This window comes from bacterium, from assembly GCA_037143175.1.
In the GTDB taxonomy this organism is placed as follows: Bacteria; Verrucomicrobiota; Kiritimatiellia; order CAIKKV01; family CAITUY01; genus JAABPW01.
This window is the reverse complement of record JBAWZF010000003.1, coordinates 57,672-115,342: the sequence shown is the minus strand read 5'-3', so window position 1 is coordinate 115,342 and position 57,671 is coordinate 57,672. Positions and strand designations below refer to the sequence as shown.

Annotated in this window: 54 protein-coding genes, 1 tRNA gene and 1 pseudogene (2 of these 56 cut by a window edge); 13 read left to right on the top strand and 43 right to left on the bottom strand. The window is 51.5% G+C overall.

The genetic code is table 11. The features are described 5' to 3' along the window. The 7 genes from clpB to gdhA all read right to left on the bottom strand — a co-directional run. On the bottom strand, positions 1-1,638 hold the 5' portion of the coding sequence (gene clpB, locus WCI03_02295; protein ID MEI8138679.1) for an ATP-dependent chaperone ClpB. 972 nt of this gene lie to the left of the window's left edge; 1,638 of the gene's 2,610 nt are visible here — the first part of the coding sequence; the start codon lies at positions 1,636-1,638; the stop codon falls past the left edge of the window. Between the two features lie 353 nt (positions 1,639-1,991). After that, on the bottom strand, positions 1,992-2,384 hold the full coding sequence (locus tag WCI03_02290; GenBank protein MEI8138678.1) for a hypothetical protein: 393 nt from the start codon (positions 2,382-2,384) through the stop codon (positions 1,992-1,994). 19 nt (positions 2,385-2,403) lie between these two features. After that, positions 2,404-3,345 carry an adenylyltransferase/cytidyltransferase family protein gene (locus tag WCI03_02285; GenBank protein ID MEI8138677.1) on the bottom strand — a complete coding sequence of 314 codons (942 nt, stop codon included), beginning with the start codon at positions 3,343-3,345 and terminating at the stop codon, positions 2,404-2,406. Positions 3,346-3,351: 6 nt separating this feature from the next. Continuing rightward, a complete protein-coding gene (locus tag WCI03_02280; protein MEI8138676.1) occupies positions 3,352-4,143 on the bottom strand; it encodes a uracil-DNA glycosylase in 792 nt (263 codons plus the stop codon). 5 nt (positions 4,144-4,148) lie between these two features. Beyond that, positions 4,149-4,964: a CDP-alcohol phosphatidyltransferase family protein gene (locus WCI03_02275; protein MEI8138675.1), complete on the bottom strand. Its 816-nt coding sequence runs from the start codon at positions 4,962-4,964 to the stop codon at positions 4,149-4,151. Positions 4,965-4,972: 8 nt separating this feature from the next. Beyond that, complete coding sequence (locus WCI03_02270; protein ID MEI8138674.1) at positions 4,973-5,635, bottom strand: phosphatidylserine decarboxylase; 663 nt, start codon at positions 5,633-5,635, stop codon at positions 4,973-4,975. Positions 5,636-5,766: 131 nt separating this feature from the next. Further along, on the bottom strand, positions 5,767-7,107 hold the full coding sequence (gene gdhA / locus WCI03_02265) for an NADP-specific glutamate dehydrogenase (GenBank protein MEI8138673.1): 1,341 nt from the start codon (positions 7,105-7,107) through the stop codon (positions 5,767-5,769). Between the two features lie 152 nt (positions 7,108-7,259). On the opposite strand from gdhA, the gene WCI03_02260 reads away from it, so the two are divergent. Beyond that, complete coding sequence (locus WCI03_02260; protein MEI8138672.1) at positions 7,260-8,255, top strand: NrpR regulatory domain-containing protein; 996 nt, start codon at positions 7,260-7,262, stop codon at positions 8,253-8,255. 13 nt (positions 8,256-8,268) lie between these two features. Here WCI03_02260 and WCI03_02255 read toward each other — a convergent pair whose 3' ends face one another. Genes WCI03_02255 through WCI03_02245 form a run of 3 tightly spaced genes read right to left on the bottom strand, consistent with a single transcriptional unit; the run spans position 8,269 to position 9,565 of the window. Next, positions 8,269-8,622: a YajD family HNH nuclease gene (locus WCI03_02255; protein ID MEI8138671.1), complete on the bottom strand. Its 354-nt coding sequence runs from the start codon at positions 8,620-8,622 to the stop codon at positions 8,269-8,271. Continuing rightward, complete coding sequence (locus WCI03_02250) at positions 8,622-9,374, bottom strand: acyltransferase (protein ID MEI8138670.1); 753 nt, start codon at positions 9,372-9,374, stop codon at positions 8,622-8,624. Before WCI03_02250 ends, WCI03_02255 begins: the two co-directional genes overlap by 1 nt. Before the next feature lie 32 nt (positions 9,375-9,406). Next, complete coding sequence (locus WCI03_02245) at positions 9,407-9,565, bottom strand: hypothetical protein (protein ID MEI8138669.1); 159 nt, start codon at positions 9,563-9,565, stop codon at positions 9,407-9,409. 63 nt (positions 9,566-9,628) lie between these two features. On the opposite strand from WCI03_02245, the gene WCI03_02240 reads away from it, so the two are divergent. Continuing rightward, positions 9,629-10,507 carry a hypothetical protein gene (locus WCI03_02240; protein MEI8138668.1) on the top strand — a complete coding sequence of 293 codons (879 nt, stop codon included), beginning with the start codon at positions 9,629-9,631 and terminating at the stop codon, positions 10,505-10,507. 40 nt (positions 10,508-10,547) lie between these two features. Here the strand turns inward: WCI03_02240 and WCI03_02235 are convergent, their stop codons facing one another. The 6 genes and pseudogenes from WCI03_02235 to WCI03_02210 all read right to left on the bottom strand — a co-directional run bounded on the left by WCI03_02235 (position 10,548) and on the right by WCI03_02210 (position 16,886). Continuing rightward, positions 10,548-12,602, bottom strand: a complete 2,055-nt coding sequence (locus WCI03_02235) for a DNA topoisomerase IV subunit A (protein ID MEI8138667.1) — start codon at positions 12,600-12,602, stop codon at positions 10,548-10,550. Then, the gene (locus tag WCI03_02230) at positions 12,599-14,416 is read right to left on the bottom strand and encodes a toprim domain-containing protein (protein ID MEI8138666.1); all 1,818 of its coding nucleotides are present in this window, start codon (positions 14,414-14,416) and stop codon (positions 12,599-12,601) included. Before WCI03_02230 ends, WCI03_02235 begins: the two co-directional genes overlap by 4 nt. A gap of 54 nt (positions 14,417-14,470) precedes the next feature. Then, on the bottom strand, positions 14,471-15,472 hold the full coding sequence (locus tag WCI03_02225; protein MEI8138665.1) for a tRNA-dihydrouridine synthase family protein: 1,002 nt from the start codon (positions 15,470-15,472) through the stop codon (positions 14,471-14,473). A gap of 98 nt (positions 15,473-15,570) precedes the next feature. After that, positions 15,571-16,062 (bottom strand): annotated as a pseudogene (gene rnhA / locus WCI03_02220) (ribonuclease HI). A 150-nt stretch (positions 16,063-16,212) separates the two neighbouring features. Then, a complete protein-coding gene (locus WCI03_02215; protein MEI8138664.1) occupies positions 16,213-16,629 on the bottom strand; it encodes a response regulator in 417 nt (138 codons plus the stop codon). A 125-nt stretch (positions 16,630-16,754) separates the two neighbouring features. Further along, on the bottom strand, positions 16,755-16,886 hold the full coding sequence (locus WCI03_02210; protein MEI8138663.1) for a DUF433 domain-containing protein: 132 nt from the start codon (positions 16,884-16,886) through the stop codon (positions 16,755-16,757). 127 nt (positions 16,887-17,013) lie between these two features. On the opposite strand from WCI03_02210, the gene WCI03_02205 reads away from it, so the two are divergent. From WCI03_02205 to WCI03_02195, 3 genes are all read left to right on the top strand, one after another. Continuing rightward, positions 17,014-17,145, top strand: coding sequence for a hypothetical protein (locus WCI03_02205; GenBank protein ID MEI8138662.1), 132 nt, complete (start codon positions 17,014-17,016; stop codon positions 17,143-17,145). Positions 17,146-17,714: 569 nt separating this feature from the next. Continuing rightward, complete coding sequence (locus WCI03_02200) at positions 17,715-17,966, top strand: ribbon-helix-helix domain-containing protein (protein MEI8138661.1); 252 nt, start codon at positions 17,715-17,717, stop codon at positions 17,964-17,966. Continuing rightward, positions 17,963-18,424: a putative toxin-antitoxin system toxin component, PIN family gene (locus WCI03_02195; GenBank protein ID MEI8138660.1), complete on the top strand. Its 462-nt coding sequence runs from the start codon at positions 17,963-17,965 to the stop codon at positions 18,422-18,424. The genes WCI03_02200 and WCI03_02195 overlap by 4 nt, the downstream gene beginning before the upstream one ends. Positions 18,425-19,100: 676 nt before the next feature. Here WCI03_02195 and WCI03_02190 read toward each other — a convergent pair. The 3 genes from WCI03_02190 to WCI03_02180 all read right to left on the bottom strand — a co-directional run bounded on the left by WCI03_02190 (position 19,101) and on the right by WCI03_02180 (position 20,713). Next, positions 19,101-19,490: a response regulator gene (locus WCI03_02190; protein MEI8138659.1), complete on the bottom strand. Its 390-nt coding sequence runs from the start codon at positions 19,488-19,490 to the stop codon at positions 19,101-19,103. Between the two features lie 23 nt (positions 19,491-19,513). Then, a complete protein-coding gene (locus WCI03_02185; GenBank protein ID MEI8138658.1) occupies positions 19,514-19,909 on the bottom strand; it encodes a hypothetical protein in 396 nt (131 codons plus the stop codon). A 672-nt stretch (positions 19,910-20,581) separates the two neighbouring features. Further along, entirely contained in the window at positions 20,582-20,713 is a 132-nt protein-coding gene (locus WCI03_02180; GenBank protein MEI8138657.1) for a hypothetical protein, read from the bottom strand. A gap of 352 nt (positions 20,714-21,065) precedes the next feature. On the opposite strand from WCI03_02180, the gene WCI03_02175 reads away from it, so the two are divergent. Further along, positions 21,066-21,386, top strand: a complete 321-nt coding sequence (locus tag WCI03_02175) for a helix-turn-helix transcriptional regulator (protein ID MEI8138656.1) — start codon at positions 21,066-21,068, stop codon at positions 21,384-21,386. 25 nt (positions 21,387-21,411) lie between these two features. Here the strand turns inward: WCI03_02175 and WCI03_02170 are convergent, their stop codons facing one another. After that, a complete protein-coding gene (locus WCI03_02170; GenBank protein ID MEI8138655.1) occupies positions 21,412-21,645 on the bottom strand; it encodes a helix-turn-helix transcriptional regulator in 234 nt (77 codons plus the stop codon). Positions 21,646-21,698: 53 nt separating this feature from the next. Continuing rightward, entirely contained in the window at positions 21,699-21,920 is a 222-nt protein-coding gene (locus tag WCI03_02165; protein ID MEI8138654.1) for a helix-turn-helix transcriptional regulator, read from the bottom strand. Between the two features lie 290 nt (positions 21,921-22,210). Here WCI03_02165 and WCI03_02160 point away from each other — a divergent pair, with 290 nt between their 5' ends. Then, a complete protein-coding gene (locus WCI03_02160) occupies positions 22,211-22,378 on the top strand; it encodes a hypothetical protein (protein MEI8138653.1) in 168 nt (55 codons plus the stop codon). A gap of 332 nt (positions 22,379-22,710) precedes the next feature. On the opposite strand, the gene WCI03_02155 is transcribed toward WCI03_02160, so the two are convergent. Then, positions 22,711-22,784: transfer RNA gene (locus tag WCI03_02155), tRNA-Gln, on the bottom strand. 235 nt (positions 22,785-23,019) lie between these two features. On the opposite strand from WCI03_02155, the gene WCI03_02150 reads away from it, so the two are divergent. Both WCI03_02150 and WCI03_02145 read left to right on the top strand, forming a co-directional pair. After that, positions 23,020-23,832: an AAA family ATPase gene (locus WCI03_02150; GenBank protein MEI8138652.1), complete on the top strand. Its 813-nt coding sequence runs from the start codon at positions 23,020-23,022 to the stop codon at positions 23,830-23,832. A gap of 62 nt (positions 23,833-23,894) precedes the next feature. After that, positions 23,895-26,846 carry an ATP-binding protein gene (locus WCI03_02145; GenBank protein MEI8138651.1) on the top strand — a complete coding sequence of 984 codons (2,952 nt, stop codon included), beginning with the start codon at positions 23,895-23,897 and terminating at the stop codon, positions 26,844-26,846. On the opposite strand, the gene WCI03_02140 is transcribed toward WCI03_02145, so the two are convergent. The 11 genes from WCI03_02140 to ftsH are packed head-to-tail and all read right to left on the bottom strand — an operon-like array spanning position 26,791 to position 39,374. Next, entirely contained in the window at positions 26,791-28,347 is a 1,557-nt protein-coding gene (locus WCI03_02140) for a D-aminoacylase (GenBank protein ID MEI8138650.1), read from the bottom strand. The two genes, WCI03_02145 and WCI03_02140, sit on opposite strands and share 56 nt — an antisense overlap. After that, positions 28,329-28,844 (bottom strand): hypothetical protein, encoded by a 516-nt coding sequence (locus WCI03_02135; protein ID MEI8138649.1) that lies wholly within the window; start codon positions 28,842-28,844, stop codon positions 28,329-28,331. The genes WCI03_02140 and WCI03_02135 overlap by 19 nt, the downstream gene beginning before the upstream one ends. After that, on the bottom strand, positions 28,844-29,458 hold the full coding sequence (gene pgsA / locus WCI03_02130) for a CDP-diacylglycerol--glycerol-3-phosphate 3-phosphatidyltransferase (protein MEI8138648.1): 615 nt from the start codon (positions 29,456-29,458) through the stop codon (positions 28,844-28,846). The genes WCI03_02135 and pgsA overlap by 1 nt, the downstream gene beginning before the upstream one ends. 56 nt (positions 29,459-29,514) lie before the next feature. Beyond that, on the bottom strand, positions 29,515-30,885 hold the full coding sequence (gene rimO / locus WCI03_02125; GenBank protein MEI8138647.1) for a 30S ribosomal protein S12 methylthiotransferase RimO: 1,371 nt from the start codon (positions 30,883-30,885) through the stop codon (positions 29,515-29,517). Positions 30,886-30,888: 3 nt separating this feature from the next. Then, on the bottom strand, positions 30,889-31,608 hold the full coding sequence (locus tag WCI03_02120; GenBank protein MEI8138646.1) for a helix-turn-helix transcriptional regulator: 720 nt from the start codon (positions 31,606-31,608) through the stop codon (positions 30,889-30,891). Beyond that, positions 31,605-34,046 carry a DNA translocase FtsK gene (locus tag WCI03_02115; GenBank protein MEI8138645.1) on the bottom strand — a complete coding sequence of 814 codons (2,442 nt, stop codon included), beginning with the start codon at positions 34,044-34,046 and terminating at the stop codon, positions 31,605-31,607. Before WCI03_02115 ends, WCI03_02120 begins: the two co-directional genes overlap by 4 nt. Positions 34,047-34,063: 17 nt before the next feature. Further along, positions 34,064-34,672, bottom strand: coding sequence for a tetratricopeptide repeat protein (locus WCI03_02110; GenBank protein MEI8138644.1), 609 nt, complete (start codon positions 34,670-34,672; stop codon positions 34,064-34,066). Next, positions 34,669-35,628, bottom strand: coding sequence for a CdaR family protein (locus WCI03_02105; protein ID MEI8138643.1), 960 nt, complete (start codon positions 35,626-35,628; stop codon positions 34,669-34,671). The genes WCI03_02110 and WCI03_02105 overlap by 4 nt, the downstream gene beginning before the upstream one ends. Next, the gene (gene cdaA, locus WCI03_02100; GenBank protein MEI8138642.1) at positions 35,618-36,484 is read right to left on the bottom strand and encodes a diadenylate cyclase CdaA; all 867 of its coding nucleotides are present in this window, start codon (positions 36,482-36,484) and stop codon (positions 35,618-35,620) included. Before cdaA ends, WCI03_02105 begins: the two co-directional genes overlap by 11 nt. Then, positions 36,472-37,350, bottom strand: coding sequence for a dihydropteroate synthase (gene folP / locus WCI03_02095; GenBank protein MEI8138641.1), 879 nt, complete (start codon positions 37,348-37,350; stop codon positions 36,472-36,474). The genes cdaA and folP overlap by 13 nt, the downstream gene beginning before the upstream one ends. Positions 37,351-37,355: 5 nt before the next feature. Beyond that, the gene (gene ftsH / locus WCI03_02090) at positions 37,356-39,374 is read right to left on the bottom strand and encodes an ATP-dependent zinc metalloprotease FtsH (protein MEI8138640.1); all 2,019 of its coding nucleotides are present in this window, start codon (positions 39,372-39,374) and stop codon (positions 37,356-37,358) included. A gap of 152 nt (positions 39,375-39,526) precedes the next feature. Here ftsH and WCI03_02085 point away from each other — a divergent pair, with 152 nt between their 5' ends. Beyond that, positions 39,527-42,337 (top strand): DEAD/DEAH box helicase family protein, encoded by a 2,811-nt coding sequence (locus WCI03_02085; protein MEI8138639.1) that lies wholly within the window; start codon positions 39,527-39,529, stop codon positions 42,335-42,337. A gap of 4 nt (positions 42,338-42,341) precedes the next feature. Here WCI03_02085 and WCI03_02080 read toward each other — a convergent pair whose 3' ends face one another. The 4 genes from WCI03_02080 to WCI03_02065 form a co-directional block, all read right to left on the bottom strand. Next, the gene (locus WCI03_02080; protein ID MEI8138638.1) at positions 42,342-42,722 is read right to left on the bottom strand and encodes a HEPN domain-containing protein; all 381 of its coding nucleotides are present in this window, start codon (positions 42,720-42,722) and stop codon (positions 42,342-42,344) included. Continuing rightward, a complete protein-coding gene (locus WCI03_02075; GenBank protein MEI8138637.1) occupies positions 42,703-43,023 on the bottom strand; it encodes a nucleotidyltransferase domain-containing protein in 321 nt (106 codons plus the stop codon). The genes WCI03_02080 and WCI03_02075 overlap by 20 nt, the downstream gene beginning before the upstream one ends. A 209-nt stretch (positions 43,024-43,232) precedes the next feature. Beyond that, on the bottom strand, positions 43,233-44,225 hold the full coding sequence (locus tag WCI03_02070; GenBank protein MEI8138636.1) for a BsuBI/PstI family type II restriction endonuclease: 993 nt from the start codon (positions 44,223-44,225) through the stop codon (positions 43,233-43,235). Then, positions 44,212-45,696, bottom strand: coding sequence for an Eco57I restriction-modification methylase domain-containing protein (locus tag WCI03_02065; GenBank protein ID MEI8138635.1), 1,485 nt, complete (start codon positions 45,694-45,696; stop codon positions 44,212-44,214). Before WCI03_02065 ends, WCI03_02070 begins: the two co-directional genes overlap by 14 nt. Before the next feature lie 177 nt (positions 45,697-45,873). On the opposite strand from WCI03_02065, the gene mnmE reads away from it, so the two are divergent. Further along, the gene (gene mnmE / locus WCI03_02060) at positions 45,874-47,247 is read left to right on the top strand and encodes a tRNA uridine-5-carboxymethylaminomethyl(34) synthesis GTPase MnmE (protein ID MEI8138634.1); all 1,374 of its coding nucleotides are present in this window, start codon (positions 45,874-45,876) and stop codon (positions 47,245-47,247) included. A 5-nt stretch (positions 47,248-47,252) separates the two neighbouring features. Next, complete coding sequence (locus tag WCI03_02055) at positions 47,253-49,223, top strand: tRNA uridine-5-carboxymethylaminomethyl(34) synthesis enzyme MnmG (protein MEI8138633.1); 1,971 nt, start codon at positions 47,253-47,255, stop codon at positions 49,221-49,223. Positions 49,224-49,279: 56 nt separating this feature from the next. On the opposite strand, the gene WCI03_02050 is transcribed toward WCI03_02055, so the two are convergent. The 5 genes from WCI03_02050 to dnaA all read right to left on the bottom strand — a co-directional run bounded on the left by WCI03_02050 (position 49,280) and on the right by dnaA (position 54,506). Continuing rightward, positions 49,280-49,636, bottom strand: coding sequence for a DUF721 domain-containing protein (locus WCI03_02050; GenBank protein ID MEI8138632.1), 357 nt, complete (start codon positions 49,634-49,636; stop codon positions 49,280-49,282). Between the two features lie 63 nt (positions 49,637-49,699). After that, entirely contained in the window at positions 49,700-50,533 is an 834-nt protein-coding gene (gene tsf, locus WCI03_02045; protein MEI8138631.1) for a translation elongation factor Ts, read from the bottom strand. Between the two features lie 76 nt (positions 50,534-50,609). Then, entirely contained in the window at positions 50,610-51,509 is a 900-nt protein-coding gene (gene rpsB, locus WCI03_02040; GenBank protein MEI8138630.1) for a 30S ribosomal protein S2, read from the bottom strand. A 216-nt stretch (positions 51,510-51,725) separates the two neighbouring features. Further along, on the bottom strand, positions 51,726-52,820 hold the full coding sequence (gene dnaN / locus WCI03_02035; GenBank protein ID MEI8138629.1) for a DNA polymerase III subunit beta: 1,095 nt from the start codon (positions 52,818-52,820) through the stop codon (positions 51,726-51,728). 249 nt (positions 52,821-53,069) lie between these two features. Then, positions 53,070-54,506: a chromosomal replication initiator protein DnaA gene (dnaA, locus tag WCI03_02030; GenBank protein MEI8138628.1), complete on the bottom strand. Its 1,437-nt coding sequence runs from the start codon at positions 54,504-54,506 to the stop codon at positions 53,070-53,072. A 492-nt stretch (positions 54,507-54,998) separates the two neighbouring features. Here dnaA and WCI03_02025 point away from each other — a divergent pair, with 492 nt between their 5' ends. Continuing rightward, a complete protein-coding gene (locus tag WCI03_02025) occupies positions 54,999-55,547 on the top strand; it encodes a Spy/CpxP family protein refolding chaperone (protein MEI8138627.1) in 549 nt (182 codons plus the stop codon). An 82-nt stretch (positions 55,548-55,629) separates the two neighbouring features. Here WCI03_02025 and ppdK read toward each other — a convergent pair whose 3' ends face one another. Further along, on the bottom strand, positions 55,630-57,671 hold the 3' portion of the coding sequence (gene ppdK, locus WCI03_02020) for a pyruvate, phosphate dikinase (protein MEI8138626.1). 679 nt of this gene lie beyond the right edge of the window; only the last 2,042 of its 2,721 coding nucleotides appear in the window; its start codon lies beyond the right edge, outside the window — the gene reads right to left on this strand; it ends in the stop codon at positions 55,630-55,632.

Here is a 57,671-nt window from a genome sequence, read left to right as displayed (position 1 = left end):
GGCAATCTCCTCCTCGGTAACTTCTTCCCGTAACATGGAGCGGCTTTCGGTTGTCCCCGCCGCTGTTTTTTGGAGAGTGCTGAGTTTCTTCTCAAGATCCGGAATCACGCCATGGCGTAATTTCGCCAACCGGTCGAGATCGTATTTACGTTCGGCTTCTTCGCTTTCCCTCCGTGCTTTTTCAAGGTCTTCACGGACAGACTGAACTCCGGCGATAGCGCTTTTCTCATTCGACCACTGAGCCCGCATGGTGTCACAGGCGGTCTTGAGATCCGCCAACTCTTTCCGAAGCACCTTCAAACGCTCCTTACTTCCCTCGTCTTTTTCCTTTTTGAGCGCCGTTTCCTCGATTTCCAGCCGCATCACCTTGCGGGTAATTTCATCCAACTCCGCCGGCATGGAATCGATCTCCGTGCGGATCGAGGCACAAGCCTCATCCATCAGATCAATAGCCTTGTCAGGCAAAAACCGGTCACTGATATAACGATCTGAAAGAACAGCAGATGCCACAAGTGCAGAATCCGTGATCCGCACGCCATGATGCACCTCAAACCGGTCTTTTAGTCCTCGGAGAATCGAAAGCGTATCTTCCACCGATGGCGCCTCTACCAGGATCGGCTGGAAGCGCCTTTCCAAAGCGGCGTCTTTCTCGATATATTTGCGATATTCATCCAGCGTCGTGGCCCCAATACAATGCAACTCACCGCGTGCCAGCATGGGCTTGAGCATATTCCCTGCATCCGACGATCCTTCCGTCTTCCCTGCACCTACAATCGTGTGAAGCTCATCAATAAACAGAATAATCCGGCCTTCAGCCGCCTTGATCTCGGTAAGCACTGCCTTAAGCCGTTCCTCAAACTCGCCCCGATATTTGGCCCCCGCCATCAGGGCTGTCATATCCAGCGCGAAAATGGTGCGATCCTTGAGTCCCTCCGGTACATCGCCTCTCAGAATCCGATGTGCCAAACCCTCCACAATGGCCGTTTTCCCAACCCCGGGTTCACCTATCAAAACGGGGTTATTCTTTGTCTTTCGGGAAAGAATCCGGATCACGCTGCGGATTTCCATATCGCGCCCAATGACCGGATCAAGTTTGTTCTGCTTCGCCATCTCGACCAAATCTATGCCGTATTTCTGCAAGGCTTCATAGGCTCCTTCAGGAGTGGCACTGGTCACCCGCTGGTGACCTCGCACAGCCGTAAGCGCCTCCAGGAACCGGGCACGATCAATCCCCATCTGCGCGAGAATTTTACCCGAGGCCGTCCCCTTGCCCTCGTCCAGAAAGGCCAACAATAAGTGCTCAACCGAGATATATTCATCCTTCAACCGCTTCGCCTCATCCCCAGCTTTCACCAAGAGTTGGTTAAGCCGCTGAGTCACATATACCTTGCCAGCCTCCGTAACGGTGCCTTTCACCTTCGGGAACTTATCCAGCGCCTCCTCCACACGAGCACGTAATTCAGCAGGCCGTACCCCTAGCCGCTCAATTAACTTCGAGGCCAACCCATCCTCCTGCTCCAGCAGACTTAACAGCAAATGCTCACCATCCAACTCCTGGTGGCTGCATCTCACTGCTTTTTCCTGCGCCATCTGCATGGCTTCCTGAGCCTTTTGCGTTAATTTGCTTAAGTCAAACATAGGTCACATCCTGTCCTTTTCCATGATCTCATCGTGCGATATACACAACTAGCTGTTGAAGATAGCAACAGCTGTTCCACTTCATTCAGTCGATGACATTATCTTTATAAGACGTTTATAAAGAATATTTTACAAAATACAATGGGGACAATACCCCACAGCAGATAAGAGACAGAATGGCACGCAGTCTAGACAAGGAATGACATTATGTCATATACGACCTCAATACCCCTCACCTCAATCCTCTCCCTCAAGGGGAGAGGAAGCAGAAAGAAACTCGGTCGATTTTCTAGTCCCTCTCCCCTTGAGGGCTGGGGCTAGGGTGAGGGGTTTATCAATTGAGCGATTCCGCCTCAGGAGTCCAGTGACTTATTCGACTTCGGGGCGGTAATCGTTTTCAGGAGAGCCGTAAAGGCCTTTTCATCACGGATATTCCGGAGGTCACTATCACAACTCATCCATTCATGATCCTGATAGCCCAGTTCCACGGCCCGCCGCAGGGATGCCAGCGCTTCTTCGCGCACATTCAGCAAGGCCAGACTACAGGCAAGATTGTACCAGATGGAGGACTCTTCAGGCATCAGTTTGACAAGGCTCCTGTCAATTCGAAGGCCATCCTCATATCGGCCTGCCCGGGTATAGATATCTCCCAAAGCTAAAAGGACATCCTCATCTTCAGGTAAACGAGCAGCCACCTTCTCGAGGAAATCCATTTCCACAAGATCAGCCTCTTCAATTTCTTTCATCTCGTCCCTCATGTGGATATCATATCAAAATAGTAGCTTTGGCGCCCAGAGCTTTTCTAATGAAGTCGGTCGTGCTAAAACCCTCAACCATCGCCGTGCACACTAAACGCCCACCCCAACTTTCAACCAACTCGCGCTCTGCTCGCACCCGCTCAGGCTCATAGGAACCACCTTTTACATGAATCAGCGGACGGAGTTGCCGGATCTCATCAAGCGGATTGTCCCCGGCAAAAACCAAAACATCATCAACACATCTCAACGCTTTGAGTGCCTCGGCCCTGAACGTCTCAGGGAACACCGGCCGCGTCGCCCCTTTATACCGCGCGACCGAAGCATCACTGTTGATCAATACCGTTAGCCTGTCCCCCAATGCCCGGGCCTCCGCCAGAAAACGCAAATGCCCGATGTGCAAAATGTCGAAACACCCATTCACAGTTACCGACACCGGAGTGACGCTCGATTCCAGGGCTTCCGCACCCCACGCCGGAGGCAGCTTGACGGGGGTTCGATTCTCAGCCATCGCTAAAATGATATCTTCCGTAAAACATCCCCTCTGAGACGCTACCTCAACCACCCGTTCCGCCGAAACGAAAAGAGCTTTTGCATAGGCCTCCGATGCGGTTTGAGTTTTGGCGGTTACCCAGATAAACGGTTTTAAGCCGGCGAAAAAAGCATTCGCCTCCGCCACCGGAAAACTCGTCACAGCCTGTACATGGCGCAGATAAGAGACCATCTCCACACGGGTCTCAAGTTTGTTTTGCGGCCGTCCCGGAGAGCTATGCGCGGCCACCACATCATCAGGCTCCACCACCACAACGATTCGCTTCGCCAGCAAACTCGCCTGCCTCAGAACCTCAAGATTGCCAGGTTGAAAAATATCAAAAGAGCCTGTCACCACAACCACAGATTCATTGGATTGCCGTCGCCAGGCCAACAGCGAGGATGGGGATTTGACTCGCATGGGCTCTTACCGCTTCACCGGGGGCAGAGGACGCCCGAGACGTTTCAATACCGATTGCAAATCCAGCCACGCATCTCTTTTCATCACAGGATTACGAAGCAGATATGACGGATGATACGTTGGTATCAAATCGATCCCTTCAAACTTCAACCATTTGCCGCGGAGTTGACTGATTCCCGTCAGGTTGAGCAAGCCCAGAACCGCCGTTGCCCCCAGTGCCACAATCACCTTCGGCTGAACTTCAGCAATCTGACGCTTCAGATAGGGAATGCAAATAGCCATCTCTTCAGGGGTGGGCGCCCGATTATCCGGTGGCCTGCACTTCAAGATATTGGCAATAAAAACCTCTTCCCTCGTGAATCCCATCGCCGTAATCATCTTGGTGACCAACTGGCCAGCCCGCCCCACAAACGCAAGCCCCTGCTCATCCTCATCAGCACCAGGCGCTTCGCCAATGAACATGATTTCAGGACGCTTAGCATTCCCCTGACCCGGCACAGTCTGGATACGCGTCTTATGCAATGAACATTTTGTACATCCCGCGATTTCTAATGCTATCTTGGCCATGTCATTTTCCATTCTGGCAGTAACCGTTACGCCCCTTCTCTCGACCGTTTTTGAGGCAGGAACTGGGGCTGGAATTGTAAGGGGTGCGGTCTTCTTTTTTGGCGCCTGAGCTTTCGCCACCGAGGCCAAACTGACCTCGATCTTATTAACGCCCTCTGCTTTCAACTCATTCAGGTAAACTGAAGTCTGGTTGATGATTTCTGCTAATTCCTGTCGGGGATCAGGGCACACAGGGGTTATCCATTCCTGTTAGCATCAGACGGCTGCGCTGCTTTTCCTAAAGCCTCACGCCGCGACAACTGCCGCATATAAAACGGCCCAAACGCGATATAGCCGAGTACCATGAGAATCATAAACACAGCAGCCGGAACGGCAATCTTCTGCGGTCCAAACAGTACACACACCATAATCACCATGGGAATGAACAAAGCCGGATGCTTGGTCGGTTTCGGATAACGCACATTTGATACCTGCAAACTGATGAAAATGAGCACTCCGACCAGAAAAAGGCCCGCTACCCAGCCGGAGTTCAAGGAATACTTCTCAAATGGTTCGCTTTGACTGATGAAAACAATCATGGCCACCCACCCCGCGCAGGCCGTAATCGGCAACCCGGTGTAGCCGCCCTGCCCGCGATCGGGATCGTGAGCCTTGAAGCGGGCCAATCGAACCACGCCGGAAAGCACCACTACAGCCGTCATAGCCACCCGCCAGAAAATTCGCTCTGAATCTTGCGGAACCGACCCCGTCAACATCACCACATAAATCAAGACGGCGGGCGCAATGCCAAAAGCGGTCATATCCACATAGGTGTCCAGTTCTGCACCAATTTCAGTACACCCCTTCAGCTTGCGGGCCACATTCCCGTCAATCCCATCCAGAATCATAGCCAGCATGATCAGCAAAGCCGACCACCGATGCATGGCACCCGCCTTCTCCAGCGTTTCGTTCATACTTTCCACAGTGACCAAAATGCTGAAAAAACCACACAACATTGCCAGCAACGTGATGGAGATCGGGATCAATTGACGCCAGGTGATGACTGTCTTCATAACTGTCCTTATTTCTTGAGTTGGGCAACGACTGTCTCACCGGCGCGAACCTTATCGCCCTTTTTAACCAACACATCCACATCATCACGCGGAAAATACATATCGAGTCTCGACCCGAATTTCATCATGCCAATCGCATCCCCCTTCTTAACAATTTGGCCAGGCTCGACCCAGTAAACCACCCGACGCGCGACCGGCCCGACAATCTGTTTGACCAGACAAGTGGTCTTGGCGTTGTGAATCACAATCGAGCTATGCTGATTCAGCTCAGATGACTTTTCCTCAAAAGTGAAAAAGCGGGCACCCGGATAATATTGGGCATGCACAATCGTTCCTTCTATCGGCGCACGGTTCACATGCACATCGATCAAACTCAAGAAAATGCTGATCCGAACCGCCTTAGTTTTGAGAAACTCAGGCTCGTCCACCTCAACGATCGACATGATTTTGCCCTCAGCCCCAGCCATGATATCCTGTGGATCAGGCGAAGGCGTTCTCACGGGATCACGAAAGAACACCAATAAATACCCGATCAGAATTACCGTGACTATCCCGCTGAATACAAACGCTTTACGCCACGACACCCGCGCCAGGCGAAGAACACCGCACAGCAAGGCACCCAACACTATCACCACGATTACGAACGGTATGATTTCTACTCTAAACGCCATAGCTAAACTCCCTTTTGAGGGGTAAATAATGGCCTATAAACAGGGCTAAAGTCAATCTCTCAAAATGTCAGCAAAAAAGAACGGGACGCCTGTTAAGACGTCCCGTTACACTTGCCAGAAAGCCCGGTAGCTTAAACCAGACCTTGGTCAATCATCGCGTCGGCAACTTTAACGAAACCGGCAATATTGGCGCCCAACACGTAGTTGCCAGCATCACCATATTCCTCGGACGCCGCATACGCATTGGCATGAATGGACTTCATAATACCATTCAACTTCTGATCGACTTCCTCACGCGACCAGGATAGCCGCATCGAGTTCTGCGACATTTCAAGACCTGAGGTCGCCACTCCGCCAGCATTGGCCGCTTTGCCCGGGCCAAACATCACTTTGGCTTTCAGGAAGACTTCCACACCATCCGGGTCGGTCGGCATGTTTGCCCCTTCCGCCACCAGCTTGCAGCCATTCTTGACAAGCACCTTCGCGTCATCGCCCGAAACTTCATTTTGCGTCGCCGACGGGAATGCGCAGTCACACTTGATGCTCCACGGGCGCTCTCCATCCTTGTACTGACACCCAAATTTATCAGCATAGTCCTTGATGCGACCTCGCTTGACATTCTTGAGCTCCATAATGAATGCCAGCTTCTCGGCCGTTATGCCTGTGGGATCATAGATGGTGCCGTTGGAGTCAGAAACCGAGACGCACTTGCCACCCAACTGGTTGATTTTCTCGATAGTGTACTGCGCCACGTTACCGGAACCAGACACGGTACAAACCTTCCCCTTCATCGAGTCCCCACGCTTGGCCAGCATTTCCTGGGCGAAATAAACCGCCCCATATCCGGTCGCTTCAGGCCTGATCAACGAGCCGCCCCACTTGAGCCCCTTGCCTGTCAGTACGCCAACGAACTCATTCTTAATACGCTTGTACTGACCGAACATGAACCCAATTTCACGCCCCCCTACGCCTATATCACCAGCTGGGACATCAGTGTCCCCACCCACATGGCGGTACAATTCAGTGATGAACGACTGACAGAAGCGCATGACCTCTGCATCAGACTTACCCTTGGGATCAAAATCCGTACCGCCCTTGCCGCCACCCATGGGGAGCGTGGTCAGTGAGTTTTTGAAGATCTGCTCAAACCCGAGAAACTTAATGATGCCCAGATTGACCGAGGGATGAAAACGCAGGCCGCCTTTATAAGGACCAATCGCGCTGTTGAACTGAACGCGGAAACCACGGTTGACTTGAAAACGACCTTTGTCATCCTGCCACGGCACGCGGAACATAATCACCCGCTCGGGCTCCACTATACGTTCCAGAATCGCATGATCCTGATACTTCTTATGACGTTCCATCACTGGCGAGATGGACTCCATCACTTCTGTAACGGCCTGAATAAATTCTACCTGCTCCGAATTTTTGCGTTTCGTTTGCTCCAAAACTGTCTCTACATACTTATTCATTCATGGTCTCCTATTGTTTATTACGGCATCTACTTGCCGTAATATATTTATTGCGAAAACCGATAGCAAAGCGAATAGTGATTCGTATCTTGCAATTCAAACGGCCCTTTTGCCGTATTATTATCAGAAGCGAGTGAGAAAAGGACGACGCGATGACGAAAAAAGAAAAGACCCGCTTGGCAATCCTGAAGATTTTGAACGATACCTCTCATCCGATTGGGGCGGCAAAAATTCAGGGAGCCCTTTTGTCCTCCGGCCTGGAGGTTCAACCTAGAACTATCCGTTTCCATCTCCTCGCCCTGGATGCATCGGGCCTCACAACCCAGGTGAGCCGTCGGACAGGGCGGCTAATTACTGACAAGGGGCGCGAAGAGTTGTCGCGCGCCAATATTGTCAACAAAGTCGGAGTTGTCGCATCCCGAGTAGACAATCTCTCCTACAGGATGTCATTTCGCCCCTCTTTGAAAGCCGGAACGGTAGTGATCAACATTTCGCTAATTCAACCGGAACATCTTTCCCGCGCCCTGAATGAGATGAAACTGGCCTTCCGTCACAACTTCGCCATCAGTCCCCGCATCATTATTGCCCAGCCAGGCGAGCCCATTGCCGGCACAATCGCTCCCAAAAACTACATTTCTATCGGAACCGTTTGCAGTGTAACGGTGAGCGGGGCCCTTTTGCACGAAGGGATCCCGGTTAAGGCACGGTTCAGCGGCTTAATCGAAGTTAAGAACCGGATTCCAATCCGATTCGTTGAACTTATCGAATACGGCGGTACCACACTTGATCCTCTGGAGATTTTCATCCAGGCCAACATGACTCGCGTCCGGGACGTGATCCTTACCGGTAATGGCATCCTTTGTGCCGGATTTCGTGAAATCCCCACTGCCGCATTGGATGATGTGAAAGAAATCGCACGTAAAATGCGCAACATGGGGCTGGGAGGGATTGTGGAACTGGGGCAGCCCAATCAGGCAGTACTGGGCGTCCCTGTCTCTGAAGGGCATGCGGGGCTCATTGTCTACGGAGGTTTAAACCCCATCGCACTCCTGCGCGAATCAGGCATCCCCGTTGTTATCAAATCCATGGCCGGGCTTGAAAATTTTTGCGCCCTCAAGACGATTGAAGAGTATCAACGCAAAAAGTAGACGTGGTATCCCTCTACTTGATGAGCTTGTCCAGCCCCTCAAAGGGATTGACAATGGGCGACGGCTTCATGGTTGACACTGTCGAAGGTCCATCCCCCATGGAACGTAGGCTATCCGGAGCATGTTCATCGTCATGACAGTAAATACAGAGCAGCTCCCAGTTACTCCCATTGGGCGGATTATTGTCATGATTGAAATCTTTGTGATGAACCGTCAGTTCGCGCATCCGTTTACCTTCAAATTCACGGCCGCAACGACCACAAACATGCGGAAATAGTTTCAGCGCGCGCATCCTATACCCCGCCTGCCGGGCCTCCATCTCACGCTTCAATTCATTGTGTAACTGAACATGTCTCTCCGATTTCATTACACCCCCCCGCTATCACGAGCTCGCAAAACTCTGGCTGGCAGTCCTACCGCCACCACTTTTTCTGGCAGACTTTCCGTCACCACGGCACCCGCGCCCACAATCGTTCCTTCCCCAATATTGCACCCATCCTGAACAATCACCCCAGCGCCGATCCACGCCTCAGAAGCGATAAAGATTCCCTTGGCCGTCCGCTTCTGGTCCATCACAGAGGTGTCGGATCGCGAAAAATCGTGCCCCCCTCCCACAATATAACTATAGGCCGCAACCAAAACCTTGCGCCCAATCTCAACCCTGTCGGACGAGGCAATATCGCAGTTAAAACCAATATTCACATCGTCACCAAGAATAATATCGCCATTCTTGCAGTGCAGGATGGTATTACGCCCGATAAATACGCCCGACCCGATCACAATCCCTGCGTTGGTGTCACCCTTTGCATCAAGCAGGCAGTTATCATCAATCACCACGTTATCTCCAATAATAATCTTTTTAGGGTGCCGTAAAACAATATTCGCCCCAAAAACCACGTTCCGCCCGCATTTCTTAAGTAGCCGCGGATAAAGCGCTTTGCGCAATACCAGCCCCAAAGCACCGGGAATCGTAGAGCATAAGAGAATGATGACTTCATACTTCATCAACGTTAACCAGCTCCCCCGCCCAATAACCAGTGCCAGATACTTCTGCATCGGCGACAAACTGCTTTTCACCAACTGCTGCTGGATATCCAAGATTTCATGTTGTTCTGACATAGGCGGAATAATGGCAACCAGCCCGCGCGCCGTCAAGATTCGATGCCCTTCCCCCGGCACCCCGCAACGATGCGGCTCAGGCAAGCTTCGCCATCCAACATAATGGTCTTTACCTTGCTTTTGGAGGGCGAACCTTGCGTGAGCCGCGTGGGCAGAGTGTCAAATACGAACTCAAGCATCGACACTGCCATGAAATCAGTCTATATACAGATTTATATTAGAGGACATTTCCAATCAAACTACTGTCACAATTCATGCTGGGAATCGCCTGGGCGTCATGCTGGCCTTCCGCAGTCCAGTCTGCCCGGGATAACAACCCCATCCCCATCCTGCTGGGCGCCTTCTTCATAATGCTGCCGGATACGCTGGATCATTGGGTTTCACAGTATCTTCGCAAACCCGGCATCCATATCGTCCCCCCACCTGAAGCACCAGAACCTCACATGATTGCCGCCGCTCTCGCTCATGCAGTTTCGCAATCACACCACACCGGCAGGCATCTCCGGTTTGTATGTTATCCGATCCCCGTTGGCACGGATCAATGGACGCCTTATACGATCCATTTTGACAGTGCCAACCAATCCATATCCGTCCTGATTGCCGGATCCATCCCTGACAACGCAACAGAACCTGTTTCCACGGGCTTTATCCCAGACCACACTACCAAAATCTTCATTCATGCCTATCCTGTCGTATTTCAAACGGAACCTATAACCAATGGCAGGGTTTCCATTAAGATCATGCCCTGGCAGCAACAGTGGACCCACAGTCTCATAACAGCTCTTGCCATTAGTGCCCTCACCACAACCGTCTTGGGGTGGACTGCCGGCATCATCGCTGGTGGCGCCTATACTTGGCATATTTTTACGGATCAATGGGGATTCACTGGCAGCGCACTATTCTGGCCATTCAACCAGAAACGATATTCGGGACTACAATGGATAAAACCCCATCAAAGCCAAACAGTAAATTGCTCAATGTTGTGGCTTGCCATTCTTCTGATCAGTGGGAATATCATGGACGCTACCTCACCAGCGATTGAAGGCCTATCCCTCCTTCAACTTCTCCTCTTCGGCGGCGCCATTCCGCTTGTTATACTGAGGCGCTTCCGCTTGCATCGGGTTAACTTATGAGCCTATTGACCGGCAAATCCCTGGCCATCGTAACTTCATCTCACCCGAAACTCATGTACTGACCCTTGGGCCCCGTCAGCGCATCATCCCACTTCTTCGGCTTTGTGGCACCAATGGTCGCAATCTTTTTGGAGGACATCAACGCGGCCTTGCCATCTCTTCCTGCAACGGGGAGCGAGGCCGTTTCAAATTCCTGCTGACGGATTGCTGTCGTTTCAGGCACATCGTATTGAACGTAGAGGACGGGAACCTCCTGGTCAGAAAAGAAAAGAATATGCGCTCCTCGCGGGATGCAACGGTATTCCCGGTTTGTCACAAGGGTGCTGGCAAACCGCTTGATGCGGGTGAAGCCGTCTTCGTTGTAGACCACCGTGAGTATCCGCTCCCGATCGAGAATGGCGCTGTGTATCAGCCCGGTATCCACAAACAACTTATCGGGTGGCGGCACAGCCTTATACCGGCCATCTTTCCACACCAATAACAACTTATCGAGCGAGGAACACTCAAACAGCACTGCACCAACAATCTTATAGCCCAGATAGCCTTTGGCCTTATCCATATTAATGGTCAATTCTGAGGCCGTCAGTTCACGAACCTCGACCGCTTGGAATCGCTTCATCTGGGTCCGTCGAGGAAAGTGTGAACCATATTTTTTCTGGAGCTGCCGCAAATAACGCACGGCATACCCCACCAGATTTGCCATATTCTCCCGTGACTCAGCCAACTCCGTACGTATCGACTCCATCTCCTGCTGATTCTTGGCTACGTCAAACAGGGATATGCGCCGGATCGGAATGCCTAACAACAGTTCAATATCACCATGCGTGATTTCACGCTGTAACTGAGACAGAAACGGAACCAGCCCGGTTCTCACCACGTGCTCCACTTCCTCATGGCTTTGACATGACTCAATGGGCGTATAAACCCGATTTTGAACAAAAATCTGGATCAGCGTCTTGCGGTGCAACTCCTCCGTCAACCTTTTCTGCTGCACCTTCAGCCGGCGCTTGAGCAACTCCAGCAACCGATCCGTGTTGTACTGGAGTACTTGCTCCACGTCCATTTCGGTGGGCCGACCACCACAGATAACCATAATGCGACTGGCCACCTGGACTTCACACTGGGTAAATGCATAGAGGGTCTCAACGGCCCGAGCAGCCTCCTCTTCAGGCTGCAACTGGATTTCTACCTCAACCGCGCCCGCCGTATAATCACTGATACTGCGCAGCTTGACCTTCCCCTTACGGGCGGCCTCTTCAATGGAGGCTATCAGGGAGTCGGTGTTGGTCCCAAACGGAACCGAGCGCACCACAAGGGTTTGGGCATCGCGAATTTCAATGGTCGCCCTGACACGGACATACCCCTTGCCCTTGTCATAACCGGACACATCCATCAAGCCGCCCTGCAGAAAATCCGGATATACCTCAAAGGACCGCTTCTGTAGAATCGCCACCTGAGCTTCCAGGAGTTCGTTGAAGTTGTGCGTTAGAATACGTGTGGATAACCCCACGGCAATCCCTTCCGCACCCAGAAGCAGCAGCAAGGGAATTCGGGCTGGCAACGTCACCGGCTCTTCTTTGCGCCCATCGTAGGAAGGAATGTAGTCCGTCAAATCGGCGTCAAAAATCTCATCCCGGGCAAGCGCGGTCAGGCGACACTCAATATAGCGGGAGGCGGCTGCCGGATCACCGGTATACATATTCCCGAAATTTCCCTGCCCCTCAATTAAATACAGCTTGTTGGCCAGCGTCACCAATGCGTCTGCGATCGAGGCGTCCCCGTGGGGATGAAATTGCATGGTATACCCGACTATGTTGGCTACCTTGATGAACTTCCCGTCATCGTTTTCGATCAACGAATGCAGAATACGCCGCTGAACTGGCTTTAACCCATCTTCGATATCAGGAATGGCGCGATCCCTGATGACATAGGAGGCATAATTCAAAAAGTTTTCGTTAATCAGCCGCTTGAGGGGCCCATCTTCGACGGCAGTAATATCACGAATGACGGTACGGCCTTTTGTCTCGCCCAGTGTCCCGGATGGGACTGGCGCCACTATCTCCTCATCACCAAATAATTCCTGTTGATCACTCACGGAGTTGCCTCCACTACCAGGTTGTCCATGATATATTGCCGGCGCTCAGGAGTGTTCCGCCCCATATAGAAACTCAGAATCGCGGGAATACTATGCCGGTTTTCCACCAGGACCGGTGTCAGCCGCATGTCGGGACCGATAAACTGCTTGAACTCACCGGGAGAGATCTCACCTAAACCCTTGAACCGGGTCACCTCCGCTCCACGCCCGATGTCTTTCACCATCGTGTCGCGCTCCTGTTCGGAATAGCAGTACACCGTACGCTTGGCATTGCGCACCCGGAACAAAGGCGTCTCCAAGATATAGACATGACAGCCATGCACGATCGGCTCAAAGAATCGCAGGAAAAACGTCAAAAGCAGGTTACGGATATGAAGCCCATCGACATCAGCATCAGTTGCCAGAATCACCTTGTTGTAACGGATTCGTTCGGGCGACTCCTCAACATCCAAACTGCGCATGAGGTTGTAGAGTTCTTCGTTTTTATACATCACATCACGATTCAGCTCACAGGTATTGAGCGGCTTCCCTCGCAGGGTAAACACCGCCTGATTGGATACATCCCGACAACTCGTGATCGATCCCGCCGCCGATTGTCCCTCGGTAATGAACAACATTGTCCCTTCACCGGCCCCGGTACTCTTGTCGAAATGAATCTTACAATCCTTCAGCTGGGGAACACGGATGGAGGTGGCGCGGGAACGCTCGCGCGCCATCTTCTTGATGGACTGCAGTTCTTTGCGCAACTTGACCGTCTCTTCAATCTTCAGGATCGCCTTTTCGGCAGACTTCGGATCGCGATGCAGCAAATCCACCACAACATCACGAACCTGCTGAACCAGATCGCTCCGGATTTCAGTATTGCCCAGTTTGTTTTTGGTCTGCGACTCGAAAACCGGATCCTTCAGACGGATAGCCATTGTGCCAGCCATCCCCTCACGAACATCATCCCCCTCAAACTTGCCTTTGGAATATTCATTAAACGCTTTAACCAGCCCCTCCCGGAAGGCACTCAAATGCGTGCCGCCATCACTGGTGTATTGTCCGTTCACAAACGACAGGAAGACTTCCTCAAACCGGTTGGTGTGCGTAAAGGCCAACTCCAAAGTTTTAGAACGATAATGCAAAATGGGATAAAGGGCCTCATCCCCCACTTCCGCCTCCACAAGATCCTTAAGCCCTTCCTTTGAGACGAAAACTGACCCGTTCAATTCGATCTTCAGTCGGGCATTCAGATAGGTATAGAGTTGGATCCGGCGCTTAAGATGTTCAGGAAGGAATACTACCTTGCCGAAAATTTCCGGATCCGGCTCGAAGACCACCAGCGTACCATCCGGTTCATCCGTCTTCCCTTTGGATTCATTTATCATCTTCCCACGCTTGAATTCAGCGGAAGCGAACTCCCCGCCACGATGACTGCACACCCTGAACGCCACAGAAAGCGCGTTGACCGCCTTGGTGCCAACTCCATTCAAGCCCACACTGAATTGAAAAACATCGTCATTGTACTTGGCCCCGGTATTGATCCGCGACACACAATCCACCACTTTCCCAAGCGGAATGCCGCGCCCGTAATCCCGGACTGTTACCCGGGCCCCCTCCACGGCCACCACCACACGCTCCCCATAACCCATGATGAATTCATCAATCGCATTATCCATCACTTCCTTGACCAGCACGTAAATACCGTCATCATAATGGGATCCATCCCCCACGCGGCCAATATACATGCCGGTCCGCTTGCGGATATGATCCAGCGAAGAGAGCGTTTTGATCTTGCTCTCATCATAGTTATGTTTTTTGACAGCACTCATAAGTGGAAGGCCGCGCATTGTACCGATTTGGGCTAGGAATAAAGTAAAAAAATGTCAGCAAGATAGACTCTGCCTGAAGGACCATTCCACCGCCGCCAGATAACTCGCGGGATTACTGCCCCGAATACGGGAATAGATCCCCTTTGGATCCAAAAATACCTGCGATAAATATTCCCATTGCTCCAGCATTTTATCGAATCTGTGTTGCGGACCACTTACCCACTGACTATAGCCTTCGAACAATAGGCCATGAAACTTGATAAGCTTCTCGCGACGGACATCAGACGACGGCAAGGGGGCTCCCTTCATCTGAATAGGCAGAAATGGATTTCTTAACGCGCCTCTCCCAATCATCCAGGCCTTTGTCCCGGGAAGTTTTCGCCCCAGTTCAAGAAGCCCTTCCACACTGGTAATATCCCCATTGTAAATAAACGGATGCCGACACAGGGCCAGCGCGCGTCCGGCCCGCGCAAGATCCACTTCTCCGTCGTACATCTGATCAGCCGTTCGTGCATGCAGGATCACATCAGCCAGAGGATACCGGTTCAGTACCTCCAGAATGGCCTCAAATTCGTCCGGATCGTGATACCCCAATCGCAGTTTAACAGAAAGCCGTACGGACGCTTCATTCATGACTTCATTCAGAATGGCCTCTATACGCTTCGCGTCAGGGAGCAAACCGGCCCCACGCCCACGCCCTACTACAGTCGGATAGGGACACCCCAGATTCCAATTCACCTCTTCATGACCTGCCGCGCCTAACTCCCGTATCGCTGCGGAGAAGGTTTGGGGATGATTCGTCAGAACCTGAGGAATCGTGCGCAATGCGTTATTATTCTCCACGGCCACTTGCTGAAGTTCAGCTGGACGAAGAGGGTGTCCCTGACGAAGTTGCAGAAAAGGGGCCAAAGCACCATCAAGGCCTCCAAAACATGTGGCAAAAGCATTTCGATAGACAACATCTGTCACACCACGGATCGGAGCGAGGAGCAAAATAGTGGGCAGCGGACAGTTGCCAGTAAGTAGTGGGCAGTTGGCAGCGGGCAGTAAACTCATAACATAACCAATTGCTCTTCAGATTTACTGTTTACGGGCAACTGCCCTCTGCTTACTACTCCCTGCTCTCTGCCCACTGGCAACTGCTCCCTGCCCACCGTCTTCAAGCCCTCATATCCCTCATCTGGCGGTAGGATCGATTGCTGTCGTGCTTCAACAGCCAGCTGATCGCACCGTTCATTCTCCGGATGTTCGTTATGACTCTTTACCCACACGAATTGGACCCGATGACTCGAAGCTAAATCGAGTAGACTCCCCCATAAATCCTCATTTTTCGCCCGGTCTCTTGGCCCCCGCATCCACCCTTTTGAACGCCATCGCCTAGCATGCCCCTCATTAAACATGTCCACAAGATAGCGGGAATCACTAAAAATGGTGATACCTAACCCCGACTCCTGTTCCGTGGTTACCGCCTTTAAGCCTTCTATCGCCGCCAGGATTTCCATCCTATTGTTAGTGGTTTTACGAAAACCCCCGGAGAGTTCCCGCCTCTGCCCCCCTTGCACCACAATCGCGCCATACCCACCCTTCCCTGGATTCGGGGAACAGGCACCATCTGTGTAAATTTCAATAAATTTATTGTCCGACATGGGGCAAGTATGACAGCGATCACTGCGTGTGAGGAGAAAAAATCACAACCTGTTAACTTTGTAGTACGTTCCCGTAGTTCCGGATCGTGTCAATCCGTCAAACGTAACGGCATCAGTACCGACGAATGCAAGGAGGATTGGATGGAATGATTAAACAGAAGGGCGTCCAGCAATCTCTTTCTCAACCATCTCAAGCCAGTTATAAAAATCACTAAGATCAAGAGGCTTTGAAAAAAAACGCGCCCCATATTTCGCCATCCGCCTCGAATCCTTTTCAGTGATCGCAGTTCCAGAAACCAAGGCGAGATGACGACAGCGACATCCTTTTTTCACAACGGACTCCAATAAATCCACCCCATTCACCCGGGGCATTATTAGGTCAGTAATAATCAGATCAGGACATTCAGAATCATGCATCTGACAAGGACGCCCACCACGCTTATGCAGAGGAGACTTTGAGGAATCTTCAAAGGCGAGCACCTCATACCCTCTACGCTCCAAAATGTACCGCAAATAGTGCAATACACCAGGATCATCATCAATAACCATGGCTTTCAGAGTTTTCATCCTTATCATCAACCTTACAACATCTTCCCCTCAGGATAGTATGACCAAAGAACTAATGAAAACCTATTGGAACTGGATGAGCAATTGAGGGGTTCTTTTCGATCTATTTCTTAATAATACGCCGATCAGGATGAAGTTCCAATGGCCATTGCGAGGATCTGATCGTCATCCGCCATGACGGGAATTCGGGTTCCTGCCACTGTGGGCTTCCCGTTGCAACGCCTTGGATCGCTCTCGATGAATTGATTGATTGTCATAATGTGCCCTCAAAAGGATTCACTGAAGTGAATATTACATATCCCGTACTCCGATTCAAGACATCTCAGGGCATTACTCATAGTGTAAGGATATCACCAAGTCTGCTATCTCCTCGCAGATTCAGCCGTGATTGACCGTGAGTTTCGTAGTTTGGAGCGTATCAGCGACAACTACCCCAAGAGCGTCATCAGTCTGGACGATGTTTCGCTTGGCGATCGCAATGGGATCACCCATCAACTACTCTGGAATTTGATGTGACAGCATGAAGGCATCACGGGACACCTGCCGCGTAAGTCGTTGGCCAGGCTGATAAGCCGACCACCTTGATGGATATGGCCTGACAAATCAGCTTCTCAGCCATGTCGCGGCATGTCGTCTGCACGGGATTGAGGACTTCATTGCCCGCTCCTTTAATCAAGGGACTGATCCACGAAAACATCTATTGCAAAATTCACGACTGTCGTATTCGCCGGAACGCCGCCGGAGAGAGCCCCAGGGTTGACCGGAATATCTGATTGTCGTCTCCAATGATCCGGTGCCCGGCGCCTTCCATGTCAAAGTGAGGATTGCGAGAAAATGGGCATCGAATACCTCGTCTTGAAACGAATGACACACGAACCTCATATTGAGTTCAAAAAACGCATCCCGCTTGCGCTCGTCTATTGTCAACTCTGCTCCAAAAGATAGGTGAGGAGACCGTATTGGGCAGCTGCTGCACCTTCTAGGGTCGGATTCGGATGAGTCATGAGTCACACCCATAGTGTATGACTCATTATTGACAATATACAATGATTGTATGTACTCTGCTGTCAGAAAGTGAGGCAAGAATGCAAACAACCACGGTAAATATTTCCTTTCAGGGGAGTCTGTTGTCCGAGATTGACCGGCTCGCGCAGGCCGAATCAAGGTCTAGATCTGAACTGCTAAGGGAAGCGGCCCGGCTGTACATCGACCGTAAGCGGCGTTGGGATAAGCTTTTTGCCTACGGCAAAAGCGTTGTCGCGCGAGGACAACTCACAGAGGCGGATGTCGATGCAGAGATTCACACCCATCGGCAGCAAAAGGCCTCAACACGATGAAACGGGACAGGGTTGTTCTGGACACCAATGTCCTGATATCCGCAGTCCTTTTCAATGGTCCCCCTCGTGCAATTCTTGAACTTGTCATCGGCGGTTCGGTTTATTGCTCTCTGTCCTTGGCCATTTTGGACGAACTCCGTGACGTTCTTGAACGACCCAAGTTCCGATTTTCTCCGGAACAAGCATTTCAGATTATTGAGGAATTGCATGCAGTCTGTGACATTGTCAATCCGGCCGTTCGGGTTAATGTTGTCACCGCAGATCCTAACGACAACATCATCTTGGAGTGTGCCTTGGAATCAAAGGCCGACATTATCGTTTCAGGGGATCGACATCTGTTGGATGTATCAGCGTTCAAGGGAATTCAGATTGTTTCTCCATCCGACTATATAAAGACGATCAAGGAACACATGACTGTGCCAACCAGAAAATCCAAGGTACGATTGCGCCTCCCGTGATTTTCGCTGTTATTCACCCATTGACAGGTTCTGACACGATTCAGCTTTTGGGGCAGACTTAGGGCAGAACGGTTATGTTGTAAGTACTTGGATCTGAATGAAGACTGACGGGAAACCCTTATAAATAAAGGGTATGAGTGAAACTGATTAGGTGGTTGCCGGACTAGGATTCGAAACCATTAATTATATATATTTAAGTGCTAGCGGATAGTGCTGACTTATAGCATAAACGCCCATAAGTTCCTTATAAATCAGGCTTTTTCATTTGGGCTTCAAGGCGTTGTGTCTATTTAGATAATTTCTTATTACGGACAAATCGCAATGCCGTGCACTCGTAATCAATGTCAGCCAAACCGCTTAAAGGTGACCGGACACCTTTAAGAAAATTGCGGGAATTATCATTCATCCTGCCTACAGACCCTCTTGTCAGACCTGCACAACTTGTCTACTAACGCCCCTATGAAGGACGTAACATACAAAATAATTAAGGCTACTTTTGACGGGGATGAAACCATGCAGAAGGATTCCGCTTGATGCTTACGAGAAATTCACAGCTTCGCATTGACCTGCCATAAAACCGCCCATTATTAATCAGTTTAGGAAGGCATGTCTCAGGAAGGGACTGATTGGTCAAATACCCCCCTACCCTACGGACAGTCAGTAAAAATAAGCGGAATCAAGCGAGAAGTCGATCTGCCCCCATCATCCATGCATTAAACTCATTGAAGTTGAGGGGTTTTGTAAAAAAGCTTATTCCATAATTGGCCATTCGATCCAAATCCGCACGATCCAGTCCTTTGCCGGAGATCAGGGCTAATTTTTTGCACCTACACCCCTTTTTGCAAATCGCCTCAATAAACTTCAACCCGTTCACTTTGGGCATATCAACATCTGAAATAATAATGTCGGGGCAATTGTCTTCAAGGGTGCAGGAGCCTAACGCCGATGCATACACAGGACATTCAAGCGGATTACTGTAGGTTAAGACTTCATGCCCTTTGCGTTGAAGAATCTTACTCAACATTGTTAATACTGTTGGATCATCATCTACTAAAACAATTTTCATAATCTTGCTTTTTTAATTAGCCATCAATGTGCGTGACTGGCCTGATTTGGATGCTTACAAAACGACTCAGCGGCGGAAATATCCACGAAAACCCTGATCCCAGCATGCGTTGCCGCCCTGACATGAGCAGCGAAAATCTCAGCGTAAAAAAGGGTGGATCGCATGGCTACGATGGCGATATGGTTTTTAAGCAGGGAGTGGAACGTCTCCAATGCCTTGGCGATATCTATTACCTCCGCCTTATCCCCACGTTCATAGGTGGCATCCCGCAGGTCAATAAGAGCCGTTGAGCCGGAATGACGGTGGGGATCGGACATGACACGTTTGATCACCATCTTGCATTCCTTTTGGGTGATCTTGCCACTGACGACAATCCTCACATGCTCACCCGATTTTAATATTTTGTATGCAAAAGACATCAGACCTCCTTGAATCAAGGAGAGCCATTAAATGGAATATTTGGAACTTACGCCATCAGGGGGACACTGAAAACAGGGTCGGGAAATTCCTGATAGCGGAATTTTAACGATCAACGCCTTTGCCCTACCCTTGTTAGGATGGCTGGTCAACGGTCGCCCAAGGGTAATTGTAAAATCAACGGGAGGTGGCAGGGATGCTTTGTCTATAACTTGCGGAGGAACAGCTAACTTCATCTATCACAGGGGGTCTGTGATATCGGGGGAGACCCGCCACCTCTCTCATTGACTAAGACAGATTAATATATGCCCCAATTTTTCACAAGTTAGGATTGTGTAAGGGAATGACGGCGGCAAATGAAGCGTCAGGAAAAAAGTTGATTCGCTGTGGTGTTCAATACGGAAGCCAGCCTCGTCACCTGATAGCAATTCAATGAACGGATTACGGCTACTGTCAAAACTAACCCTAACACACCCTTTACCGCTTAGGAGACGGAGTTTTAAACATGATGACAGCTCCGGTTGCAATAAAGCAAATACTGAGAACGAATCCGAATTTTGACAATTTTGTAAATATTAGCTGCGTCAATACCATGAACAATATTCCAAAGCCAATCAGTAATCCTGAAACAGCTTTTCTGCCATATTCTTTAGCCCATTGCTCTTGTCCACTCATTAGTAATGCTTCAAATAGGTGGGACAAGAGAGCGGATTTTCATAGGTTAAGACATCATAACCTCTCCGGTAAAACATTCCACTCAACGTAAACAGAACCAGTGGATCATCATCAATTGTTATAACCTTCATAGTCCTCGTCGATCCCTCGTGTTTTCAATCATAAAAATCAACGGGAGGTGGTGGGATGCTCTCACTATAGCTTGCGGAGGAATAGCCAAGACATCACCAAAGGGGGGTTCGGTATCATTGCTGACCTCACCACCTCACTCGTTGACTTGGACAGAATAGTATAAACCGCAATTTGCGGCTATCAGGAAATCCCTGATTTACCGTGAAATTATAATGTCGGTGATAATAACCATTTTGTGATGCGGAAATTGAGAGGAATTTGGACGATTGCGTGGGTTACCGCACAATGGTATAATAATAAACGCATTTAAGAAAAAGTTTGCGATTTGTTCAAAGGGGGGGGGCAGAGCATATGACTGAATCAATCCATAGTCCTGAATATAGACACGTTCTTGCGAAGCTTATTGACATGCGGACAGAGGCCGGAATGACGCAACGTGATCTCGCCAAAGTACTGGAACGGGAGAATTCGTTTGTCTGGCGGATTGAAACAGGCAAGCGACGACTGGATGTGGTTGAGTTTTACTGGGTGTGTAAGGCTCTTGGGAAGAATGCGGCGGTTGTATATCGGGGGATAATCCAAGAGATCACCGCAATGACAAGTCCCGTATCAGTGAGCCAGAAGAAGGTGAAATCTGGCGTATCCCGTAAGAATCTCCGCAGGAAACAGTAATCCGCATCAGCCAAGATTTCTTTGACTACTTCCTGCTGACCTCAATACATGACTCAATCACCTCACAGGGCTTTGCATTCAGGGCTAAGGCGATTTTCGTAAACTGAATGATATCCAGCCTCTGCCCAGCCTCGTATCGTCCGACAAATGATTTGTGATGACCTGACAGTTTCGCCAGTTCAGCCTTTGAAAGTCCCGCCTGCTCTCTTTTCTGCTTGAGCCATTCACCGATCTTCTTGTGGGCTTTTATATTGTTCACGATGTATTTACCTCTCTTAAAATTAAATTTAGATCGAAACGTCTGAAGGTCTGTCAGGAATGAAGCTGATGGACAGTGGTATTCAATATAGAGGCCAGCACCGTTACTTGATAGTAATTCAAGGAACGTTTTCCAGCCTCAATTTCAGCAACTCCCGCAGTGCTGATGTCAATCCCAGCATCCTTGAGCCGTTTGGCAAGTTCCTGCTGGGATAGGTATGGAGTTACCCTTGCTCTGGCTTCCGCTATTTTTCCCCCGACTGTATTTGTAGACATATACCCCTTTTGACCGCAAAAAAGAGGCAGAAAGTTAGAGAAACATGGTATATACGTCAAGCCAAATTGTTTCTATCGGGAGAAACCTGATGCGGAGTTCAGGGTTTTCGCTGTATGCATTTGCAGAATTAACTCTAAAATCAGCCTCAACAGACAGGCCAGCGGGATTGAATCGGGATGGGAATAAGTACGAATGAAGACCATAAAAGCCATTGTAATTGACGATGATCCTACTGTGTTGATCTATTTGCGATGTATTTTGCAACGCAGGAATTATGAGGTTCACATCTATGAAGACCCTGTTGAGTGCCCCCTGTATAAGAGTCACGGGTGTTTCAATTCTTTACATTGCTGATCGGTTCAAGGCCTTGAGCAGTCACTATCTTTATGAGCCTTGTTTTGCACGACCCGGTGAAGGCCACGACCAGGGAGGGGTAGAAGGGCGAGGCAACACCTGACTCCGGTGGTGGCAGGGAAGGATCTGGTGCCAATCCAGTCATTTGATCCACGGCTTGCTCAACCGGTGTGCGTCAGTCGGAGTGCTACGGTCACGGTGATGGGAGCGGTTTATTCAACGCCAACGACCTGGGCTCGATTGGATGCGATGGCGTATATCGGAGTGGAGGACATCCGTTTCGTTTGCCGCGGAGAAGAACACAGTCATCCAATACTCTTACGTCAACACCAGTCAATCCGGGTCATTTTGAGGCATACCGAATGCTTAAAGGTGTCCGGAAGGGTCTTAAAGGTGACCGGTGGCTTGTAAAAACATTGAAAATAAAGGGAATATTGGTTGCCGGACTAGGATTCGAACCTAGACAAGCAGAGTCAGAGTCTGCTGTGCTACCATTACACAATCCGGCAGGAAAAAAGATATGGCTCAAACGCCATTTGCTGTGTGCAGGATGCTAAAACGCCTTGGGGCGCGTCAAGCTTGTTCTTCAACCAGTGTTTCTCTCCTTTTCTCTTCCCTCAGGTCGTTCCTGATATAAAAATCGGGGTTCCCCTGCTTGTTGCTTTTCAAAATCAGTCTCTGCTAAAAGACTCTGGCTATTTCCCTCTTGTATATGGCAGTCTTAGTTAACCCTAAGGTTGCTCCATGTATCTTGAATACTATAAATTGAAGGAACCGCCGTTTAATATCACGCCGGATCCACACTATTTGTTTATGTCCCGGCAACACCGCGAGGCCTACAACCACGTCATGTATGGGATCCGCGGACGTAAGGGCTTTATCCAACTTACAGGTGAGGTTGGTTCCGGAAAAACCACTCTCTGCCGCGCCGTCCTCGCGGAACTCGGCCAGAATGTCCAAACCGCCCTCATTCTCAACCCCTGTCTCACTGAAACCCAACTCATCCGGGCGATCCTTCAGGATTTCGGCTTGAAGACTGCCGGTAAGGACATGTTAAAGTTGATCGAAACCCTCAATACCTTCCTGCTGAAAAAAATGGAAGCCAAGGAAAATGTGGCGCTCCTGATTGATGAGTCTCAGATCCTTTCGTCTAAACTGCTGGAGCAAATCCGACTGCTCTCAAATCTGGAAACAACCCACCAGAAATTGATCCAGATTGTACTCATCGGTCAGCCGGAATTGGGGGATAAGCTTAATGATCCGGCCCTCCGTCAGCTTCGGCAGCGTATCACCGTGCGCTATCACCTCGGTCCCCTGGACGAGGCCGAGATCGGTAGTTATATTGCCCACCGGCTATCAACCGCCGGGGGAGATGGTCGATTATTTTTCGATACCAAGGCCCTCCATCTCGTTTATCGTTACTCTGAGGGAATCCCCCGCCTGATCAATGCCGTCTGCGATAATGCCCTGCTCGCAGGCTATGTTGCAGGCGCTTGGTGCATTGACAGGAACTGCCTGAAACGAGCCATTGGTCAGCTTGAAGGATCTCACAAATAGCTTTGTAGCTCCCGCCTGTATTCTGCTATTATCGTCTTCGCTGGGTTACTTACACCGAATTCATGAAGAAATTAGTGACAATATTCTTGTTTTGCCTGGCGTCGGCGATCCATGTTCCGGGCGCTATCCCGGTCAAGGTTGGCATCTGTATTCAACCCCCTATGGCCTTCGTGGAAAAACCGGGCCAAGCCCCGCAGGGTTTTTTTATCGATATCCTCAATGACATTGCCCAACGGAATGACTGGACCCTTTCCTATGCGGTGGATTCCCGCGCCAACCTCCTCACCAAACTTGCACGCCAGGAAATCGACCTTCTATTGCCTGTCTCTGGCAATACGGCGGAAAACCTCGACTATTCCACCAGTTTTATCGCCTCTTATGCCTCTCTCTATGTTCCTCAGAATGCCCTGCTCCCCTCGTACCAGGACTTGCAGGGAAAAACGATTGCACTGGTGCAAGAGGATGTCTATTCCCGCACTTTCCTCGACTTTCTCAAAACGACAAGCATCCGCTTTGAATTGATTGCCATGCATTCCTACGACGAAGTCTTTGCCGCCGTTGCCGCCGGACGAGTCGACGTGGGTCTTGCCGATCACCTTTTCGGAGATCTCAACTGTCAGCAGCATGATCTCGCCCCCACCCCCACCGCCTCCGCACCCGCTGATTTCCGGTGCGCGGTATATCGCGACCGTAATTGGCCACTACGCCAGACTATAGACAAGGCCCTTATCGTTCTTAAAAACACCCCCGATTCCCTCTATTTTAAATCGTTGGAGAAATGGACTGGCTATCACCGGCCCCGCTCCTACACAGCCCTCACCGGGTTACTGATCCTCGGTCTGCTTCTTTCAGGCGCAGTATTGTTTCCACTTTTTTACTTGATCAAAAAGTCCTCAGAAAATCAGATCGGAAAGCTCACTGCGGCCAACCGGCAATTGTTGAGAGGTACTGAAGACCTGATCCATAGTGAGGCCACCGCCAATGACCTGAAACAATGGTATCAAATACTTCTCAATCACACTCCCGATATGATCCTCGTACACGGAGTTGACCCAAAGGGAGCCGCTGGAAAGTTTATTGATGTCAATGCCACTGCCTGCGCACGACTTGGTTACTCCCGGCAGGAATTGCTGGCGCTTACCCCGAAACAGATCGAAATCAACCCTGACAACGACTCCACGCCCCGCTACGCAAAACTTCTGTCCACATGGCGTAACGCGCGCCTTCCGGACGCTATGGATGAGATCAAACTATCGGAAACGCTAACGGTGGAATCATCCTATCGCACAAAAACAGGCGCAGAATTTCCCGTGGAATCTTTGATTTGTATTCTTGAACATAACGGTAAACCAGTCATCTATTATGCCATTCATGATATCACCAGCCGAAAAAAAGCCCGGCAGGCCTTACAGGAAAGAGAGCGTCGCTTTTCGGACTTCTTTGCCCGCGCCCCTATTGGGATTGCTCTCTTCGATCCTATGCAAATTATGACTGACGTTAACCAGGCGGCCCTGGCCATGTTTGGCTTCAGCGAACGCTCCCATTTTGCTGAAGCTAAATTATTTAATCTGAATGACCTTGAAGAACAAAATCTTCAAACTTTAATGAAGGGTGGAACCATTCGATACGAGACTGCTCTGGACTTTGACCTTCTCCGCAATGAAAAACGATATGCGTCTGCTCGAGCCGGAAAGTGCAGTTTCGATATCCTCATCACAAATCTCGGTCTGGATGATGATTTCAATCCCAAGGGTTTCATGTTCCAAATTCAGGATATTACCGATCGTCGCCGTGCCGAGGATGCCCTTCGACAAAACGAGAAAGTTTTGCGCCAAGCGCAAAAGATGGAGGCCATCGGCACCCTTGCCGGAGGTATCGCCCACGACTTCAACAATATCCTGACGCCCATTATCGGTTACACCGAGATGGCCATGATGACACTCCCCCCCACTGATCCAATCCAGAACAACCTCGAGGAAGTTCTCAAGGCCAGTAATCGTGCCAAAGAATTGGTTAAACAGATCCTGACCTTTAGCCGGCAAACCGAGCATGAGGTTAAACCCATCCGACTGATTCCTCTGGTAAAGGAAGTCTCTCAACTGCTTCGGGGCTCCATCCTCTCCAACATCGAGCTGCTTCTCAATGTCCAAACTGAGCGGGATATCGTTAAGGCTGATCCCACCCAAATGCACCAGGTAATCATGAATCTGTGCACCAACGCCATTCATGCCATGAAAGATAAAGGCGGCGTTCTGGAAATCAGTATTAAACAACTGCTCGTGGATGGTCGTACCCACGGCCCACTGGCCCGATTACGCTTCGGAACTTATGTCGAAATCACCGTCCGTGACAGTGGCCATGGAATGGATCGCGCAGTTCTGGAGCGTATCTTTGAACCTTTCTTTACAACCAAACGAAGTGGCGAAGGGACAGGAATGGGATTGGCCGTGGTCCACGGGATTATCTCGTCTCTTCAGGGCGCCATCACCGTTGAAAGTGAAATCGGGAAAGGCACCACTTTCCATGTTGTGCTCCCCCTGCTCGAACAAGCGACGGATCAGTCTGATGTTAAAACCCCTGGAATTCCCCGGGGCACAGAACGTATTCTGTTCGTCGACGATGAGTTGGGAATTACCACCATGGCCTCCCAGATGCTCACTTCATTGGGTTACAAAGTGGTGACCTCCATGCGGCCATATGATGCGCTCACTTTTTTCAGAGAGGATCCGAGCCGCTTTGACCTCATTATTACAGATCAGATTATGCCGGGACTCACCGGCATGGATTTGATTCACGAGATCCACTCCATCCGTTCCGATATCCCGTCGCTCATCTGCACGGGATTCAGCCGGAATGTGGATGACCGAGACCTCCTTCAGGCGGGTGTCCAGGAAGTATTGATGAAGCCACTGGTTCTCCGCCAACTCGCCGAAGCCATTCGCCGGGCACTGGAGTCTGCTACAGCCAAGAACCCGGACGAGCCCCTGTCAACTGTCCCTCCGTCAACACCGTAACCCCGTTCACCACAAGATGTGTAATGCCGCTGGAGAAGCGGTGAGGATCGCTGTAGGTGGCACAGTCCCGGAGTGTGTTGGGATCCAACACTGTCACATCGGCCATATAGCCCTCCCGGAGTTCACCCCGCGCCGATAACATGAAATGTTTGGCCGCCAGCGATGTCATTTTTCGCACCGCCTCCGGCAATGACACAGTCTTACCATCCAATGCTGCCCGGAGGAATTTTGGGAAACTGCCATACGCGCGCGGATGCGGGTAATCATGACTCAGTGGGCCATAAGGCGCTCGCAGCGAGGCATCCGACCCAATCATCACCCAGGGTTGTTCCAGGATTCGCCACAGATTGTCCTCGCTCATTCCCTGAAAAAAGGCACTCGTCATCAGGCGATCCGTCTCAATTAAATGCAAGGCCGCATCCACGGGTTCCATCTTCAACAGTTCCGCCACTTCAGCCAGTGGCCGTCCCCGATACTGGATATTTGCTTCCGAGGTCGATCCGATGGTGATGCTGCCCCAGGATCGTTCAGACCGCCCATCCAGTAGTTCTGCCCTCAGGCGTGCCCTTATTTCCGGATTTTTGAGTCGGGCCATTTCCACCTCACGGCCTCCCTCGGTGGCCCAATCTGGAAAAATAACGTCAAGTTCCGTACAGGAAGAAATATAGGGATAGCGATCAGCCGCAACCGCAACACCTTCACGCCGCGCAGATTCTATTGTCTCCAACGCGGCGTCCAGCAAATGCCAGTTCCCTTGCCCGGAAGTCTTGAGATGCGACACCTGAACCCTTACCCCGGTTTTCCGCCCCACTCCAATCGTTTCGTTCAGGGCCGCGATCAGCTGACTGCTTTCACTCCGCATATGCGAAGTATAGATGCCCCCCTTGCGTTGAACCACTTTGGCCAGCCTGAGAATTTCCTCACTCGCGGCATACATTCCCGGCGGGTAAATCAACCCGGAGCTCAGGCCTCGTCCCCCTTCTTCGAGACTCTGCTCCAGCAACCGCTCCATCTCGGTACACTCCTCACCGGTGGCCACTCGTCCCTCATATCCCATAACCGAGGCACGCAACACATTATGTCCAACCAGCGGCACAACATTCAGTACAGGTTTGACCGCTGCCAATACCTGCCGATACTCAGCCATCGTCTTCCATTGGCCGGGATAGGTGTGAAGCTGCCAGTCGGAAGCCAGATGCGCCGCCCCCAGACAGGGAGCCGCGGAAGCCCCACAATTGCCCACGATCTCGGTGGTGACGCCTTGATATACTTTACTGGGTGCCGTCGGCTCTATCAGCAGATAGGCGTCAGAATGAGAATGGGTGTCAATAAACCCGGGGCAAACCATCTGGCCTTCGGCCTGAATACTCGCGAGGGACTCCGCCTTCTGAAGGTCTCCGATAGCCGTGATTCGTTCACCCGTTATGCCGATATCCGCCCGACGCGCTGGCGCCCCGGTTCCATCAAAAATCAATCCGCCAATTATGGTGAGGTCGAACATTTTGATCCTGTCAGCAACGCCATGATGTCTTTCTGAACGGCATCAAGAGCGGTCAACTTCAACTGGGGATCAGTGATGGCAAATGTTTCTCCCGACTTCTTGTGTTCGTAGATCACCACACGTATTCCATTTTCGAGGTTTTGGATCTCACGCTCAACTAGCACACGCTGACGCTCCAACATCACCGCTAAAATATAGATCACGCTGGTTTGCCCAGCATCGCCCCCCTCTATCAACTCGCGCAGTAGAGACTCGGCCGTTTCTTTTTTGATCCGATGGTCAGGCTCCGTCGGGGGCATTTTAAAATATCCCTTCCACGAGCTGTAGCGAGGCTGGGCGGCGGCCTCCACCCCCCAGCATTTCTCGCAATAATCGCCTCGACTATAATCGTGTTCCTGGAAAATAAGGCGGGTGTGATAGGGCTGACCATCAATAAAACTTACTTGACACGCCGAACAGGCGGTCGCACGTGATTTGATATTCCAGTCTTGTGCCATTACGTATGCTCCATATAAAGATCACGCCCATCCCAGAGATAGATGACCCCCGAAATCGCCGTCAACGCCGCCACGGCATGCGACAGAAACATCGCCATATTGGTAAAATAAATATTATATTCGGCGATTAACCGGGCATGTTCGCCCGCCCCGAGAAACATGGGCAGAATTTCTTCCTTCAGCGCCAATCCCAGCATGATGACCACAATGGTGACCGTCTGCCAGATCATCTTATGTTTGCCCCACGGTCCAGCTGGAAGGACCCGCCCTTTCTGGCTCGCCAGCAAACGCAGCCCCGTCACCACAAATTCACGACTGATGATCGTGATGACAATCCAGGCAGGCACAATCTGATTGATGGCCACAAAACTGACAAACGCAGCACATACCAAAATCTTATCGGCCAACGGATCCATCAATTGGCCAAAAATCGTAATCTTCTTGAGTCGGCGCGCCAGCATTCCATCTAACCAATCTGATAGCCCCGCCAGCCCGAAGGTAATCAGTGCAAGTGTCTTCCCATAGGGAAGGCCCGATGTGAGAAAGCCCGCCATGAGAAACGTCAGACCTATGCGCCCAACGGTAATTTTATTCGGAAGGTTCATTTCAGCCATAAGATTAATAATTTAGCAAAGAACAACACTCGAGCAACCGAATTCCAGGAGAAATATCATAGTGGCGTTGCCTTTAAATCGTATCCCTCCGCACCTGTATATCGAATTTGGGCGATCCTGCCAGGGAGCACCTTGCCTTTAACCTGATGCACCAAAGTTACCCCATCCACATCGGGAGCTTGACCTTTCGAACGTGCCATCCACACCCCCTTTCGTAACGGTTTCAAATACAGGGCCTCATCCTTTTCCCCAAGATGAGCCTTGGCTTTCTTGAACGCGATTTCCTGCTGGGTGGACATGAGGGCATGCCGCCGCCGCTCCGCCGTTACACGAGATACCTGGTCGGGCAATTTCCCCGCAACGGTATTCTCCTCGGGAGAAAACGCAAACACTCCCAAGTGGTCGAATTCAAACTCCCTTACGTACCGTTCCAATTCATTAAAATGTGCCCGGGTCTCTCCCGGAAAACCAACCAAACAGGTCGTGCGCAATATCACCCCGGGCAAACGCGACCGGGCACGCTCTGGGTATGACCGCACAGCCCTGATGCCCCCCGTCCGATGCATAGCGGTTAAAATTTCAGTGTGGGCATGCTGGACCGGTACATCCAGATAACGACATGCTTGCGGAATATCCGCCATCGTTTCCAATAGTTCATCGCTCAAATAGGCTGGATGCCCATATAAAATCCGGATCCAGAAATTCCCTCCGATTTTCCCGAGGCTTCTCAGCAGTTTAGGTAGATCCGTGCCCTCATCAAGGTCACTTCCATAACGAGTAGTATCCTGAGATATCAGGTTTAACTCACGGATCCCCTGCCCCAACAGCCGCTCGGATTCACGAACGATATCCGATATCCGCCGCGAACGATAACGCCCTCGAATCCCGGGTATAGCGCAAAATGCACATTTGTGATTGCAGCCCTCGGCAATCTTGACGTACGCAAACGGTCCCCCTGTAAGCAGAATTCGTTCCGGGAGTGGGCTGAAAACTTTACTGGAGACAGAAGAGACCTGATAGATATGGTTCTCCCCCCCTGCCAACCGGCGGACTATTTTGGCGATCTCAGGCAGTTGATCTAACCCGATGAAGGCATCCACTTCAGGAAGCGACCGCTGGAGTTCCGCTTGATACCGCTGGATCAGACAACCAGCCACAATGACCGCACGACAGTCCCCAGTCTGTTTTCTGGTACAGGCCCGCAAAATGGCATCAATGGACTCTTCCTTGGCATCTCCAATAAAACCACAGGTGTTGACTAAAATAATGTCGGCTTCTTCCGGTGACCGCGCCAGAGTGACGCCACCTGCCCGCAACACCGCGGCCATGTGTTCCGAATCCACAAGATTCTTAGCGCATCCCAAGCTGATGAACCCGACCGATATCGGGGACTCATTCACCACGGAACTGGAGATAGGTGTCGCCATGGTTCACTTAAGTTTCGTATACGGTGCGGGAGGGGGCTCCGCTAATCGCAAGGATTGAGTGTAGACCGCCTGCTTTGCAGGCGTTGTCACCGGTACTTGCACAAAAGCAGGTTTCCTCGTTTTGGTGCCCGAATACATATAAAAAATACTAGCCACCAGAATCGCCACCACCAGAACAGCAAACACTAATGCCGTTGTTTTCCCCACCGGAAACGGGGACGCTTCTGTATACCCGCGCGCTGACGACATCAGGGAACGCCCGGCCGGATCCATCCGTTTTGATTTCAAACGCATCCACGCCACCATCACTGTGTGGAGAAGATCCCGCAACGTGGTCACCAGATTATTACCCATCTCCGTCAACATCGACCCACTCGATTCTTTGAAGCGGGCAAGCGGCGATGGTTGAGGGATACCATCAGTCATCGGCGAAGGGGGAGGCAACTCGGTTTTAAGTGTTGGCCTCACCGTCCGCGCATAGTTGCTCAGGTAATACCGGATCAGAGGCGCAGGATCGAGCCCCACATATTCGGCATAAAGCTTGATAAACCCTTTTCCATACAGAGGCGCGGCGATGACACTATAGTCGTCATTCTCAAGAGCCTGCACAATATGTGTCTTGATCCGAGTCGCTTCAACAACGTCGGCTATGTTCAACCGCTTCTTCTCACGGGCAGCTCGTAATGCGGCACCCGGGGTTCTGGGGGCAAGAAGTTCACTCATGTCTGGTCATCCTCTTTGGAAACTGTATTACCTGGAATTTCTCCATCCATATCAATAAGAATCTCACGCGGATCGGAGCCACGGGCCGGCCCCACAATCCCCCGCTGTTCAAGTACATCCATAATCCGGGCGGCCCGGGTATACCCGATTCGTAGACGCCGCTGCAGCGACGAGGTTGAGGCACGTTGGGTTTCGCGGATGATTTGTACAGACATTTCCAAAAGCTGATCATCCTCGGTATCATCACCGCCCTTAACCATCATATCATCAAAACTCGGCGCAGCCTTGCCTGAGGAAAGTCCCGCCCCCGCATCCTGCATACCCAGCATCTCAACTTTTTTAGCCGGGGCCTCCGCTTCCTTTTCCTCCACCACGGGAGGTCTCTGCTTCATGATAAAGCCTACAATCCGGTTGATGTCCTCATCCGAAGTCAACGCCCCCTGGGCGCGAATCAGTTTACTCGAGCCCGGCGGCAAGAATAGCATGTCACCACGGCCCAAAAGTTTGTCGGCACCATTGGCATCAAGAATGGTGCGGCTGTCATTTTTCTGGGCCACCTGAAAAGCAATACGGGCGGGGAAGTTGGCCTTGATGGTTCCGGTGATCACATCCACCGAGGGACGTTGCGTGGCGAGGATCATATGAATGCCAACGGCCCGTGAAAGCTGGGCCAGTCGAGCGATATAGTTCTCAACTTCCGCCTGCGCGGTCATCATCAGATCCGCCAGCTCATCCACAATGATCACAATATAGCTGAGTTTCTCAGGCAGACGGGCAACCTCCTCGGCTCCCTCAAACAAGGCCTGCTGTTTTTCAATCGGCCTCGAATTATAGCTCTTGATATTTCTTACGCCGGCCTTCGCCATGATTTTATATCGCCGCTCCATCTCTGTGATGGCCCATCGCAATGCGCCAGCCGCCTTCTTCGGGTCCGTGATCACCTCTGTCCTGGCCCCCAGAAGATGCGGCAGATGATTGTAAACCGAGAACTCTACAATCTTGGGATCAACCAATATCAACTGCAACTGCTCCGGCGTCCGGGCCATGAATAGCCCGGCCAAAATCGTGTTCATGCAAACCGTCTTCCCTGACCCGGTGGCACCCGCGACCAGCAGATGCGGCATGGTGGCCAAATCCGCCACGAGGTCATTTCCCCCGACATCTTTACCCAACACAATCGGAATCTCCTGACGATGCGGTTGCCAGGCGGATCCTTCCAGAATCTCCCGCAAATAGACCGGGCTGGTACTAAGGTTGGGCACCTCTATCCCCACCGTGCCACGCCCCGGAATAGGTGCCTGTACACGGACACTGGTGGCCTTGAGTGACAGGGCAAGATTATTACTGAGGTTTGTGATTTTCTCTACTTTTACACCGGGCGCCGGGATCAGTTCATACCGGGCCACGGAGGGCCCCTGTTCAACATTCTTAAGCTCGGCTTTAATGCCGAACTCCTCCAGCGTTTGGATAATCAGCCGCCCCGTGGTCTCAGTATCCGTTGGAATGGCTTGTCGATCCTTTGGCACTTCGGTCAATAAGGACAGGGGGGGCAACTGATAAGCTCCTGGGATCGCCGCCACAACGGGTGGGAGCGGTTCAACTTTTGGTTTGGGATCAGGTTCCCGAACCGGAGGTATGGGCTTTTCTTTTACCTTGGGGGGAAGTTTCACAGCCACCTTGGGCGGTTCCTTAACAGGGGCTGCTTCCGGAACAACAATCAATTCAGCCTGATCGGGCTCTTCTTCCTCTTCGACGCGTTGAGCTTCTTCGCGGGCGGCGACACGCTCAATCCGCTCCCGCTTCCAACCCTTGACCGCTGGCTGCCTCTTCTGCGAGTCAATCATATCGCGATCATCGCGGTGCGCCCATTTTTCAGCCGTTGTATGCAGCATGGCCGTAAAACGCAAAATGGCATCCCACCCGAAAAACAGAATCGCAAAGGCCAGAAAAAACCCCACCACCAGAATCTCAGCGCCAATGCTCCCCAACATTTTTACGGATAACATATACGAGACTGCCTGGGCAGGAACCCCACCCGCCGCACTGAGGTTCAAGGCGGATAAGATGGGTTCAAACCAATCCGAGTGCAGTTCGAGGAAACAGGCCAATGAGAACATCATTAATATCACCCAGAGGAGCTTGGCCCTTACATGCTCGATACCATGAAAAATCAAAACTATCCCAAACCCCAGAAACCACAGCGGAACCAAATAGGCACCCAGCCCCATTGCCTCAAACAGCACAAACGACATCCAGGCACCGCCGGGGCCGATGAAGTTGGCCGGGGGACTGTTTGCCGGCTCGCACAAAAGAGAGATATCGCGCCAGTCATATGAGACCAGACTGAGAAAAATAATCACACACACAGCCAGGAGCACAATACTCAAGGCTTCACGCAAACCATTGCTAGTAACCGTATTGGATTTTATTTCTGCCATGCTATCCCCATTCCCACTCAAGGCCGGGCGTTATCCTGGCCCAACGATGCCGCGCCAGCGGCCTTCCGGCAACGAACGACCAACTCACGGCAAGGAGTATTGGTCACCCCTGCCAGCAGACTCAAACGCAACCCGCTCTGTGCGGCGCTCAAGCCTTTCTCAAATTGCCCGGTGGCATAATAGGCCTCCCCGAGTGTGTTCCATATGGAGAAATCGGAGGGCACATCAAGCAAGGCGCCGCGTGCCAATTTGACCGCGCGCCCCGCATTCGTCGGTGCCGGATCCTTAACCTTCAGTAACGCCCAGGCAAGATTGTTTTTAACCATGGGACTCTCGGGAACCTCCCGGTACAATTTTTCCAACAGCGGCAGCGCCTCTTCATATCGCTTCAACTCAAGATAAGCGGCGCTCAATCCAAATGCCGCCTCATTATTCGTGGAATCCAGACTGCACGCTTTCTCGAACAGTGCCTGCGCTTCCGTCATTTTTCCATTGATCAGACAGTCGCGCCCGCTTGACAACAAATCAGCAACCTCGCCAGACACCACGACGGACGTGGACGTTCCTTCCGCTCCCGCAACCAAAGACCCCATCAACCAGACCATGACACACCAAGCGACCTTCATAATTTCTTATCTCCTGCCAATCGTACTGTCACCTTCACCACATCCGGACGTGCCACGGCCATCGCATCACCGGTCACCTTCACGTGAACCGGTACCGTATAAACACCCGGTAATGTTAATCCGATACAATCCGCAAACGCCCGCACCGGAAATTTCTCCCCGGTAGCCGACATATCGATTCGTCCCGTGGCCATTACATCCACAGTCGGCGGCTCCAGATCAACCAGCAATGCACTCCCTGACTCCACCACCGCACTGACCGGAATGTTCTTCCATAACTGGCCGGCGCTTTTGCCGACAATGGCCACCTTCACCTGAACATCAGAAGGCTCCATGTGCGCCACCCAATTGTCTCCCGGCGCCTGGACGGGCGTGCGACGGATAAAAGATTCCACCCGGCCATCCACCTCAACCGGCTGGGTATACACACATTCGGTTGTCTTTAATTTTTGTGCAGGCCCCAACAGCAGCACCGTTGAGGGTTCACACGTAATAGCTTCGACTTGCCCGAAAAGAGGCGAGCCAATCGTTCGCCCTTTGACCGGTACCCTCTTTTCCGCCTGCCGATCCAATTTCACCAAAATACGCTCCGGATGTATCGCGACAGCACGCACTCCGCGCACCCCTTTGATCATGTTCGGCTTTAATATGATTTCGTGTGACAGCTCACTCGACTCCCGCGTCAACTCAACTACCGCCTGAAGCCGTCTTGAATCCAGCCGCTGAATGTCGTCCTGCGATCCACGGAAGGTGACATCCACAGTGGAAGCCGACTGATTCAAAATGGCCATTCCATCCTGAACTTGGATCTCCAGCCGGACATCCGGAATTTCAATCTCAAAACTGATGGTGTCCTGAATGATGTACCATGTCATCGTCGCCAGCACGAAGGAAAGTAACTTCAAGCGCTTGTTGTTGACCAGTAGTCCAAGAATCAGGGAATGCTTATCCGCCATGGGAGCCTGCCTCTCTCTCAAGACTTTCCGACTTGGCAATCCCTTTCGGAGTCAGGTCAAGCTGCTGTCGGGCGCGGGTCCACCGGGAATTGCTGGCCTGCCCCCCCATCAAGATGCCTGAAAGGAATTTCCTCAGCCGATCCTCATCAAAATCCCGACTCAGCCGGCCACGTGTACTGATGGAAATCGTGCCGGTCTCCTCGGACACCACAATGGCGATGGCATCCATTTCCTCGGTCAAACCCATTGCGGCGCGATGTCGCGTCCCAAGTCCCCGACTCAATTCAGGTTGCTGGCAAAGCGGAAACAAACATCCCGCCGCAACAATCCGGTTTCCCACAATCATGACGCCCCCGTCATGAAGAGGGGTATGGGGGAAAAACAGCGTGGCCAGAAGGTCCGCATTCACCTTGGCATCGAGCTGGACACCCGTTTCCTGGATGGCCTTGGTACTCTCGGTACGCTCAATCGCAATTAACGCTCCAATACGCCGTTCTGCCAAAAGCATCACTGCTTCCACAATGCTGTCCACATACCCGCGTGCATCCACCGGCGATGAAAGAAAAGGGGAACGCCCGATTTCCGCCAATGCCCGCCGGATTTCCGGCTGAAAAATGATCAGCAACGCTACCGCTAGATAAACGGACAACTGTCGCAACAACCAATTCAGAGCATAGATATGAAACAAACTCGTAATAGCTATGAGCGCCATGAGCACCATCAAGAGCCCAAGGAAAACTTTGATACTTCGAGTCTCCCGAAAAAAAAGGAGCAGGAAATAAAACCCGCACGTCAACACCAGGATTTCAAGAATCCCGCTGAAGGCCGGCCAGACAATCTGGTTTATCCATTCCAATCGATCGCTTCCTTTCTCATCATTTCAACCATCCGGGCCGCATCCACCGACTCGGCAACATCATGAACACGCCACACATGGGCACCCTGCCCCGCCGCCCATACTGCGCCCGCGATGCTCCCCGCGAGCCTGTGCGTCACATCACGCCCGGTGATCGCGCTGACCATACTCTTTCGCGACAGCCCCACCACCACCGGATATCCCAACGCCACCAGCGCCTGCAAACCGGCAATCAACTTCACATTGTGACCCAGCGTTTTACCAAACCCGATTCCCGGATCGAGTGCCATGGTGTCGGGCTTCAACCCGGCTGCCTTCAATACGGCAACCCGACCTGCCAGATAAGCAGCAACTTCCGCCACCACATCCCCATACCGGGGATCCTGTTGCATCATGCTCGGATCGCCTCGCATGTGCATCAAAATCACACCGGCCCCATATTCACGCGTCACACCCGGCATGGAGGGGTCCCCTTCCAACGCCGTGACATCATTAATGATGTCGGCCCCGGCCGCCAGCGCAGCTCGTGCCACAACCGCTTTTCGCGTATCCACCGACAAGGCCGGGGCACCGGGCTTGCCGACAAAGGCCTGCGCCAAAGCCCTGATCACCGGAATCACTCGACCGGCCTCAGCCTCAGGTGCTACCGCCTGCGCCCCAGGTCGCGTGGATTCCCCACCCACATCAATGATGTCCGCACCGGCTTCTGCCATTTCCAACCCGTGTCGAATCGCCGCGTCAGGATCCTGATGTCGCCCTCCATCCGAAAATGAATCCGGGGTGACATTCAAAATACCCATAACCAGCGGCCGCGAACCCAACACCAGAGTCCGCTCACGGCAACGCCATGACACATGCGGGATCACAAGTGTCACCCTTCCGTTTTTTCAGGGGCCGAAGTCACCGGCGTTTCATTCACCGTCGTAACCGGTACAGCAGGCGTGTCACTCGGGGCTACCACCGGCCGTTCCGCATCCGTCAACAGGCGTCCGTGTTTCATCAACTCTTCAACATCGCGGGCATCCAGCGTTTCACGCTCCAATAACGTCTTGGCAATCTGCTCCAGTTTGTCCCGATTTTTCTCCAGAATTTCCTTGGCTTGGGTGTAAGCCGTTCGTAGAAGCCAACTGACATCGGCATCAATCTTTCGGGCCGTATCCTCACTGAAATCCTGCGAGCTCGAAATCCCGCGGCCCAGGAACATCAACTCCTCGTGGTTCCCGAAAGTTTGCGGACCCATATTTTCACTCATACCCCAGTCACATACCATCAGTCGGGCCAACCGGGTCGCCTGCTTCAGATCACTCCGTGCACCCGAGGTGATGTCACCAAAAATCAACTCCTCAGCCACGCGCCCACCCATCATCGTGGCGAGAATACCCTTCAGCTTGAGTTTGCCTTCCATATAACGATCCTTCTCAGGAAGCTGCATGGTGGCACCCAGATATGCATTACCGCGCGGAATGATGGTGATCTTGTGAATCGGCTCGCTCTCCTCCACCAGTAACGTCACCAACGCATGACCGGTTTCGTGGTACGCGGTCACCTTCTTTTCCTTGTCATCCAAAACGCGACTTCGTCGCTCACGGCCCCACCGGACCTTATCGCGCGCTTCTTCCAGATCAGATAAATCGACCCCTTCCTTACTGCTTCGGGCGGCCAACAGGGCTGCCTCATTCATCAGGTTGGCCAAATCCGCTCCGGAAAATCCCGGTGTGCCGCGGGCAATACGGCGCAAGTCAACCGATAGGGACAACTTAATACCACGGGCATGAATATTCAGAATGGCCTCACGCCCATCCAGTGTCGGCAGATCAATAACAATCTGGCGGTCAAAGCGGCCAGGCCGTTGCAAGGCGGGATCCAAGACATCCGGCCGGTTTGTGGCGGCAATGATGATGACCCCCTCCTGGGTATCAAAGCCATCCATCTCAACCAGCAGGGCATTCAGCGTCTGCTCACGCTCATCATGGCCCCCGCCCACACCGGAAAACCGGCTGCGGCCCACCGCATCAATTTCGTCGATGAAGATGATGCAAGGCGCATTGCGCTTGCCCTGTTCAAACATGTCGCGTACTCGCGAGGCGCCCACGCCAACAAACATCTCCACAAAATCTGATCCGCTGATATTAAAGAACGGCACACCCGCCTCACCGGCAATGGCCTTGGCCATCAATGTTTTTCCAGTCCCCGGAGGTCCCATCAAAAGGACGCCCTTAGGAATGCGTCCGCCGAGTTTCTGGAACCGCTTCGGATCCTTCAGGAAATCAATAATCTCCTGAACTTCCTCCTTGGCCTCCTCCACGCCGGCGACATCTTTGAAGGTGACTTTGTTCTTGTCACGCGCCAGCATCTTGGCGCGGCTCTTTCCGAAACTCAATGCCCCCTGCCCCATTCCTTTCATCTGACGCGAAAACATAAACCACAGCAATCCAAGCAGCAGCAAAATCGGCAGGGCGCTGGAAACGATCTGCCAGAAATACGGGCTTTCCCGGCGGAACTTGAATTTGACCTTATTTTCCTGCAACCAGGCAGGCATGTCATCGGTCACCATCACATCCACCTTGAACTGTTTGCGTTTTCCCGTACGCGGATCGATGCTCTTCTGGGTTCCACGGATGTATTGATTGCCGGAGATTTCGGATACGATCTCACATTCAGGAATCTCACCTGATTCCACCAGGTTGACGAAATCAGGATTGTAGTTCAACTCCGCCGTTGGTTGCTGATCTTCCTTGTAAAATTGATAGGCCAATAACATGAGGCCCAGGATGGCGAACCAGATTAAAAGTCCCCGTTGCGAGAATTTCTGCGGGGTCGTCATCTCCGGCTTTTTCTTCTGTTCCGAGGGTGGCGTTTGAGGCGCCTGATTTTCGTTCTTCAGTTCCATAGAGTCTTTACCTTTTACTGATACATGAATTGAAATGTAGAGTGTAGAGGAAGTAAGCAAATTTCGCAATTATTATGCCCTAAAGATAATTATGGTTAAAAGATCCGGTTTTTGAATAATCAGCACCCGAATGCCTACGGCAGAATAATATCATGGATCATACCACCATAAATGCTCATTCGCCACCGGATGTTAAAATTTCCCTTTTCCGCTCACTATTCAGGGGCAGGGAGGATGTCTATCCCCGGCGTTTCGAAAGTCGCAAAACCGGCAAGTCCGGCTACCAGCCTGCCTGCGCCAACGAGTGGACACGGGGCTTGTGCGACAAGCGTGCCGTCCGCTGCCAGGATTGCCCCAACCGCCGCTTCCGCACCGTCACCGATGAAACCATTCGTTGGCATCTTTCCGGACAGGATACCGCTGGCTCACCCTTCGTGATGGGCATCTTTCCCCTGCTCCAGGACGATACCTGCTTCTTCCTTGCCGCCGATTTCGACAAATCAAGCTGGCAGGAAGATGTGGCGGCCGTTATAGAGACCTGCCATAATTTCGGACTCCCTGTTGCGCTTGAACGTTCCCGCTCCGGAAATGGCGGCCATCTCTGGTTCTTCTTCGACCAGGCCATTCCTGCATCTCTTGCCCGTAAATTCGGGTCTTTTATCCTCACCGAAACTATGGAGCGTCGTCCAGATATTGGATTGGATTCTTATGATCGTTTTTTTCCTAACCAGGACACACTCCCTTCTAAAGGATTTGGGAACCTGATTGCCCTCCCTCTCCAAAAACTTCCCCGAGAACAAGGTAATAGTGTTTTTTTGGATGAACAGGGTGTCCCCATACCCGACCAATGGGCTTTTCTGGCCTCACTCCCCAGACTTTCACGTGACCTTATTGAGCCTCTTGTCCAAAAGGCGGAACGACAAGATCGTGTACTCAATGTCCAAATGGTGTGTCAGGAAGAGGATGAATCCACACCCTGGTCTCTTCCCCCTTCACGGCAACGGAAAACCATGCCTACCAAACACCCCCTACCCGACACCCTTGAACTCGTCCTTGGGAATCAGATCTTCATCCGCAAGGAGAGCCTCCCCCCCGCCTTGCGCAACCGTATCCTCCGCCTGGCCGCATTCCAGAATCCGGAATTCTACAAACAGCAGGCGATGCGGAATTATATCTCCCTACCACGGATTATCGCTTGCGCTGAGGATTATCCACAACATATCGGTCTCCCACGCGGGTGTCTGCACAACCTCGAAGCCCTGTTGTCTGAACTCGCCATCAAACCCACCCTTCACGATGAACGTGCTCAAGGGCACTCGATCAACGTGTCCTTCATTGGCGACCTTTATCCCGACCAGCGCGCCGCCGGGGAGGCGCTCCTCGCTCATGAAACTGGCATCCTTTGGGCTACGACCGCCTTCGGTAAGACCGTGTTGGCCGCTTGGCTTATCGCACAACGAGGCGTAAACACCCTGATCCTTGTGCATCGCCGCCAATTGATGGAGCAATGGGTGGAACGACTGTCTTCATTCCTCAAACTGCCACCAAAATCCATCGGCACTATAGGCGCCGGACGTAATAAGCCAACGGGTATAATCGATGTCGCGATCATGCAGAGCCTGGTTCATGAGGGGCAGGTTGATGACCGTATAGGAAATTACGGCTATGTGATCGCGGATGAATGCCATCACCTCGCTTCCCCAAATTATGCACAGGTAGCAGGTCAAGCCAAGGCCAGGTTTTTCACCGGACTCACCGCCACCCTGACGCGCAAGGATGGTCATCACCCTCTTGTCCAGATGCTCTGTGGCCCTGTCCGCTTCCGTGTGAATGCCCGCCAACAGGCCCACCAACGCCCCTTCATGCACTCCGTCCTTGTCCGTCCTACCGCCTACATTTCCCCAGGTCAACTTGAAGAGGATCGGCGACTGCAATTCCAGGCGCTATACGATGGGCTGATCAACTGTCGCCCACGGAATGAATTGATTATCCAGGACGTGATTGCGGCCGTGCAACAGGGGCGGAGCCCTGTCGTACTGACCGAACGTACGGAGCATCTTGAAGCACTTCAGGCCCTTCTTGAACCAGCCGTCAAACATCTTCTTGTTCTACGGGGCGGCATGGGCCGGAAAGAACTTAAAGGTTTGCTTGCCCGCCTGGCCTCTATTCCGGCGGACGAGGAACGAGTTCTGTTGGCCACGGGTCATTATCTCGGTGAGGGCTTTGATGACACGCGGCTTGACACCCTCTTCCTGACACTGCCAATATCCTGGCGCGGCACCATTGCCCAATATGCAGGGCGTCTTCACCGCCTGCATGAAGGAAAAAAGGAGGTCCGGATTTATGATTATGCAGACTTGAATGTCCCCATGCTGGCCCGCATGTTCGACAAACGCTGTAAAGGCTACGAGGCGATCGGATACAGTATCTTGCTTCCCGCCAGTGCCGTTCCGGGCTGGCCCACGGATGTCCCCTTGCCGGTCGAGCCGGAATGGAAACGCGACTATGCCGCCACCGTGCAACGTCTGATCCGGGACGGTGTGGATACGCATCTTGGCAATTTATTTGTCCATGCCGCCCGCACCTACCCTGCCGATACCGAAGGAGTGGGCCGGGCCCGGAGTGCTTCCGAAGCCTTTTTCTTCAAGCGACTCGAAACGTTGCCGAAAACCGCCGGCCTCTTCCGCCTTAATCAGATCCTACCCATCCCATTCGACAATTATGGCCAAATGGAGGTGGATTTCCTTTTTCCGGCAGCCAAACTGGTAATTGAACTGGATGGCCCACACCATTTTGCCGATCAAGAGGCCTACCGGCGCGACCGGCGAAAAGATGCCTGTCTACAGGAACATGGTTATTTTGTCCTTAGGTTCCTTTGTGACGACGTCGGGAAGCAACTTGATCAAGTACTGGACACTGTCCTTCGGGTACTTTCACGGCAAAACCAACTAAAGGCGGGATAAGGAATCAAATTCGCAAATGATCCCGAACTGTTTCACGAACAGATCGGCATATTGCCAAAGCCTTGACAGCATCTCTCTTGGTGGCTGATTCACCCGGATACCGGAATTCAACAGCAAACCCGCTTAAAAGCGTAAGACCTTCCCTCATACCATCCCAGAGGGGGTGCCGAATCACCAGGAGATTCAACAAAGAGGGAAGATGATGAATTTTTGGGATGGTGTCTTTATTTTCCTGCAAAACCGCCTTTAGGTATTTCTCCGCGCATTGTTGGGCGTGAAAACACACGGCATTCCAGAGCGAAATTTTCCGGCAACGGGAGAGACGGAGCGCCGCCTCAAAATCTTCTTCTGCCTTTACTACCCATTCACGCGTGAGCGGATTCATAAAGGACCTTCCCGCTGGCCGTAATTTCACGCATAAAGGAATCACCCAATGCCACTCGTTTACGGATCTGCTCAGGGGTTCGCACCAGCAGATCAAGGGGAAAAGGCGCAGGCACAGCGCATTGGATACGGGCGGACTCATAGACGGCCCGGCGCCTAGTAGACATTATTACCAACAAGTCCACATCCGAGTCAGGTTTCGGCCGCCCATAGGCGTAGGATCCAAAAAGAACGATTTTCATCGGCTTAACTTCGCTCGCCAGCCGTTTCACATATCGCTTAATTACATCCCTTGAAATCATGGACCTTGTGTAGCAAATCACCCCTCAACATACCAGTCGCATTTAATCGTAAAGCCATTCCGAACTGTCACTCAAACTGTAGAGCTGGGTCATTCAGGCGGCATTGCGCCGCTAAAAAACACCCCCCATGACATCGTGCGCAACACGCAGTTTATTGGCTGTTATTGAAATTGGCACCAGGGACTGTCCCTGGCGAATTCCTACTATCGTCACACGTCCGGATTCACATCAGGATACGGCCCAAGAAACCGATCTCCATTGAAGTGAATCATATGGTCAGGGTCTTCGGCGATCCACACCTCGGATTCCCAGGCAATATGAGAAACGAATGACTGCATAGTACGGCGGTTTTCGAAGGCAGTGACAAATACCAGCCCCGCGCTACAGCCAACAAACAACTCCTTGAGTTCTTTACGCCGCTTGCCATCCACCGGCCCTGAGCTGGTGACGGCCTCAATAAGCAGGAGCCAGTTCTTTGCGGCATAATGGACAATGACATCAGGGATCTTGGCTGCTGAAGCCAGGGTAATTCCCAATGCCGCCAAGCCTGCGGCTTCCATATGGACGAATTTGTTTTCCGTGTCGCCGATGTAGATGACCACACCGCCCGGAGCAAAGGCCGGGCAAAAGTGTTCGATGATCGCCTTGATGAGCGGATTCTGACCACCGGGAGAAAGCGCAACTTGGGAGCCATTTGGCAATGACACAGGAACACGGGCCAAATCACGCTTTCGAGCAATCTCATGCTTAATGCTCTCACGACTGACGAGGTATTGCTGTAGGGCTGTTTTCCAGCCCGGGGTTCCAATCTTGCGAAACAAAGCAAGGGCAGTCGGCTCAATCTGATACACTGTCTTTCCGCTATTTGTTGGCCGATGGGGATCGTCGGGGTTACGTAGCAACAGTCCTTCCTCTACGAAAAACTTCACTGCATCATCACGAATAGATTCACGCGTGTTTGGAGCGTAGCGTACTCGGTAGGCTGTGGCGATAAAATCGATGACTGGAGTGATACCACATAGCGGAGCCTGTGCTTCGGCCCATACCATATCGAACCGAAGATCTAGCAGGGCAAGAAGAGTGTAAGCGGCAGTTTCGTTCCGCTGTTTTGAACCCAATTGCAAAGAGGTAAGCACCTCCATCGCTTCTGCGAGCCGTCGTTTTCTGGAGAAAGTTTTTTGTTTGGATTTATCTGTGGACATGGAGATGCTTCCTTACCAGTTGATCGATTTCCTCCTGAGAGAGGTTGAGGGTGTTTATTTCCCGCCCCATGGCTTGCAGTGTGTCTCGGTCGGGATAGGCTAATGTCCGCAGATCAGTGGCATTCACCTGTGTATGGCCGCTGAATCGACGAAAATAATGGTCTACCACCGTGGAGTTCAGAAAAGCGAACAAACCTATAGCCAACGCTCGTTCCAGCCCGTGCCCATTCGCATGGAGGTAGTTCAGGTGATTCTCAAAACCAAGCCATTTCGCGTTCACTTGGTCGGGGTCGAACATACAAGCCACAAGGCGGCGACGCTCTTCTTTAGACGTGAAACGCTTGGTGAGCAAATAAATTCCAGAGGGCACAAGCCACGGATGCGTCTCGTCGTTATCGAGGATGGCATTGGGTTTGCGTGCTTCGAGTTTAGGCCAGTGAATGGTACCGCCATTGAAATGACAGGGATAAACCAGTGGGACGGTCCCTCGTTCGGGCTCTTTGCGAAGTGACTCTTTGAGTCTAAAGTCCACGACTCGCCCTGTCGATACGGTTACGCCCAATGAGGCAAGGCTTGAGCCGAGGCCATCCATCGTTTTTTTTGCTGTTGCATGACAGGTCGCGGACGGGATGTGGATAAACTTCTCAGCGTCATGCGGATGAACGATTTCACCAAAAGGAAATATCGTCTCGTTTATCGCGTCGCCAGGCTCTCCGCTGCTGCTAGAAACGACTACTTCGCGGGATTGACCCACCCCCTTCACTGCATAAAAAATAATGTTCTCCTGCAACACACTGTCTGTTCGAAAAGCCGCCTTGCGTGATTCAAAAATATGCAATCGTCGCAGGTCCAGATGACTAAGAAAGTCTTCACGAAAAGGGCGGAAGTATGGGCCGTTACAAAAACTGCGCGGCGTAATCCCTACGAGTTGCCCGCCAGAAACCAGCAACCGCTGAATCAGGGCAATGAAACCAGTGTAGAGATTACTTGTTTCAACTCCAACGGAACGTAGAGCACGCCTTTCGACTGAGTCAGCGCTGATTTTGCGATATGGCGGGTTTGCAATGGCGACATCGAAGACGGGTGGCGGCCTCCCGAACATATCACCCGAAAGACGTGTGGACATTTCCTGAATAAAGTCGGTTGGATGAATGGTAAAAGAAAATTGAATTCCTGCTTTGCTGCAAAGTTGCTGGCAGTCCAACATGGTCTCAGAAAGAGAATCCAGTATGCGTGGATCAAGCTCATAGACTGTTGCTTCGACAGCCCGAACATCGTCATTTCTCCCACATAGGCGAGAGATAAATGCATGGGTGAGTGCTCCAGCCCCAGCCCCAGCATCAAGCAAACGCACCACGCTCGGAAGTTGTCCGAACATTAACGCCATGAAATCAGCTATAGGCGTTGCAGTAAGAAACTGGCCAAGCTCCTGCTGCCGTGTGCGCTTATGTTTTGTGGCGGCGGTTTTCATGCAGTCAGGCTTCCAAACTCTGTAATTTTTTTAGAAGCTTCGTTCTCATAAAGTGAAGGTCGCAAAACAGGACCTGAAACGCAAGCACCACGATGAATTCACTAATGATGGCTGTTTGGGATCATGAAAAAGATAGTTATGGCGCAAACACTTGGTTTTTGAATAATCAGCACCCGAATGACAGCGCCATACATAAATACGATTGCGGCCTTAGCCACCGCCCCCGGTGAAGGGGCTATTGCGATTGTGCGCGTATCGGGACCAGAAAGCCTCGCCATCGCTGATCGCGTTTTCCGCAGTAAGGCTCCCCCACCCTCACAGCGGCCGGCACAGACATTTGTCCACGGCACAATCGTCAGTGACAACGGGATCGCCGATGAAGTGATTCTCTTGATCTATCGAGCCCCGCACAGTTACACCCGGGAAGATTCTGTAGAAATTCAGGGACATGGCGGTTCTGCTGCTGCAAAAAGGATCCTCCGCGCTGTTTTAGAGGCTGGCGCCCAAACGGCGGAGCCCGGCGAATTCACAAAACGTGCTTTTTTGAGTGGTCGCATTGACCTCCTTCAGGCGGAAGCCGTTCTGGACCTCATTCGTGCTCGTTCCGACCGTGCCGCCGATGCCGCGCTCGAACAACTGAATGGCACCCTCAGCCGGACTTTTGATCAACTTTATGATCATACCCTGGCCCTCGCCGCCAACCTGGAAGCCACCTTGGATTTTTCTGAGGATGAACTACCCGAGTCCGTCATGCAGGATGTCATGAAGCGACGTCATCACGTCGAAACTGAATTCAAACAGTTACTCAACTCCTGGGACGAGGGCCATCTACTTCGAGAAGGCGCTCTGGTCGTCATTGCCGGCAAACCCAATGTCGGTAAATCTACATTGCTTAATGCCCTTGTTGGCAAAGATCGAGCTATCGTAACGTCGATCCCAGGCACCACACGCGACACCATAGAAGAACAAGTAGTCATTAATGGGTATTTGGTCAGATTAGTCGATACGGCTGGCTTGAGAGAGACACCTTGCGAAATAGAAAAGGAGGGAGTAAGCCGGGCACGTGAAGCTATAATGCATTCTGATTGCAATGTTTATGTTTGTGATAATTCAACTGGATTAGATAATGACGATATAGTCACATTAAAATCGCTTAATAAATCAAAGACGATAATTGTAGAAAATAAATGCGATTTGAAGTCAAATAGGACCGATCGTATACATATGACCGATTGTTCTCATATATCTATTAGTGCCAAAAACGGAATTGGCATTGAAGAGCTGAAGCGATCAATTATCACTATGATAGGCGTCAGCGGCGGCGGCTCATCACCCCATGCGGCTATCTCAGAGCGACACCGCCAATTATTGGTATCCGCACACAAGGATGTCGTTGAAGCGGGGCTATTATTGAACAGACCGGCTCAGGAAACAGCCCTGGCCGCATCCCGACTTCGTTGCGCATTAGAAACGCTGGGAGAAGTCACCGGCCGCACCTATCACGATGAATTACTCAACAGTATCTTCTCCCGCTTCTGCATCGGTAAATAAGAACTATGAAAGAATATGAAGTCATAGTAGTCGGTGCCGGGCACGCAGGTTGCGAAGCTGCCCTCGCTGCGGCGAGGATGGGCGCATCTACCGCACTCCTGACAATGGACAGACTGGCGATCGCCAGAATGTCATGCAATCCCTCCATTGGCGGCATAGCTAAGTCACACATCGTCTGTGAACTTGATGCACTTGGCGGTGAGATGGGTAAAAACAGCGACTATACCGGCATCCAGTTCCGAACGCTCAACACTAAAAAGGGACCTGCGGTTCAGGCATTCAGAACGCAATGCGATAAACACGCCTACTCCGACAGGATGCGCCAAGTTGTTAATACGACCAGAAATCTGTACGTCATTGAAGGCATGGTCAATGATCTATGGATGCCTAACGGCAGACTTTGCGGAGTAATTCTGGCAGATGGCAGCCAAATAACTGGAAAAACAGTCATTTTAACCACGGGAACCTTCCTGCGCGGCGTTATTCATATTGGGAAGACTTCTTTTCCGGGTGGCAGAAAAGGCGAAGCCGCAGCCCCTCAGCTCAGTCAATCCCTGGCAAAACTTGGATGCAGGCTCGGAAGATTAAAAACAGGAACCCCGGCCCGCCTCCATAAAGATAGCATCAACTGGGAAAAGACGACGGAACAACCAGGAGAAGAACCACCGCCATTTTTCTCATATCAAGTGCGTAAAGAAATGGAATTGTTCCACGTGGAACAAAAGCCAGTTGCCAGTGAGCAGATAACAGTGAGCAGTGAACAGAAGGATGAAGAAACCGCCAACTGCCAACTGCATACTGCTCACTGCTTACCGCCTACTGCCCACCGGCCATTGTTCCACGTGGAACATTCTGTATTGCGCCCCTGGAACCCGGGTGAAAACCAGCTTTCCTGCTATCTCACTCACACAAACACCAAAACACACGACATTATCCGCGAGAATTTGGATAAAAGCGCCATGTATGGCGGCGTGATCACGGGAACCGGCGCCAGGTATTGTCCGTCGATTGAAGATAAGATCGTTAAGTTTTCGGACAAAGACAGCCATCATGTTTTTCTTGAACCAGAAGGGAGAGGCTCAGAAGAGATCTACCCGAACGGAACATCTAACAGTCTTCCTGAAAATGTCCAGATTGCGATGATCCATTCCATTCCCGGATTAGAACGTGCCGTGTTCACCAATCTGGCGTATGCCATTGAATATGATTATTCAGATCCGACCCAACTGATGCATACCTTGGAATCAAAATTGGTCGAACATTTATATTTTGCGGGACAGATCAACGGCACCACTGGATATGAGGAAGCTGCGGGACAGGGCTTTGTTGCAGGAGTGAATGCTGTTAGAAAATTGAGAGGCCAACCTCCTTTTGTCCTTGGGCGAGGGGATGCCTATATAGGTGTTCTCATTGACGACCTGGTTACAAAAGGAACCGACGAACCGTACCGCATGTTCACGTCACGTGCCGAGCATCGCCTTGTTTTACGTCAGGATAATGCTATCTTTCGGATGCTCCCTTTTGCAAAGTCACTCGGCATCATCCCGCAACAGGAGATTCAACGCTTCGAAAATTATCAAATTCAAATTGACGCTGAAATGAAACGCCTGAATTCGACTTTTCATCAGGGACATTCTCTTACACAACTACTTCGTAGAACGGAAGTTACATATAACGACCTGCCGTCAAAACAAATAACGGACCGTTTAGTCATTTCTCAAGTTGAGGTTCTGGTTAAATATGCAGGCTACATCGAACGGGAGAAAACGCAGATTGAACGCGCCCGCTCGCTGGAAGATCAACGAATTCCGGAATGGGTCGATTATGACAAACTGGATGTCCTCCGGTTTGAATGCCGGGAAAAGTTGAAACGGATTCGCCCCGAATCACTTGGTCAGGCCGCACGGATCTCCGGCGTGAATCCCGCAGACCTTTCCATTCTTGCTGTGATCATCAAAAGGGGACCGCAACCATGAATACACCAAGATCGGAAATTATCCGCGTGTTGGTTTCGTACTTTGCAAACGATGATTTATTCCTGCCCGGGATCCATGCTAAGCCGGATGGTTTGAATTACATCACGGCCAAACACCGTCTGTAACTTGGCCAATAGTTCTTTTTTGGCACAACGCTGAAGTTCACTCAACCAAGGGGAGCTATCGACAAAAATAGTCAGCTCTTTATTAATCAAACGGCCCGGACGAGTGTGAGCCGCGATCCCGGAACCCACTGCCGAAGACCATTTCTCGATCAGAATCCCCATCCGCCCCTGTTCATCAAGCTTCAACGAACTGACCAGGGATCCAACCATCGAGGAAATTGAAATACCCCCATCCGCCATGGCAGATGAGTTTTTTTTGGCATATCGCGGATATTTGAACACGCCCATAAACTTACTTTAAACTAAAAAGGGCAGGGTTACCCCTGCCCTTGCACGTTTGAAATCGAAGCGTTACTCGCCCAACTGCCACCGGACAAACCGGCGAATCGTCAGCGTATCGCCCACTTCTTTGCCCTTGGCCTCAAGAAGTTTGGTAATCGACGTGTCAGGATCCTTGACGAAGCCCTGATCAACCAGGCAAACCTGAGAGTAGAACTTGGCAATCTTTCCATCCACAATCTTATCCACGATATTCGCTGGCTTCCCAACGACCTGCTTGGCATAGATTTCGCGCTCAGCGGCGACAATATCCTCAGGCACGTCCTGGCTCACCAGATACCGGGGGCTGCAGGCCGCAATATGCAGCGTAAGATCTTTTGCCAATTCTTGGACCACCGGACTGCTGGAGGTGGCCTCTTTACCACAACCCAGTTCGACCAGTACGCCCAATTTGCCATTCAGATGGATATAAGAAGCCACCATGCCCGAGCCCTGAAGCGTGTAACCGATGTTACGCTTGGCCACCAGGTTTTCACCAATCTCGGCAATCTTGGCCGCCATTTCGACCTTGGTCACTTCCGTGATTTTACCATCAGGAATCGAAAGCGCCTTTGTAGCCATGGATTTGACGAACTTCTGAAAGTTCTCATTCTTGGTCACAAAATCAGTCTCGCAATTGATCTCAATCAAAATGCTGGTTTTGCTGTCACCCGCGGAAGCAATCAACCCCTGATTGGCGGTGCGAGTCGACTTCTTGGCAGCAATTGCCATTCCACGCTCACGCAACAGGCGAATCGCCTGATCCTTATCGCCACCCGCCTCCACCAGGGCACGCTTGCATTCCATCATCCCAACATTGGTGGCTTCACGTAATTCCTGAACCATTGCTGCTGTAATATCAGCCATATCGAAAATCTCCTTTAAGGGTCTCTAGAAATCCCGCCCGCCTCCATGTTTATTAGGGAGGCGGGGGGAAGGGGAATCAAGCCTGGGGCTCGACGGGGACCACAACATCGTTCCTGGGAGCACCTTCAGAGGAGCCACCGGTCCGACGTCTGGGACTCCGGCTCTCACCACGCGGCTTGCGCGGCCCGGAAGGGCGCCTGTCGCCATCAGCCTGTCCCTGCCCCTGCTGCTGAGCGGCTTCGCGCTTCTTGTTCTCCTCAACGGCAATCTTGGAGTACTCCGAAACGCCTTTGAGAATCACCGCCGCGAGGGCGCCGGCAATCATCTTGATTCCACGAATGGCGTCATCATTTCCGGGGATCGGGTAATCTACGGGATCCGGGTTGGTGTTCGTATCCACGATCGCAATCACAGGGATATGCAGACGATTGGCTTCGGCAATCGCGATGGACTCACGATTCACGTCAACCACAAACATGGCACCCGGCTTGTCATCCATATTGACCAAACCAGAAAAGTTCTTGCGCAGTTTTTCAAGCTCGTGTCGCAAAACGGCCACTTCTTTTTTGGGCATCTTGTCGAAATCACCATTTTTCTCCATCAGTTCCACCTGGCGCATATACTTGATCCGCTTGCGAATGGTCAGCCCATTCGTCAACGTGCCGCCAAGCCAGCGGGTGCTGACATAAGGCTGGCCACAAGAGATGGCGATTTCTTTTGTCACCTGCTGCGCCTGCTTCTTGGTACCAACGAAGAGGATGGGACGACCACGGGCTGCCGTTTCATAAACAAACTGCTTGGCCTTCTCGAGTTGCTCGAGAGTTTTGGTAAGATCAATGATGTGAATCCCGTTGCGCTTGTCAAAGACAAACGGCTTCATTTTGGGATTCCAACGCTTGGTCTGATGACCGAAATGCAAACCTGCATCCAGCAGGTCCTTGACGGTAAGATCCGCCGTTTCTTGAACAGTATCCATTCTAGCCTCCATATGCTTCGCCCATCTAAGACAGGCAATCCGCTTTGGCTGTGCCGGAGAGGCACAACACTCGCTTCCGTCCGGACACTTGCCGGACTACAAGGGGTGAGATAATACGGATTCAGGGATGGAAAACAAGAAATTTGTTACTCGTTATTGGATATAAGTTATTCGAGAACCCCTAATAACCGATACCCATTAACGAATAACCCTGAATTACGAAATGCGCATCGGCATCAAGACGTAAATAAACGGCACATCGCATTTGATCACGCCGGGGCTGAGTTCGTCCGTCAATTCCACATAGATCTCATCGTTAGCAATGTTCCGAAGAGGCTCCATGATGTAATCAGGGTTGAAGGCAACCTGGATATCCCGGGCACTATATTTGATGGCCACCGATTCATGGGCTTCACCCACATCCGGCGAAGAAGCGCTTATTTTGAGCTTATTTTTACCGAAGGTAAGCTTGATTGAACTCGATTTATCGCTGGTTAACAACGCCACACGTTTGAGCGCGGTCAAAAACACTTCGCGATCCACGGCTATACGCTGTTCACATTGACCCGGAATGACTTGTCTAAAATTCGGATACGTTCCCTCGATCAGCTTGGTGGTCAGGGTCACATCATCAAATTCAAAACTGGCCTGATTTTTACCAATGAATATCTTGACCATTCCCTCATCCTTCAAAATCCGGATCAGCTCATTCACGGCCTTGGTAGGCACAATGGCTTCACATTCAGATTCTTTCGGAAATTCAATTTCATTTTCGGTCAACGCAAGCCGGCGCCCGTCAGTAGCGACGAGGGTAAGCTTATTACCTTTAAAACTCATCAATGTTCCATTCAAAATGAAACGCGTTTCGTCCGTTGAGGCGGCATAGAATGTCTTCTGCAGCATTTGCTTCAATGCTTTCTGATCCACCGAAAAGGTATGTCCACCTTCACTGGGGGGGATGGCGGGAAATTCATCATCCGGAAGGCCGTTAATTTTAAAGAATGCCGAGCCACAGGTGATGGAGGCCGCATTTTTATCATCCACTTCGATTTCAATATTATCGGCAGGAAGCTCCCGGATAATGCTGAACAATCGTCGGGCGGGGATCGTTGTCGCCCCTGCTTTTCCAATTTTGGCATCCACTGCGCAACGCATGGTCACATCCATGTCCGTTGTGGTAAGCCAGAGTTTGTCATTCTTGGCTTCCAGCAACACATTGGAGAGTACAGGTAGGGTGGGACGTACATTGACCACGCCATGAACCATTTGAAGTCCCGACATGACGGCATCTTTGGCAATAACAAGTTTCATTTATCCTCCGAGTTCAAACTATCAACAATTGAAGAATATTATTCTTTATATAAACTATTAAATATCACCCGTATTATACCCTGTTCACAACATCAACAACCTCAAAAAGACCTGAAACCACCACAAAAACAGGGGCCAAATCGCTGATGCTCCCTGTTAATGACACCCCTTGATTGGGTGTGAGCAACGTGTGATAACATGCTTTGAGCCAGTTACCAACACTATTTGTTATGGTTATGAACAAAGTTGTCAACTCTTCTTCTCCAGCAACCGGCTGAGGTGGGAAACATTCTGACGAAGGTCAGAATCGGTTTCCATTTTACGAGCGACTTCCCGATAAGCATGGAGAATCGTAGCGTGTGTTTTGCCAAACGCTCCAGCTATTTCGGGGAGTGAGGAAGGGGTAAGTGACCGGCAGAGGTACATCGCGATCTGGCGGGGCATTGTGATGGCCGCCGGGCGCCGCTTGCTGGTCATATCTACCAGGCGGATGTCATAGTGATCGGCTACAGCCTTCATGATGTGCTCAAAGGTGAGATCTTCCTGTTTCTCCTGATCAATGGTATCGCGCAGGAGTGTTTCAAGATCCTGAATTGTAAGAGCACGGTTCATTAATGAGGCGTATGAGGTGGCCCGGATGAGGGCACCTTCAAGCCGCCGGATATTGGAACGTATCGTTTTGGCAATGAACAGAATAATTTCATCAGAATGCTTATATCCACACTGGGCCTGCTTATTGCGAAGAATCGCAATACGAGTTTCAAGATCCGGGGGCTGAAGTTCGGTCACCAAACCCCATTCAAATCTGGTCACCAGGCGCTGTTCAAGACCCTGAATTTCACTGGCGGGTCGATCGCTGGTCAGAACAATCTGCTTGTGAGCATCAAAAAGAGCATTGAACGTGTGAAAAAATTCTTCCTGCATACGTTCCTTGCCAGCCAGGAAATGAATATCATCGATCAGCAGGAGATCCATGCTGCGGTATTTTTTGCGAAACTGAACCAGGGTTTTATTTTGAAGCCCCTCAATGTATTCATTGGTGAAGCTCTCGGAGGACAAGTAGGCGATTTTCGCGTTGGAGTTTTTCAAAACATAATGCCCAATAGCTTGCATCAGATGGGTCTTGCCGAGTCCGGAGCCACCATAGATGAAGAGCGGATTGTAAGCGCGGGCTGGAGACTGGGCAACGGCCAGGGCGGCCGCATGACCAAAATTATTTGAAGAGCCCACCACAAAGGCATCAAAGGTGAAATTGGCGTTGAAAACCGGCGCACCGGGCTGACGAACACCGCTTTGTCGACGTGATGCCGCTACGGGCTCAGCCGCGGGAGCCGTGACCGGGGCTTCTGGTTCCAGCATTCGTTTGGCCACCTGAAAGACAATCTCATAAGATTCACCTGTCACGGATGAAACCGCAGACTTAATCAGATGAAGATAATTTTCTTCAAGCCAGGTCTGGTAGAAATTATTACCCACCCGCAATGTTAAAGTTTGGCCTTCAAGGCTGCCTGGCTCAATTACAGCGATCCAACGCGAATAAATATCGGGATGTAGCAGCTTGCTCAGATGATCACAAGCCTCACTCCACATAACAGACGCATTATTTCCTGACACGGCAATTCCCTCTCTGGCATCCTCCTCGGATGAAGTGATGCCCGTTTTCCGTAAAGCACATGAAAATTTCACAATCGCCAAATAAAGTGCGGATTTTTACGACTTATTAACAAGTTATTAACAGGCAGATGCTTGACTTATCTTGTACCCGCTTACGCAGGACAATAGGAGAGATAATCGAGGCAGGCAAGGTGTTTTATTGATATTGCGCGAAATATTTTTTACCTACGACAGGTTGACTTAAATTAACTATACTCCACAACAGGTTGTGATGTGGCCGCAATTCTAAATAAATGAATTTGGCGCGTAAAAAATTGAAACCTGTCAGTTAAAAATGGAGAAAAACGGTCTCGTAATGTGTAACCTATTTGTTTTGAATAGCATACGGATGCGAAGAAGTTAACAAGCAACTTGCGAATCGCAAAAAAACCTTAAAAATCGCGTATTTTTAGAGACTTTTCGTCAAACAGTAATGATAAGCGAATAAAGAATGCAATAAGTGGAGTAGTATTTCCGTTCTGTGAAGAAGGATAGGGAAGAAATAACAAACGAAAGGATTGGCGGATGAAAAATCTTGGAATCGTGGTGGGGTGTGTAGTGGGCATGACGATGATCGCAACCGCGAATGAACCCGTTGGGCAGGGGGCACGGCCAACACCGCCGATGCGGCAAGCCAGGGGCGAAATGCGAGATGGGGGCGATATGTTGATGTGGATGCGCCCGGTGGTGATGAAGCAGTTGGAACTGACTAGTGAGCAGCAGAGTCAAATAGCTGCCGTGGTTAATGCGGCAACCAATGAAATAAGCTCATTGCGCACGAAGATGCAGGCCCTCGCCAAAAAGCAGGCGGAATTAATGGGTGCCGAACCTATTGATGAAAATGCGGTTTTGCAATTAGCCGATGAAATCGGGAAAGTTCGATCGGATATGGCCAAAGTGCAGATTAAGCAGATGTTGGTAGCCCGTAAAATTCTGACGGCTGAACAGAGGCTCAAGATGCGTGAAATGATGAAGAACTATATGGATAAAAGTGAAGGCCGACGGCCCGGCGGTAAAATGCTGAAGGGTGAAAACAAGCCCGGAGAAGGTTCCGCACCAGCTAAAGCGGAATAATAATCAAGTTGTTTTGGGATAAAAAAACGCCCCGGAGTTTCCTCCGGGGCGTTGTCTTTTCAGACATGCATATCAAGGGCGGTTAGCCCCTGAGCGCCGCGTGCGCGGCAGCCAAGCGGGCGATCGGCACCCGATACGGACTGCAGCTCACATAGTTCAAGCCGGTTTTGAAGCAGAACTTAACTGATTCCGGATCGCCACCCTGCTCACCGCAGATACCGACCTTCAGATTCTTCTTGGTCTGACGGCCCTTTTCTACCGACATCTTGATCAACTGGCCCACGCCATCCTGATCAATGGTCTGGAAGGGATCAGCTGCAACGACCTTCTGTTCCAGGTATTCGCCCATGAACCCGCCGATATCATCACGGCTGAATCCGAACGTCATCTGGGTCAGGTCATTGGTTCCGAACGAGAAGAAGTCGGCTTCCTGCGCCATGCGGTCGGCAAGGAGTGCCGCACGCGGAATCTCGATCATCGTCCCGAATAAATAGGGGATGGAGTCGATTTTCTTGCGTGCGATCACATCTTCGTAGACTGCCGTGACGATGGCCTTCTGATGCTTCAGCTCGTTGAGGTCGCAGGTGACCGGGATCATGATCTCGGGCTGGCACTTCTTCCCGCTCTTGATCAGTTCCGCCGCCGCCTCGAAGATGGCCCGGATCTGCATCTCAGTGATTTCCGGGTAGGTGATGCCTAACCGCACACCACGGTGACCCATCATCGGGTTGGATTCATGAAGCGCATCGCCGCGGGCTTTGACTTCCTTGGGCGAAATGCCGAGGCTGGCTGCCAATTCCTTCTGCTTGGCCGCGCTCTGGGGCACGAATTCATGCAGGGGCGGGTCCAACAGCCGAACGGTGACCGGCAGGCCGTCCATGGCCGCCAGGGTTGCCTTGATGTCGCTCTTCACAAAGCGGAAGAGCTTCTTCAGGACCGACACGCGCTCTTCGGCAGACTTGCTCAGGATCATCTTCCGGAGCAGGAAGAGAGGCTCATCGCACCCCTTACCGTAGAACATGTGCTCGGTACGGAACAGTCCGATTCCCTCAGCCCCGAAGGCGCGCGCCTTGCGGGCATCCTCGGCGGTTTCCACGTTGGCACGCACACCCATTGTGCGGAACTTGTCAACCAGTTGCATGAACTTCTGGAAGCGGGGATTCTCGGAGTTATCGACCAGCGCCACCTTGCCGCTGAAAACGGTGCCACGGCTGCCATTCAAGGTCACCATTGCGCCCTCTTTCAATACGACGGTGCCAACGGTGAGTTTCTTGGCATGCACATCCACATGCAGACCGCTTGCGCCGACGATGCAGCACTTGCCCCAACCGCGGGCAACCAAGGCCGCATGACTGGTCATACCGCCGCGGGCGGTCAGAATGCCCATGGCCGCGCGCATTCCCTCGACGTCCTCGGGATTGGTCTCTTCGCGAACCAGGATTACCGTCTTGCCCGCCTTTGCCCACTTCACTGCATCAGTGGAAGTGAACACGATCTGGCCGCAGGCGCCACCGGGACCCGCAGGCAGACCCTTGCAGAGGGCCTTGAGGACCGCTTCAGCCTTGGGGTCTACCACAGGGTGCAGGAGCTCATCCAACTGTTGGGGCTCCAGGCGCAGGACGGCGGTTTTCTCGTCGATCAGTTTTTCCGCGAGCATATCCATGGCCATGTTCAGTGCGGCGGTACCGGTGCGCTTGCCGTTACGGCACTGCAGCATGAACAATTTACCTTCCTGGATGGTGAATTCGATGTCCTGCATATCCTTGTAATGCTTCTCAAGCGTTTCGCGGATCTTGCAAAGCTGCTTGTAGATGGCCGGCATCTGGTCTTCAAGGGAGAGCAGGTGCTTGTTCTGGTCATTCTTGGTGTCGTTATTCAGCGGGCTGGGAGTACGGGTTCCGGCCACGACGTCTTCGCCTTGGGCGTTGATCAGCCATTCGCCGTAGAACTTATTCTCGCCAGTGGCGGGATTACGGGTGAATGCCACTCCGGTGGCGGACGTGTCGCCCATGTTACCGAAGACCATGGCCTGGACGTTGACGGCGGTACCCCATTCGTCTGGAATGCCTTCGATACGGCGGTAAGAGATGGCGCGTTTGCCGTTCCAGCTCTTGAACACAGCAC

Excerpts from the sequence above, each read along its gene's own strand:
- WCI03_02290 (MEI8138678.1), bottom strand. The coding sequence starts at position 2,384 with ATGAAAGAAATTGAAGAGGCTGATCTTGTGGAAATGGATTTCCTCGAG.
- WCI03_02285 (MEI8138677.1), bottom strand. The coding sequence starts at position 3,345 with ATGCGAGTCAAATCCCCATCCTCGCTGTTGGCCTGGCGACGGCAATCC.
- WCI03_02275 (MEI8138675.1), bottom strand. The coding sequence starts at position 4,964 with ATGAAGACAGTCATCACCTGGCGTCAATTGATCCCGATCTCCATCACG.
- WCI03_02270 (MEI8138674.1), bottom strand. The coding sequence starts at position 5,635 with ATGGCGTTTAGAGTAGAAATCATACCGTTCGTAATCGTGGTGATAGTG.
- gdhA (MEI8138673.1), bottom strand. The coding sequence starts at position 7,107 with ATGAATAAGTATGTAGAGACAGTTTTGGAGCAAACGAAACGCAAAAAT.
- WCI03_02260 (MEI8138672.1), top strand. The coding sequence starts at position 7,260 with ATGACGAAAAAAGAAAAGACCCGCTTGGCAATCCTGAAGATTTTGAAC.
- WCI03_02255 (MEI8138671.1), bottom strand. The coding sequence starts at position 8,622 with ATGAAATCGGAGAGACATGTTCAGTTACACAATGAATTGAAGCGTGAG.
- WCI03_02250 (MEI8138670.1), bottom strand. The coding sequence starts at position 9,374 with ATGTCAGAACAACATGAAATCTTGGATATCCAGCAGCAGTTGGTGAAA.
- WCI03_02245 (MEI8138669.1), bottom strand. The coding sequence starts at position 9,565 with ATGGCAGTGTCGATGCTTGAGTTCGTATTTGACACTCTGCCCACGCGG.
- WCI03_02240 (MEI8138668.1), top strand. The coding sequence starts at position 9,629 with ATGCTGGGAATCGCCTGGGCGTCATGCTGGCCTTCCGCAGTCCAGTCT.
- WCI03_02230 (MEI8138666.1), bottom strand. The coding sequence starts at position 14,416 with ATGAGTGCTGTCAAAAAACATAACTATGATGAGAGCAAGATCAAAACG.
- WCI03_02225 (MEI8138665.1), bottom strand. The coding sequence starts at position 15,472 with ATGAGTTTACTGCCCGCTGCCAACTGCCCACTACTTACTGGCAACTGT.
- WCI03_02215 (MEI8138664.1), bottom strand. The coding sequence starts at position 16,629 with ATGAAAACTCTGAAAGCCATGGTTATTGATGATGATCCTGGTGTATTG.
- WCI03_02210 (MEI8138663.1), bottom strand. The coding sequence starts at position 16,886 with ATGACAATCAATCAATTCATCGAGAGCGATCCAAGGCGTTGCAACGGG.
- WCI03_02200 (MEI8138661.1), top strand. The coding sequence starts at position 17,715 with ATGCAAACAACCACGGTAAATATTTCCTTTCAGGGGAGTCTGTTGTCC.
- WCI03_02195 (MEI8138660.1), top strand. The coding sequence starts at position 17,963 with ATGAAACGGGACAGGGTTGTTCTGGACACCAATGTCCTGATATCCGCA.
- WCI03_02190 (MEI8138659.1), bottom strand. The coding sequence starts at position 19,490 with ATGAAAATTGTTTTAGTAGATGATGATCCAACAGTATTAACAATGTTG.
- WCI03_02185 (MEI8138658.1), bottom strand. The coding sequence starts at position 19,909 with ATGTCTTTTGCATACAAAATATTAAAATCGGGTGAGCATGTGAGGATT.
- WCI03_02180 (MEI8138657.1), bottom strand. The coding sequence starts at position 20,713 with ATGAAGGTTATAACAATTGATGATGATCCACTGGTTCTGTTTACGTTG.
- WCI03_02175 (MEI8138656.1), top strand. The coding sequence starts at position 21,066 with ATGACTGAATCAATCCATAGTCCTGAATATAGACACGTTCTTGCGAAG.
- WCI03_02165 (MEI8138654.1), bottom strand. The coding sequence starts at position 21,920 with ATGTCTACAAATACAGTCGGGGGAAAAATAGCGGAAGCCAGAGCAAGG.
- WCI03_02160 (MEI8138653.1), top strand. The coding sequence starts at position 22,211 with ATGAAGACCCTGTTGAGTGCCCCCTGTATAAGAGTCACGGGTGTTTCA.
- WCI03_02150 (MEI8138652.1), top strand. The coding sequence starts at position 23,020 with ATGTATCTTGAATACTATAAATTGAAGGAACCGCCGTTTAATATCACG.
- WCI03_02145 (MEI8138651.1), top strand. The coding sequence starts at position 23,895 with ATGAAGAAATTAGTGACAATATTCTTGTTTTGCCTGGCGTCGGCGATC.
- WCI03_02140 (MEI8138650.1), bottom strand. The coding sequence starts at position 28,347 with ATGTTCGACCTCACCATAATTGGCGGATTGATTTTTGATGGAACCGGG.
- WCI03_02135 (MEI8138649.1), bottom strand. The coding sequence starts at position 28,844 with ATGGCACAAGACTGGAATATCAAATCACGTGCGACCGCCTGTTCGGCG.
- pgsA (MEI8138648.1), bottom strand. The coding sequence starts at position 29,458 with ATGGCTGAAATGAACCTTCCGAATAAAATTACCGTTGGGCGCATAGGT.
- rimO (MEI8138647.1), bottom strand. The coding sequence starts at position 30,885 with ATGGCGACACCTATCTCCAGTTCCGTGGTGAATGAGTCCCCGATATCG.
- WCI03_02120 (MEI8138646.1), bottom strand. The coding sequence starts at position 31,608 with ATGAGTGAACTTCTTGCCCCCAGAACCCCGGGTGCCGCATTACGAGCT.
- WCI03_02115 (MEI8138645.1), bottom strand. The coding sequence starts at position 34,046 with ATGGCAGAAATAAAATCCAATACGGTTACTAGCAATGGTTTGCGTGAA.
- WCI03_02110 (MEI8138644.1), bottom strand. The coding sequence starts at position 34,672 with ATGAAGGTCGCTTGGTGTGTCATGGTCTGGTTGATGGGGTCTTTGGTT.
- WCI03_02105 (MEI8138643.1), bottom strand. The coding sequence starts at position 35,628 with ATGGCGGATAAGCATTCCCTGATTCTTGGACTACTGGTCAACAACAAG.
- ftsH (MEI8138640.1), bottom strand. The coding sequence starts at position 39,374 with ATGGAACTGAAGAACGAAAATCAGGCGCCTCAAACGCCACCCTCGGAA.
- WCI03_02085 (MEI8138639.1), top strand. The coding sequence starts at position 39,527 with ATGGATCATACCACCATAAATGCTCATTCGCCACCGGATGTTAAAATT.
- WCI03_02080 (MEI8138638.1), bottom strand. The coding sequence starts at position 42,722 with ATGAATCCGCTCACGCGTGAATGGGTAGTAAAGGCAGAAGAAGATTTT.
- WCI03_02075 (MEI8138637.1), bottom strand. The coding sequence starts at position 43,023 with ATGATTTCAAGGGATGTAATTAAGCGATATGTGAAACGGCTGGCGAGC.
- WCI03_02070 (MEI8138636.1), bottom strand. The coding sequence starts at position 44,225 with ATGTCCACAGATAAATCCAAACAAAAAACTTTCTCCAGAAAACGACGG.
- WCI03_02065 (MEI8138635.1), bottom strand. The coding sequence starts at position 45,696 with ATGAAAACCGCCGCCACAAAACATAAGCGCACACGGCAGCAGGAGCTT.
- mnmE (MEI8138634.1), top strand. The coding sequence starts at position 45,874 with ATGACAGCGCCATACATAAATACGATTGCGGCCTTAGCCACCGCCCCC.
- WCI03_02055 (MEI8138633.1), top strand. The coding sequence starts at position 47,253 with ATGAAAGAATATGAAGTCATAGTAGTCGGTGCCGGGCACGCAGGTTGC.
- WCI03_02050 (MEI8138632.1), bottom strand. The coding sequence starts at position 49,636 with ATGGGCGTGTTCAAATATCCGCGATATGCCAAAAAAAACTCATCTGCC.
- tsf (MEI8138631.1), bottom strand. The coding sequence starts at position 50,533 with ATGGCTGATATTACAGCAGCAATGGTTCAGGAATTACGTGAAGCCACC.
- rpsB (MEI8138630.1), bottom strand. The coding sequence starts at position 51,509 with ATGGATACTGTTCAAGAAACGGCGGATCTTACCGTCAAGGACCTGCTG.
- dnaN (MEI8138629.1), bottom strand. The coding sequence starts at position 52,820 with ATGAAACTTGTTATTGCCAAAGATGCCGTCATGTCGGGACTTCAAATG.
- WCI03_02025 (MEI8138627.1), top strand. The coding sequence starts at position 54,999 with ATGAAAAATCTTGGAATCGTGGTGGGGTGTGTAGTGGGCATGACGATG.